Raw genomic sequence first — 57,671 nt, 5'->3', positions numbered from 1 at the left:
TGCCGGTCGAGGTGGACAGCCCGGTGCAGCGGCTCAACCTGGTGCACGCGCGGCTGAGCAGAACCAAGAGCACCGGGCAGCGCCAGGCCGGCAGCACGCTTGTCACGGCGACCAACTATCTGCCGTTCCCGCTGACCGCGTGGACGGTTCGGCTGTTGACGCGTCTACCGCAGCACGGCGTCACCACGGTTGCGACCAATGTGCCGGGACCGTCGCAACCGCTGCACATCCTGGGCCGCCGGGTGCTCGAGCTTCTGCCGGTACCGCCGATCGCGTTGCAGCTGCGCACCGGCGTGGCGATGCTGAGTTACGCCGAGAACCTGTACTTCGGCATCCTGGCCGATTACGACACCATGCCCGATATCGACGAGTTCGCCCGCAGCATCGAAGCCGCCGTGGCCCGCCTGGTAACCAGCGCCAAGCGGCGACAGACCCGGCGGGAGCGCGCCAAACGCCGGCGCCTTTCGCCGGCAACCGGCACGGCGTAGTCCGACTCAGCCGGGCAGCACCGGCAATCGAACGGCATCGCCATCCTTGTGGCTGCGTCCCGCCGAACCCCCGCCGATGTCGTAGGTGCTTGGTTTACTGGGAGCGCAAACTGACCGGTTTACAGAAAGTTGTGGGCATGGCGCCGACTCCAGCGGACGTCGAACGTCTCGTAGCGGGTATCAGATCAGCAATCACGCTCCGCAAGACGCCGGGTGGTTGGCCCGAGAACATAGAACTCGCTTTGATCGACGCAGTTCTATCTATCCGCGCGCGATATGGCGTCACCGCGGATACCGGCGTGCGCGGCGCCATCAAGCGGTACCAAGCCGACTCGGGACGCACTGGGTGGGACGACCTGCGAATCCTCGGGGATATCAATTCGGCAAGGCTGTCAGAGGTACTCGCCAACCGGCAGAAGACAGGTGGCGCCCTGAAAACTGAAGCGATTGTCGACGCCGCTCGGCGGCTCGCCGAAGCCGGAGTAGTGCACGCCGCCGACGTCGACCGGAATTCCGACAAGCAGAAGAGCATCTACTGCGGTACTCGCGGTCTTGGCCCAGTGACCTGGTCCTACTTCCTCATGCTCCTCGGCACAGATGGAGTCAAGCCCGATACCCTGGTTACGCGATTCGTGAGCGAGGCCGTCGGTGGACGCCCAGGTCCTGATGCCGTTACCGCGCTGGTAACGGCGGCCGCCGAATGTCTCGAAATGTCCAGCTCGGACCTGGATCATTCGATCTGGCGCCACATGAGCAACCCCCGACGCAGTTAGAGCGTGAAGACGAAGTTTTCGATGTTCGGGCCACTGTTCCACGCACCACACTCAGGCTCGCTATCTCGACGCGCTCAACCGGCGGTATACGCCTGTCGCGCAACCTGAAAGAAGTGCCCCGTTCGGCTGTCATTGCACGTGACTCCGGTATCGATCTCGCTCACACAAGTGATACTGCCTGCCGATACCGGCTTTCCATAGTCTTGGACGGGAAGGCCAAAACCGTCGACCGAGGCAATACACGCTATGGACGGCGGTTGGCCTTCGGCCATATCAAATCGATGCGAATCGCCGGGGGTGCAACCCGGGCCCAACGCCCCCGGGACTGTGTAAGTGTGCTCTCGGATCACGCAGCTCACCGTTGCCGGTTTCACCAGACCGTCCATCACACAACCGATGTTCCCGGAAGGGGATTGAAAAACCCATCGCAACTGATTTTCGGCCTGCTCCGGAATCCGTTGCGTGGGCAACGGATCCATTGGCAGCGGTCGCGCCGAAGGAATTCTCGGCCGGGCAGGTTGGGCCGACCGTGTAGTGGCCGTCGCGCGTGAGCCTGCTACCGAGGGCTCCGACTGCCGGTCGTCGTGAACGAGGGCAACGACCACTCCAACAACCAAGACCGTCGTTGTCACTGCGATACTCGCGAACATAGCCGGCCGGACATTCGCGGACTCAGCCGTTTGCCTGTATTCAGGTCGTCCGGGCGGCAGCATCACTGGCCCCCGCTAGAAACAGTTGCACTGCCGCCGTCCCCCGCCCCATCCCCGTCCCGCAGTGCCGCGCCCAGCTGGACGAAAGGGTTGATCGCAAGCAGATCACGGTGTGAAGCCAGGCGGATCGTGGCCGCATCCACGCATCGGGGGGCTTCGAGAGCCGGCAGTTCCGCTGGCCCAGGAAACTGCATCGGCGCGTTCCCTATCACTGACTCGATAGACCGACGTATCGCAAGGTGTTCGCAATTCACCGACCAACTCGGGACCGGCGAGGTCAGCGGATCCACCCCGAACAGATGAATTCTTCTGGCGCGCAAATTGTCTGCCATCGCCTCCTCGGCCCGAACAAAGTTGGTGTCGTCAAATAGCAGTGTCCAGGCGAGCGCCCCAGCCGAGCCAGCAAGCAAGATCAACAGCGCCCAATACGAACCATCGAACACGCGACCCACCATCTGCATAACAACGAGCCACAGAAGAATCGCAGTCGCGATGCCCACCAGGACCGGATTCAGAACCTTCTTGACCGCGACCGGGAGGGGCCTGGGCAAATACCGATTTGTACTGACCTGCTGGCGTTCGTGCGGTGATACAGCGGCACTTATCTCCGAGTCCCAGGTGCCCTGCCATGCCTCGTCGAAAGCCCGGATCGCGGCAAGCAAGTCCGCCGCCTTCGCGTGCCAAGCCGAATAACCGACGCCCGCAGGCGACTGGAGCCACATCTTGAAGCGGTACTGTCGTTCTTCAGCAAGCTGCTGGTGCCGCAGATCGAGAAGTTCCTTGTTCTGGGAGATGATCCGCTGGTGCTGAAGTAGCTGTGCTGCATTGAGCGCGTTCGCCAAGTCTGACTTGCGATTCAGCCGTTTCAACTGATCAACGTACGGATCCTGCGCCACCGACAGCTATCCCCTCTACGTAGTTACCCGACCATTAATGCAGACCGAAGTCGATTGAGAAAGCCGGACGAGCAGATCAATAGGGGCGACGATCGTCAACACAGCACGGCGGCATCAGGGAGCAACGGCGAACTCGGCCCAGAACTGCGCCAGCAGTTCGGCGCCCAGGCTGTCCGACAGGTCGGCTGCCGCGCCCGAGGCGAACGCCGTGGCGTCGGCTGCGCCGGCAGCCGGCGCGCCCAGCAGCTCGGCGATCTGTTGCGGCAATTCGTTGAACAGGAACGGCATCAGTCCGCCGAACCACCCACTGTCGAGTGTGAACGCATCCAGGTCGCTCAAGCCCAGGCCCTCCAGCAGGCCGGCCAGGTTCAGGTTGCCGGTCAAGTCACCCAGCAGGTCGCCCAATCCCAGGTCCCAGGCGCCCAGACCGCCGAGCAGACCGCCCAGTGTCATGCCGCCCAGCCCCACGCCGTCCAGCAGGTCGGGCAGCGTCATCTCGCCCAACCCGACATCGCCGAGCAGCGCGGGCAGGTTCAGGGCGCCCAAGCCGAGGCCGTCGAACAGCCCGCCCAGGGTCAGGTCGCCCAGTCCCAGATCACCCAGCAACCCGGGCAGCGTCACATCGGCCAGATCCAGCGCGTCCAACAGCCCCGGCAGGGTGAAGCCGCCGGTGCCCAGATTGGTCAGCAGCTCAACAAGGCTCATGTCACCCACACCCAGACCGCCCAGCAGGCCGGGCAGGGTCAGGTCGCCCAGGCCCAGATCGGTCAGCAAGCCGGGCACGAACATCCCACCGATACCCAGGCCGCCCAACAAGCCCGACAGTGTCACATCACCCAGACCGAGATCGGTCACCAACCCCGGCAACGTCGCGTCACCCAGACCCAGATTGGTCAACAACCCCGACAACGTGAAGTTGCCGGTACCCAGGTCACTCAGCAACTCACTCAGCGTCCGATCGCTGACACCCAGGTTGCCCAGCACACCCGACAGCGTCACGTCGCCCAGGCCCAGATCCTCCAACAGACCGGGCACGAACATGCCACCGATACCCAGGCCTCCCAACAAGCCCGACAGGGACAGGTCACCCAGGCCCAGATCGGTCACCAACCCCGGCAGCGTCGCGTCACCCAGACCCAGATTGGTCAACAACCCCGACAGCGTGAAGTTGCCGGTGCCCAGATCACTCAGCAGCCCGCCCAGGGTCAGGTTGTCCAGGCCCAGCGCGTCTACCAGCCCGGGCAGGGTGAGGCCGCCCATATTCAGCCCGCCCAGCAGGCTGCCCAGTCCGAGGTCGCTGAGGTTCAGGTTGTCCAGCAGCCCGCCCAGCGTCAGGCCGCTCAGGTTCAGGTTGCCCAGCAGGGTGCCCAAGGTGAGGTCGCCGGTGGCCAGGTTGCCCAGCAGCGCGCCCAGCGTCATGTCGTCCAGACCCAGGTTGTTGATCAGGCCCGGCAGGGTCAGGCCGCCGACCAGGTTCTGCAGCAGGTTGGCCAGGTTCAGGTCATCGATGCCCAAGGCGTTCAGCAGGCCGTCGAGGTTCATGGTGCCCAAGGTCAGGCTGCCGACGACGTCGTTGAGGCTCAGGCCGCCGATCCCGACGTTGTCCAGCAGAGTGGGCAGGCTCATGCCCAGGCCCAGGCTGTTCAGCATGGCTACCAGGTTGTCGTCGCCGATGCCCACCGCGTTCAGCAGGCCGTTGACGCTCATGTGCTCCAACCCCAGGACCTGCAGCAGGCCGTTCCATCCGGTCCAGCCCAGAGTGAAATTACCCAGACCCAGGTTCGACAGCATGGCGGGCAATGTCATGTTGTAGAGCCCCAACCCGTGCAACACCCCGCTCAGGCTCACCCCGCCTCCTTGCGCGGCGATGTTGCCCAACAGCGCGTTCAGGGTTTGGTTGAGACCAAAGAAGTCCAGCAGGCCGCCGACGGTGATACCGGTCATGTTGATGAGGTCATTCAGGGTGAGCGCGTCGAGGACATCGGTGATGACCGAGGGTTCGGCACCCAGGAAGGTCAACAATGAGCCGGCGCCCAGGGTCACGTTGAACGTACTCAGCAGCCCGCCCAGCCCCATCTGCCCGACGCCGACCGTGTTCAACACATTCACCAAGGTCAGGCCGCCCATACCGAGGTTGTTGACCAGGCTGTGCAGGCCCATGCTGCCCAGCCCCATGTTGGTGATCATTGTGCCGATGCTGATGTTGCCCAACCCGAGGTCATTCAGCACGTCCATGACTCTCAGGCCGTTCATGTTCAGGTTGTGGAACAGGGTGTGCAGGCTCATTCCGCCCAGATCCAGGCCACCCAGCAGGCCACCCAGGGTTTGGCCGCCCAGGCCGAGGCTGGTGAGCATGTCGGGCAGTGTCGTGGTGCCCAGCAGGGCGCCGACCATCCCGGACAGCGTCATGTCGCCCATGTCCATGTGGGACAACAGCTCGGGCAGCGTGGTGCCGCCCGCCCCGACGCCGCCGACCAGCCCGCCCAACGTCAGGTCGGCCAAGCCCAGGTCGCCGATCAGGTCGGGCAGTGTGGTACCGCCCAGACCGATGCCGGTCAGCAGTCCGCTGAGATCCAGGTTGTCCAGGCCGACGGCGCCGACCAGGCCGCCCACGCTCAGGTCGGTGAGGTTCAAGGTGTCCATCAGGCCGCCCAGCGTCACGTCCGCTGTTCCCAGCCCGCCCAGCAGGCTGCCCAGGGTCAGATCGCTCATTCCCAGGTCCTCGACCAGGTCGGGCAGCGTGGTCCCACCCAGCCCGACAGCCCCCAACAGTGACCCGACGTTCAGGCTGCCCAGGCCCACTCCGTCCAGGAACCCGACCAGCGTGGTGTCACCCAAACCCACCCCATCGAGCAGCCCCGGCAGCGTCATATGACCCAGCCCCGCACCACCGAGCAGAGCCGGCAGCGTCAGGTCACCCAACCCGACACCGTCCAACAACCCGACCAGGCTGGTGTTGCCCAACCCCAGATCCTCGATCAGATCCGGCAACGTGGTCCCACCCAGCCCGACGGCACCCAACAGTGCCCCCAGGTCCAGGCCACCCAACCCAACCCTGTCCAGCAACCCGACCAGCGTGGTGTCGCCCAACCCCACCCCGTCGAGCAGCCCGGGCAGCGTCATCTGGCCCAGACCCGCGCCACCGAGCAAGGCGGGCAACGTCAGGTCACCCAGCCCCACGCCGTCCAACAGCCCGACCAGCGTCAGATCGCCCAGCCCCAGGTTCTCCAGCAGGCCGGGCAGGACGGCGTCGCCCAACCCCACATCGGCCAGCAGCTCAGACAGCGGTGTGTCGCCGACACCGACATTGCTCAACAATTCAGCCAGCGTGGTGTCTCCCATGCCGACACCGCCCAGCAACCCGGACAACGTCATGCCGCCCAAACCCACATCCGCCAGCAGGTCACCCAGCGTCACGCCGTCCAGACCCACGCCGCCCAGCAGGCCGCCCAACGTCAGACCGCCCAATCCCAGGTCACCCAGCAGGCCGGGCAGCGTCACGTCACCCACGCCGAGCGTTCCCAGCAGCTGGTCGAGACCCAGGCCGCCCATTCCCACGCCGTCGAGCAACCCGCCCAGCGTGAGTGTGCCCAACCCCAGGTCCCCCAGCAGCCCCTGCAGCGGGGTGGTCAGCACATTGTCGAGCAGTCCGCCCAGGTCAATGTTGTCTCCGCCCAAGGCATTGAGGAGATTGCCCAGGCCGCCGAGCAGGCCGTCCAGCTGGGTCAGGAGCTCGCCGACGGACACCTCGGTGTCGAGTACCTGCCCGGGGACCAGCAGTCCGTTGAAGGCAGGAATGCTCACCCCCAGCAGATCGAGGCTGTCGGTGCCGTTGAGGTAAGCGTTGAGGAGATGGGCCGGAGCCGTCAACAGCGCGGCTAGCAGGGCATCCGGGTCGGTGGCCGCCTGGATCGTTCCGATGATCCCGTTGAGCTCGTTGAGCGTGGTCACCAACGGACCCAGGCCGGCAATCATCATGGCCAGCGGTGTCGAGAGTTCTACCGAGATCGGCGCCGGAAGGGGAAGGATCTGGGCGCCGATTGTCGGCAGCAGGTTCATGATCAGGCTGGTCACCTGCTGCAGGTGGTTCGCAATGTCCGCCGCCACGACGCCGATCGACTGCGGATCGGCGCTGAGCTGCTCGAGGTAGCCCGTCCAGTTGGCGATGATCTGTTGCAGCACCGGGAACGGCTCGGCATTGCTCATGGCTTGCAGGTTTGCGAGGGTGTCGGCGTAGAGATCCTGGTAGGCCCCCATGATGTCCGAGGCGTCACCCGCCAGCGAGACCGTGCGCGCCTGCACATCGGGGAGCAGCGGTGTGACCGGCGCGACGGCGATGAGGCTGGTACCGAATAGGACGACGCCGGTGGTGATGTACGGCCGAAGTGCCTGTTGCATGATCCGCTCCTGACGTTGGGACCGGTCCCGAATGATCGGCGACTCGAATGTCGGCAGCGTATGACACAGGCGATTCTTAGGTTAATGACGAATTGCACTTTGTGACATTACCGTGATCAATACGTTATTGTTTCGTGATTTTTATGGGGTAGCGATGTCCAATCGCTTTACACCGCGGGCCCAGTCCGTCGCGAAATGGGTCAATTGTCCATTTTGTGGATTCCACACGCTTTTCTTCACACCCACCGCCCGCGACGCCCTGGCGACCAACGATTGGCGGCGTGCTCCGTGTCCAGCACTTACCCCGTCACGACACCGGCGCCACGCAGGAGCAGATAATTTTTACAATGCCCAATTATAAATAGTCTTTATATGGATGTGGCGCAGGGACGTGATCCGGCAAGAATTGGTGGTGTCAAAGTTCCTATTGCGTATATGCGGACCCGCGCGAGGCGACACCTGACTCAGGCCAAACCGAGACAATCCTCCGGGTTTTTCTGCCCGGTTTCGGCAACTCACGCCGCCGTACCCGATCGTTTTCACATCTTTGCACATGTAATTCACATGTAGTGGGCGTTCGGGGCTCCCCAGCGGGGCAACGCTCAGCCCGGCAGCACCGGCACCGCGCCGCCGACCATGAACGGCGCCACCGGCGACCAGCTCTGCTCGTCCTCGGCCACCGATGACGACAGCGCCAGCACTCCGCGCGGATCGGCCACATACACCGTGGACGGATCGGCGACGATCGTCGACATCGGCAGCTGCAGATTGCCGCTCGGCGCATCGGAATTCACCCCGTCGATGTTGACGTAGGACACCGGGTGCTTGGGATCGGACCGGCTCACCACGATGTCGTCGCCGGTGCGCCAGCTCAGCGACACCACCGAGGAGCCCAGCCCGAAACCCAGCCGGCGCGGGTAGTGGAGCACGAACTGGCCACCCGGCATCTGCTCGACACCGGCCAGGATCACCTGGCCGCCGATCACCATCGCCGCGCGGGTGCCGTCTCGGGACAGCTGCAGCTCGCTGATCGGTCCGGGGAACCGCGCGGAGATCGCTCCGGAGTCCACCGGGATCCGGGCCGGGCGCCCGGAGGCCACCTCCTGGATGGCCCGCAGCACGTAGTTGCCGTCGACCACCACCCACACCGCCTCGTCCAGTGACCAGCTCGGCCGCGACAGGGTGTGTCCCTCGGCGGCCTGCACGGCCTCGCCCCCGAGATCACCGATCCACAGCGTGGCCTCGGGGTCGGGGCCGGTGGGGTGCACCACCACCGACGCCACCTGGCGCCCGTTGCGGGACAGCGCAGCCGACTCCTGGTCGGGTTCGCGGCCGAACGCCCCGGGCACCCTGTTCGCCTGTTGCCCGTCCAGGACGAGCAAGGATCCGCCGACCAGCGCGTGTATGCCGGCGCCGGCGCCGTCCGAGGCGCCGGGGTCGGTGGTGGCAACGTCGGAAGTCGTCCAGCCTTCGGGGAACCTGTCGTCGAGCGCCGCGCCGTCGGCGTCGATCACATACGGCCCCTTGATGTCGGCCCTGGATAAGGTCCAAATCAGTTGCGCGGCAAGCAGTTGCCTGGTGTTGGGGTCGGTGGTCGAGAGACTGTCCAGGTCGATCTTCGCGCCGCCGTAGCCGCGGCCCACCCCGCTCTTGCCGCCGTCGGCTCGGGTCACCGGCCCGCGCAGCCGCAACGGCGGACCCAGCAGGTTGCGCACCCCGGCCATCTCCGGGCGCGGTCCGGCGATCAGCTTGGACACCAGCTCGGTGGCCAACTGATCCGGGTCGGACACGGCGACGTAGCGGGGGTCGGGAACCACCGTCTTGCCGGTCGGATCCACGAAGTACAGCGTGTTGCGTTTGTAGGTGGCCTGGAACTGTTGCCAGTCCAGGAAGACCCCGTTGGGCAGCCGATCGATACGCCAGCCCTCGGAGGTCTTGAGCAGTTCGATCGGTTCCGGGGCGGGCAGTGCGCCCTCGGCGGTTTCGAAGACTCCCATGTCCGACAGCGACCCCAATATGTCGGCCCGCATGGTGACCGCGACCCGGCCGGCACTGCGGGTCTCGACGAACACCACGTTGTCGATCAGCAGCGCGCTGCCGGCGTCGTCCCAGGCGTCGGATGCCTCCTGGGTGAGGAACTGCCGCGCCGCCCGGTGCCGGTTGGCGGGATCGGCGGTCGCCTTGAGGAATTCCCGCAGCAGCACGTCGGGATCCATCCCGGGCGTGGGCTTGGGCAGCACCGAGGGCGGCGGGGCCTCCACCGTGCCGATCGCCTGCGGGGCCGACGTGCTGGGCACCCCCGCGCAGCCCGCCAGTAATACCAGTACGAGGGCCATCGCTATCGCGGCGAGCAGCAGCAGCGAGGCTCGACGGAGGAGAGGCGAAGCTGGGACCGCCGCATGAACCCGGCGGTTCAGCGAGGCTCGACGGAGGAGAGGCGAAGCTGGGACCGCCGCATGAATGCCGCGCATCACCCGCTCCTCTCGGCATGTTCGCGAGCCCGCAGACGACGTTCCCGGCGCTCGGCAGGGCTCACCGGCTTCATCGGCAGCGGGCTGGTGGTGACCTTGTGGCCGCGCACCAACGGAAGGGTAAGCCGGAAGCACGCGCCCTTGCCGGGCTCACCCCAGGCCTCCAGCCGACCCTGGTGCAGCCGGGCGTCCTCCACGCTGATCGCCAGGCCCAGCCCGGTGCCGCCGGAGCGTCGTACCCGGGACGGGTCGGCGCGCCAGAACCGGCTGAAGACCAGTTTCTCCTCCCCCGGCCGCAGCCCCACCCCGTGGTCGCGCACGGTGACCGCCACCGTGTCTTCGTCGGCGCCCATCCGGATCACCACCGGCTTGTGCTCGGCGTGATCGATGGCGTTGGCGATCAGGTTGCGCAGGATGCGTTCCACCCGGCGCGGATCGACCTCGGCGATGACCCCTTCGCTGGGCATGTCCACCTTGAGCGCGACGCCCGCGTCGGCGGCCAGGTGACCCACGTTCTCCAGGGCGCTGTTGACCGTCGAGCGCAGGTCCACCGACTCCACGGACAGTTCGGCCACCCCGGCATCGTGGCGGGAGATCTCCAGCAGGTCGTTGAGCAGCGATTCGAACCGGTCCAGTTCACTGACCAGCAGTTCGGTGGACCGCCGCAGCGAGGGTTCCAGGTCTTCGCTGTGGTCGTGGATCAGGTCGGCGGCCATCCGCACCGTGGTCAGCGGGGTGCGCAGCTCGTGGCTGACATCGGAGGTGAACCGGCGCTGCAGGTTGCCGAACTCTTCGAGCTGGGTGATCTCGCGCGACAGGCTCTCGGCCATGTCGTTGAACGACACCGCCAGCCGGGCCATGTCGTCTTCGCCGCGCACCGGCATCCGTTCGGACAGGTGTCCCTCGGCGAACCGTTCGGCGATCCGCGAGGCGGACCGCACCGGCAGCACCACCTGTCGCGACACCAGCAGGGCGATGCCGGCCAGTAGCAGCAGCAGAACCAGGCCCCCGGTGGCGATGGTGCCGCGCACCATGCTGATCGTGTTGCGCTCGGTGCCCAGCGGATAGATCAGGTACAGCTCCAGGTTGGTGATCCGCGACGTCGTCGGCGTGCCGATCACCAGCGCCGGTCCGGCGAAACCCTCGACGTGCACGGGGGCGTACTGGTAGCTGACCTGGCCGGCCTTGACGAATTCGCGCAGCGCGGCCGGAACCTGGTCGACCGGCCCGGCAGTGGTGGCCGCACGCGGCCCCTCCCCGGGCACCACCAGCACCGCGTCGAAGGCTCCCGCGGTTCCGCTGCCGAGGGCCGGGTCGGTCTTGGACATCAGCGTGTTGCGGGCCAGCTGCAGACTCGACGTCAGCGAGCGGGACTCCTCACCGCCGACGATGCCGCCGGCCGTGACACGCGCCCGTTCGATCTGCTCGGTAGCCGCCCGTACCTTGACGTCGAGCACCCGATCGGTGATCTGGCTGGTCAACACGAACCCCAGCGCCAGCAGGACCGCGGCCGACAGACCCAGTGTCAGCACCACAACGCGCAGTTGCAGCGAACGGCGCCAGGCGACCTGCACCGCACGGCGCAGCGTGTTCACGCCGAGCAGCAGCGGACCCGAACGCCGGGGCCGCCGTCTGGAACTGAAGATCACTGGCGCTTCTCCTCAGCACCGCTGGCGCTCTGCCTCGTCGAAGACGCGACGATCACCTGCGCTCCCCCGTGGGGATGGGGATCACGGAGGTCCGGCCTTGTAACCCACTCCTCGAACGGTCAGCACCACAGTCGGGTTCTCCGGGTCTTGCTCCACCTTGGCCCGCAGGCGCTGGACGTGCACGTTCACCAGCCGGGTGTCGGCCGGATGCCGGTATCCCCACACCTGTTCGAGGAGCACCTCACGAGTAAACACCTGGCGGGGTTTACGTGCCAGCGCCACGAGCAGGTCGAACTCCAGCGGGGTCAGCGAGATCTGTTCACCGCCCCGGCTCACCTTGTGCGCCGGGACGTCGATGTCGATGTCGGCGATCGAGAGCATCTCGGCCGGCTCGTCGTCGTTGCGGCGCAGCCGGGCCCGCACCCGGGCCACCAGCTCCTTGGGCTTGAACGGTTTCATGATGTAGTCGTCGGCGCCCGATTCCAGCCCGAGCACCACGTCGACGGTGTCGGTCTTGGCGGTGAGCATCACGATCGGTACGCCGGAATCCTTGCGCAGTACCCGGCACACGTCGATGCCGTTCATGCCGGGCAGCATCAGGTCCAGCAGCACCAGATCGGGCCGCAGCTCATGCACCGCGGTGAGCGCCTGGGTGCCGTCGCCGACGACCGCGGTGTCGAAACCCTCCCCACGCAGCACGATGGTGAGCATCTCGGCCAGCGACGCGTCGTCATCGACGACAAGAATCCTTTGCCTCATGGCGTACATGGTGTCACCAGATCGAGACAAAATCCTGCTACCACACGCGCGTTTCGCGGAGTTACCCGCGCAGGACACCCGCCAACTCGGCCGCGGAGACCGTGGGACCGACCACCTGCCACCGGCCGCCGAAGCCGGCTCGGGCCAACCCGCGGTACACCTCGCCGGTGCGGCGCTGCAGGCCGTCGTCACGTTCGTAGCTGTCCCGGGCTCGGGCGGAGTCGTGGTCCTCGCGGTGCCGGGCGCGCTGCGCGGCCAGTTCGGCGGGGACGTCGAGCAGCACCTGCCAGTCCGGCGCGGGCAGCCCGAGCCGGCCGAATTCCAGCTGCCGGACCCAGTCCACCACTTCCCCGGCGGCGTCCTGATGCAGCCGGGCGGCGCTGTAGGCGGCGTTGGAGGCGACGTAGCGATCCAAGAGCACGATGTCGTGGAAGTGCAGCAGGCGGCCAATTTCGGCGCGGGCCCCGCCGCGATCCAGCGCGAACAACAGCGCCATGGCGTAGACCGAATCCGCCAGATCTCCGTGTCGGCCGTGCAACGCCTCGGCGGCCAGGTCGGCGGTCTCCGAGTCGCCGTAGCGGGGAAACGCCAGCGTCGCCACCGACTTGCCGGCCTGCTCGAACGCCGTGCGCAGCCCCTGGGCCAGGGTGTTCTTCCCGGCGCCGTCGACCCCTTCGATCGCGATCAGCACGCGCCGAGCCTAATCCGGCGAGCAGACGCAGAATCGCCCACAGCGGTATCCCGTGGTGCGATTCTGCGTCTGCTCGCGCCGAAGAAGATCAGTACCGGTAGTGGTCCGGCTTGTACGGGCCCTCGACGTCGACGCCGATGTACTCGGCCTGGTCCTTGGTCAGCTTGGTCAGGGTGCCGCCCAGGGCCTCGACGTGGATGCGGGCCACCTTCTCGTCCAGGTGCTTGGGCAGCCGATAGACCTCGTTGTCGTACTCATCGCCCTTGGTCCACAGCTCGATCTGGGCGATCACCTGGTTGGAGAAGCTGTTGCTCATCACAAACGACGGGTGCCCGGTGGCGTTGCCCAGGTTGAGCAGCCGGCCCTCGGACAGCACGATGATCGACTTGCCGGTGTCCGGGAAGGTCCACACGTCCACCTGCGGCTTGACGTTGTCGCGGACGGCGCCCGAGCTCTCCAGGGCGGCCATGTCGATCTCGTTGTCGAAGTGGCCGATGTTGCCCAGGATGGCCTGGTTCTTCATCGCCTTCATGTGGTCGAGGGTGATGATGTCCTTGTTGCCGGTGGTGGTGATGACGATGTCGGCTTCGCCGATCGCCTGCTCGACGGTCTGAACGTCGTAGCCCTCCATCAGCGCCTGCAGCGCGTTGATCGGGTCGATCTCAGTGACCGTGACCCGCGCGCCCTGACCCTTCAGCGAGTCCGCGCTGCCCTTGCCGACGTCGCCGAAACCACAGACCAGCGCCTTCTTGCCACCGATCAGGGCGTCGGTGCCGCGGTTGATGCCGTCGATCAGCGAGTGTCGGCAGCCGTACTTGTTGTCGAACTTGGACTTGGTGACCGAGTCGTTGACGTTGATCGCCGGGAACACCAGCTCACCGGCAGCAGCCAGCTGGTAAAGCCGCAGCACACCGGTGGTGGTCTCCTCGGTGACACCCTGGACCGACTCGGCGATCTTGGTCCACTTGGTCTTGTCGGTCTCGTAGCGCTCACGCAGCCGGGCCAGGAAGACCTTCCACTCAGCCGAGTCGCCATCCTCGGCGGGCGGCACCACGCCGGCCTTCTCGTACTGGGCGCCGCGCAGCACCATCATGGTGGCGTCGCCGCCGTCGTCGAGGATCATGTTGGCCGGTTCGCCGGCCCAGGTCAGGGCCTCCTCGGCGCACCACCAGTACTCCTCGAGGGTCTCGCCCTTCCAGGCGAAGACCGGGGTGCCCTTGGGCTCCTCGACGGTGCCGTGCGGGCCGACCACGACCGCGGCCGCGGCGTGGTCCTGGGTGGAGAAGATGTTGCACGAGGCCCAACGGACTTCGGCGCCGAGCGCAACCAGGGTCTCGATGAGCACCGCGGTCTGAATCGTCATGTGCAGTGAACCGGTGATGCGGGCGCCCTTGAGCGGGTTGACGCCGTGGTACTCCTGGCGCAGCGCCATCAGGCCGGGCATCTCGTGCTCGGCCAGCCGGATCTCCTTGCGGCCGAAGTCGGCCAGCGACAGGTCGGCGACCTTGTAGTCGATGCCGTTGCGGCTGTCCGCGGTCAAACTCATCAGTGCGTCCCCCGTGGGTTCGGTGAAAATAGCTCCGCTACAAGCTACCGGCGAGCGCCACAGGCGGCTCGAGCGGGTCAATCGGTCTCGATCACACCGTAGGTCTCGACCGCGGGCGTGAACAGTCGAGCCAGGTCAGCGGCCACATCGTGGTCGGCTTCCGGGGGCATCGAGACATAGCTCATGGCCAGCCGCACGACAGCCCGGGCCAGGATTCCGGCGTCTTCCTCGCTGACCTTGACCCAGGTGTGCATGAATGCCGACGTGAGCCGCTGCGAGCAGCGGGTGATGATCGGGCCGCTGTCGGTGGTGATGATCTGCAGCAGATCCGGCTTGGCGACACCGGTCAGCAGCGAGATCACCAGCGGGTCGGCGGCCGACTCGGTGAAGAAGGACCGGAACCCCTCCAGGAGCGCGGTGTGGACATCGCCGACATTGCCGTAGATGGCGCCCTCGACGGCGTCGACGAGCCGGTCGGCCAGCCTGATCGCGTAACCCTGCGCCAAGCCCTGACGGGAGCCGAATTCGTTGTAGATGGTCTGCCGGCTGACCCCGGCCGCCTCCGCCACCGCGGCCAGCGTGATCGACGACCAGTCCCGGCTGGTAAGCAGTTCCCGCATCGCGTCGAGCACCGAGTCGCGCAGCAGCGCCCGGGATGCCTCGGCGTAGGGAATGCGTCTCACCACCGCGAGATTAGCGGGCATCACCCCGACGCTCGGTGTCATCGCCTCATCCTCCTCGCCGCTACGCTGCCCGGCACTCTGGTCTGCGTCGTCGCCGCCGTCACGCCCGGGCAACTTCCACCATCTCGAAGTCGGCTTTCGCCGCTCCGCAGTCCGGGCAGCTCCAGTCCTCGGGGATGTCGGCCCACCGGGTGCCGGGCTCGATGCCGTCCTCCGGCCAGCCCGCAGCCTCGTCGTACTCGAAGCCACACTGCAGGCAGCGGAACAGTTTGTAGTCGCTCATGTGGTCACCTCCACCAGTTCGAAATCCAGCTTTTCGCGCACCGCACAGTCCGGGCAGCACCAGTCATCGGGAACCTGCTGCCACGGTGTGCCGGCCGGAAATCCCTCACGGGGCGCGCCGACCGCCTCGTCGTAGACGTAGTCGCAGCCCGGGCAGCGATAGCTCGCCATCACGCCGCCGCCGGTTCGGCCGAGCCGTAGCGAGCCAGGATCTTCGCTCGCCGGCGCGGATCGATGTTGGCCCGGGTGATGTCGCCGCCGTAGTGCGCCAGCACCCGACGGTCCATCAGCCTGCGCCACAGCGGCGGAAAGTAGGTCAGCCCGATCAGCGACGCGTACCCGCTGGGCAGGTTCGGCGCCCCGGCCATGCTGCGCAATGTCTGGTAGCGCCGGGTGGGGTTGGCGTGGTGGTCGCTGTGCCGCTGCAGGTGATAGAGGAACAGGTTTGTCACCAGGTGGTCGGAGTTCCAGCTGTGTTCGGGCGTGCAGCGCTCGTAGCGGCCGTTCTCCCGGGTCTGGCGCAGCAGGCCGTAGTGCTCGATGTAGTTCACCGACTCCAGCAGGGAGAAGCCGTAGACGGCCTGGATGACGGCGAACGGGATGAGCGCCGGGCCGAACACCGCGATCAGCACGCCCCACAGCACCACCGACATCAGCCATGCGTTGAGCACGTCGTTGGACAGCCGCCAGGGCCCCTTATCCAACCGGCGCAACCGCGCCGCCTCGAGCTGCCAGGCCGAGCGCACACCACCGAAGACGCTGCGCGGCAGGAATTCCCAGAAGGTCTCGCCGAACCGGCCCGACGCCGGGTCTTCAGGGGTGGCCACCCGCACGTGGTGGCCGCGGTTGTGCTCGATGTAGAAGTGCCCGTAACAGACCTGCGCCAGCGTGATCTTGGACAGCCAGCGCTCCAGCTGGTCCTTCTTGTGCCCCAGCTCATGCGCGGTGTTGATGCCGACGCCACCCAGAGTGCCCACCGACAGTGCCAGCCCGAGTTTGCCGAACCAGCCCAGCGACCCCTCGACCCCCAGCCAGCTCAGATCGGTGGCGGTGAACAGGTAGGCGCCCAGCACGAGGCTGGCGTACTGGCACGGAATGTATGCGTAGGTGCAGTAGCGGTAGTACCGGTCGTTCTCCAACTGCGCCATCAACTCGTCGGGCGGGTTCTGTCCGTCGGCACCGAACCGCAGGTCCAGGGCCGGCAGCAGGACGTAGACCAGGATCGGCCCGATCCAGAACGGCACCTGCGCGGCCACCTGCCAGCCGAACCGGTTCATCGCCCAGATGAACGGCAGCATGGTGAACATCACCGTCGGGGCGATCAGGCCCATCAGCCACAGGTATCGCTTCTTGTCCCGCCACACCTCAGGTTCCGCCGTCTGGGTGCTCATCCACCCCTCCTTGTGAGTTCCGCCACTGTTGTAGGTGGACATTACAACTTGGTTCGTCCGTTGTCTAGACATTCTACGGTGATTTGTACACGGAGTTGGCGCACCGCATCTCCCCCGATCCGTATAACTTGGGAGCACAACGCACTCAGGGATGGGCACGACCGCGATGACGACGGCAGATCCGGGAGCGGGCTCGCGCCCACGTACCCCCGTCCGGCTCAGCGACTATGCGGCCGGTCTGGCGTTCGCCCATCTGCTCACCAGCCTCGAAGCGATCGCGGTGGTGGTGTCGCTCAACGGTGAAACCCGGGCCGGCGCCCACAATCTGCTGCGATCACCGAACATGGTCCTGGTCGCAGCGCTGGTGACGCTGGGAACCCTGGCCATCGTCGTCGCGGGAACCGCCAGCATCGCACCATCGGTGCGCTGGTACAGCGCCGGACGCCAGCCCGATCCCGGACAACAACACGCGGCAATCGACATCCTGCGCCGCCAGACGATGATCGTGCTCGGCACCTGGCTGATCGGCGGGGCCATCGGGGTGGCCGCGATCCGCGCGCACGACATCGGACTGATCGTGCTGCTGAGCATCGTCATCGTGTTCGGCGGAACCGCGGCGGCGAGCACCAGCATGCTGTTCACCCAACGCACCTTTCGGCCGATCGTGGCCGCCGCCTGGCAGGGATCCGACGTCCGCGCGACCGCCCCCGGGGTGCTGGCCCGGCTGGTGTCCATGTGGTTCGTCACCAGCGCGCTACCATCGGCGGCCATCGTGGCGCTGATCGTCTGCCGGCGGAAGGGATGGATCATCGACACGACCGCATCGGTGGAGATCCCGGTGCTGGTGCTCTGTCTGGTCGCGGTACTGCTCGGGGTCCGCGCCATGATCCTGGTGGCCCGCTCGATCTCCGATCCGGTCGGCGAGGTGGTCAACGCGATGGCCCGGATCGAGCACGGCGAGATGAACACCTCGGTCGGCGTCTACGAACAGTCCGAGATCGGCCGGCTGCAAACCGGATTCAATCGCATGGTGGCCGGCCTCGCCGAACGCGACCGGCTACAGGATCTGTTCGGGCGGCATGTCGGCTCGGATGTGGCCCGGCTCGCGGTGAAACAGGACCTCGCGCTCGCCGGCGCCGTGCAGGATGCGGCGATCCTGTTCATCGACCTGGTGGGTTCGACGGCGCTGGCGGCCACCCATCCGCCGGACAAGGTCGCCGCGGTCCTCAACGATTTCTTTCGCATAGTGGTGGACGCCGTCGACGCACAGCACGGCTCGATCAACAAATTTCAGGGCGACGCGGCGTTGGCGGTATTCGGCGCGCCGGTCCCGTCGGACGGGGCGGCCGCGGCCGCGCTGGCCACCGCCCGCACCCTGATCACCCGGCTTCGCCGGCTGCCGCTGGTGGACTTCGGGATCGGCGTCTCGGCGGGCCCGGTGTTCGCCGGAAACATCGGCAGTGAGAACCGCTACGAGTACACCGTGGTCGGCGACGCCGTCAACGAGGCCGCACGGCTGGCAGACCGCGCCAAGGCCGTCGATGCCCGCGTGCTGTGTTCGTCGACCGCACTGGAACGGGCCGACGACGACGAGCGGGCGCACTGGGTGCGGCACGGCTCGGCGGTGTTGCGGGGCCGTGCGCAGCCCACCGAGATGTTCACTCCGACCACCAAGCCGACTACCGGGGCGTGACCGTGCTCCGGGGCGCATGCCAGACTCCGAGGATGGCTTACGAGATCGCTCGTCCCCAGATGGAGGGGAATATCGCCGTCGGCGAGAACCGTCAGCTCGGCTTCGCAGAGTTCGGTGCTCCGCAAGGACGGGCGATGTTCTGGCTGCACGGCACCCCCGGCGCCCGCCGGCAGATCCCGGTCGAGGCACGGCTTTATGCCACCGAGGCCGACATCCGCCTGATCGGGGTGGATCGACCCGGCATCGGCTCCTCGACTCCCCATCAGTACGAGACCGTCTCCCAGTTCGCCGACGACCTGCGCACGGTCGCCGACACGCTCGGGATCGACAAGATGGCGGTCATCGGATTGTCCGGCGGTGGCCCGTACACCCTGGCGTGTGCGGCGGCGATGCCCGAACGGGTGGTGGCCGCGGGAATCCTGGGCGGTGTCGCCCCGGCGGTGGGCCCCGAAGCCATCGACAGCGGCCTGATGACGCTGGCCCGGCTCGCCGAACCGGTGCTGGACCGGGCCGGACGGCCGATCAGCCTGCTGGCTGCCGGCCTGATCCGGATGATCCGGCCGGTGGCCTCACCGGCGCTGGAGATCTACGCTCGGCTCTCCCCCGAGGGCGACCGGCGGCTGCTGTCCCGCCCGGAGTTCAAGGCGATGTTCCTCGACGACCTGCTCAACGGTTCGCGCAAGCAGCTCGCCGCCCCCATCGCCGACGCCGTGCTGTTCGCCCGCCCCTGGGGATTCCGCCTCGACGACGTGAAGGTTCCGGTGCACTGGTGGCACGGCGACGCCGACCACATCGTCCCGTTCTCCCACGGTGAACACGCGGTGTCGCTGCTTCCCGATGCCCGGCTCTACCCGATACCCGGGGAGAGCCACCTGGCCGGGCTGGGCCGCGCCGAGGAGATTCTGCACACCTTGGCGCAGGCCTGGGACCAGGCGGACAGTCCGGCGCAGTGACCGCACCCCAATCGATCAGGGAGTTGTTCGCGCAGCTCGGTCTGCAAGAGGTGCCCTCCGCGGAGGGCACCCTGGCCATGGAGATGCCGGTCGACGAGCGGGTGGTCAATACCGCCGGCGGATTGCAGGGCGGGTTGATCGCCACCATGGCCGACGTGGCGGCCGGTCAACTGGCCGCGCGCAGCACCCAGTTCGGCAACGGCATCGCCACCACGGATCTGTTCATCCGCTACCTGCGGCCGATCACGGTCGGCCCCGCCCGGGCGGTCGCCGCCATCCTGCGCACCGGGCGGCGCTCGGTGGTGGCCCAGGTCGACATCTATCGCGGCAACGACGACCAGCTCGCCGCCACCGCCACGGTCAACTTCGCCGCGATCGACCCACCCGGCTGACAGCGACGCGGGCCTTCATCAGATCTTCCTGCCCTGGACCGCGGGGGCGTCACCAAGCTGTTCGCCGGCGGAATTCAGCAGGGCACGACGATCTGCATGGCGATAGGTGTATCCGGTCATCAGTACGCATACGGCGGCGGCGATCGCCAGCATCGCCGTTTCGGTGACCGCCAGGCTGAGGCACCCGCCGACGGCGACTCCGAAGGAGAAGCTGGCCAACAGCATGAAGTGCCCGAACCAGTCCGCGACGGCGCCGCCGCTGATGTGGCGTTCGATACCCTGCGCCATCTTGACCACGGTCCCGGTCACGTAACTCAGCGGGATCGACACCTCCCCGTCTTTGACAAACGATGTGTTGAGCGCACCGAGACCGAACGCGATAAGCAGGATCGGCGCGATCGGGAGTTCCTTGTCCGACCAGCCATCCACGGTGATGTCGACCGCGGACGCAGAAATCAGAGCAAGCGTCGTCAGCACCGTCGGGCCGTGCGGATGGTCCACGCACACGTACCTGCGGCACAGCGATGCGATCACCACTCCGGCGATGAATGTCAGCAGGATCATTCCCGCGGTGATCGATATCCAGCGCTGATCTCGAAAGGATCCCAGCACGGCGAGCTGACCCGTTCCGGTCATCGAGGTCACGAAGTACTCGGTGGAATGGGTGAACGCCGTCGCGCCCAACAACCCGGCTAGCGCGCTGAGCAGCCATGACAACCGCGCCGTACGGCCGAACGTGCTTTCCATCAGCCCACTCCGAGCTTGTTGCAGTCGTGCACGGCAGATTCTGCGCCGGCGCCCCGGCCAATGGTCGTCATCCCAAGCCTCCTGTGGGTGTTGATCTCGCTGGAGCGCCATCGCTCAAGCACGGCGGATTCATCCGGGATCGCACACCCGGGCCTGGCTTCTTCCCGCGGACAGCAGCTGCGACCGGCGAGTCACGGACAGCGCTCACTACCGGGCCCCGCGCCGGCACCGGAATAGGTTCTGGCGGAGTCGATCTCCGGCAGTAGCGCCCCGAAGTCCATTTCTCGACACACCTGACTGGGTGCGGTCACACTGTCGGTTCGGGTGACCGCACGAGGGTGGCGGCAGCCGGCAACCGGGTCACGTCAGCGGCCGCACACGGGCTCCACCCATCTTGAGAGCCACGCGATGACGACCACCGATGGTGGATGGTCGGTTGTGATACGACCATCCACCTGAGTTCAAGTTTTGTGCGCCGACGCGGTCGGCCGCTATCGGGCCCAACCCCCAATATCGGGTGCGCTGGATGCGTAGTGGCGAGGCGAAAAGCCCTCAGTTCCGCGATCCGGGCAGCAGGTCCACACGAATGCCCGCGCCGTACAACCGCGTCAGCGCGCGCCCGCGCGCCGGCTCTCGATGAAGTGCGGCAGCCGGAACCGCCGCGGCGCATGCGCGACCGGCGTGGTCTGAGGCACTCCCCCGTTCTGGGCGGCGGCGTAGGCGGCGGAGTTACCGGTGACGTGCAGCACCTGGCCGCGCCAGGTGATGTCCGCCTCCCGGTAGGCCTCGACCAGCGCCCGCTCCAGCAGGTGGTCGGCCTCGTCGATCGACAGCGCGGCCAGCTCGACGAATTGCCCATCACGGGCATCGAGTTTGAGCGTGGTCGGCCCGGTCTCCACCAGGTCGCAGTTGGCCCGAATGCTCAGTTCGGCGTTGGAGCGCACCAGCCCGGCCAGCGCATAGGCAGCCAACAGCGCGCGTCCCGCCTCGTCCCCAGCCTGGCCGCAGTCGAACCGCAGTTGCCGCAGGGCGGCGAAGCTGAGCACCTGGGTGCGAATGATCCGGCGGCAGCAGACACCGGTGTCTACTCCCACACGGGAATCCGTCGGCCCGCCGTCGACGAGCACACCGATGATCTCGCCGGACAGCACGCCGCGAAAGCGACTCTGCCCGGTGCCGAGAGCGGCGTCGATGGCACCGAAAACCAGACTGCCGGGGCTCAATTCCAGCAATGCGCGGGCATTCTCGGGTGTGCTCTCCCGAGCCGCCCGATAGGCCGGGTGGGCGATCGCCGGCTGCCCGTCGATGGCTCCGGTGAGAAAGTGACCGTCGAAAATCCGTTGCGGCAGTTCAAGATCGGTGTAGATCAGCCGGCCACCCTCGTAGGAGACCTCCATGCGCGGGACCCGGCTCAACACCGGGTGCTGGTCGCGGATGCCCTGCAGGATCGCGGCTTCCACGCGCTGGACCTGGCTCTGGTTGTCGTCGATGAGCACGGTCGCCGTCGGTTCCCCGTCGATCAGCCGGGTCTCGTGGGCCCCAGAAAACCCTGCGCCGCGCCCAGAGCGGGGAGCCGGGCTGATCGCGGCGTGCGGTCCCCCGGCGGGCGCCAGTTCCGTGGACACGCTCAGCGTGCTGGCACCGCCTGCCTGGCAGGCAGCGATGAGCTGGGGAAAGGAAAGTTTGGACAAAGCGATCAACCTTTCTGCTCCACGGAGTGTGGCACAGGTGTCCGGTCCAGGTCCGGTTCGAGATAGATGATCCGTGCGGTGGGTACGGCCGCGCGGATGTTGGCTTCGGCGGCGTCGATGGTGGCCGCGACACCGGCCAGGTCAAGCCGCGGAGCCACGGCGATCTTGGCCCCCACCAGCATTTCTTCGGGACCCAGGTACTGGGTGCGGATGTGGATCAGCCGGGTGACGTTGGCGGTCTGTTCCAGCGCCGCGCGGATGGCCCGATCCTCGGCGACGGTCGCCCCCTCGCCGATCAGCAGGCTGTGCATCTCGACCATCAGGAACACTGCGACCACCCCCAGCAGGACACCGATGCCGAGAGTGCCCACACCGTCCCAGACCGGGTTGTCGGTCAGCACGGTCAGGCCGACCCCGAGCAGCGCGAGCACCAGGCCGATCAGCGCAGCGGTGTCTTCCAGCAGGACGACGGGAAGCTCGGGGGTGCGTGAGTTGCGAACGAACCGCAGCCAGCTGGCGTCGCCTTTCAGGGGGCGCGACTCGACCACCGCGGTGCGAAAGCTGTAGGTCTCCAAACCGATCGCCACCACCAGGATGACGACCGCCACCATCGGGGAATTCAGCTCGACCGGGTGGTGGACCTTCTCATAGCCTTCGTACAGTGCGAACACCGAGCCCATGCTGAACAGCACCAACGCCACCACGAACGACCAGAAGTAGCGACTGCGCCCGTGCCCGAAGGGATGCAGCGCGTCGGGCGCCTTGGTTGCGGCGCGCTGGCCGAACAGCAGCAGGGCCTGGTTGGAGGTGTCGGCCACCGAGTGCACCGCTTCGGCGAGCATGGCGGCACTGCCGGTGATCAGGTATCCGGTGAATTTCGCCGCCGCGATGCCGGCGTTGGCGGTCAGGGCCGCGACGATCGCCTTGGTACTACCCGACGTCGACACTCACAGGCCTATCGTCGCCCGGCACAGCGCGGCCGGCTTTTGGGCGAGCAGCCGGATCGGCCCGTCGTCGCAGGGCACCCAGGCCGACTCACCGCGGTGCAGCGTCAACGTTTTGGACTTGGCGTGCACCGTGACCGAACCCTCCGTGCAGACCAGGATCTGCGGGCCGTCGTGACGTGCCGGAGCGTCCACCTCATGACCGAGGTAGCTGCCGTCCAGGGTCAGGCGCGACACCGCGAACTCCTCGGCGGGGGTCTGATAGACCACCTCCGGTCCATCGGTGTAGGTCGCCGGCCGCAGCGCCTCCTCGGTGGTGGGGGTGAAGTCCAGCACCCGCAGCAACTCGGGTACGTCGACGTGCTTGGGCGTGAGTCCGCCGCGGAGCACGTTGTCGGAGTTGGCCATCACCTCCAGGCCGAACCCGTGCAGGTAGGTGTGCAGATTGCCGGCCGGCAAGAAGATCGCCTCGCCCGGCGCCAGGCTGATTCGGTTGAGCAACAACGCGGCGAGCACCCCGGCGTCGCCCGGATAACGCTCTCCGAGCTCCAGCACCGTTTTGGCCTCCGCGGAGAACTCGCCGGGTCCATGCGGCGGTCCCAGCTTCGCCTCTCCTCCGTCGAGCCTCGCTGAACCGCCGTGCTTATGCGGCTGTCCCAGCTTCGCCTCTCCTCCGTCGAGCCTCGCTGAACCGCCGGCGTCGGAACTGAGGTATTGGATGGCCCCCTCCAGCACCGCGGGCACCAGAACGTCGAGATCAGGCTGGGGCGCGGTGATCCAGGTGGTGAACAGTGCCCGCAGGCCGTCGGCATCGGACATGTCAGGGTCGGACCGGGCGTCGGATCGCTCGCTGTCGGACTGGCCACCGAGCAGATCGATGAACGGGTCCAGGTCGGATACCGCCAGCGCCCGAAGCAGCTCGATGGTGCGCGCCACGGGCCGGAACCCGGCCAGGGCCTCGAAGGGCTGCAACGCCACCAGCAGTTCGGGTTTGTGACTGGTGTCGCGATAGTTGCGGATCGGAGAGGAGACCGGAACCCCGAGCCGTTCCTCGCGTTCGTAGCCCTCGATGGCCTGCATGGCACTCGGGTGGGCCTGCAGGGACAGCGGCTCGTCGGCGGCCAGCACCTTGACCAGAAACGGCAGCCGGTCACCGAAGCGAGCGTGGGCCACCGGGCCCAGCTGGCCCTCCGGATCCTCGGTCAGCACGTCCAGCAGTGACACCTCGCCCGCGGCGGTCTCCAGACAGGCCGGGTCGCCGGGGTGCGCGCCCAGCCACAACTCGGCCTCCGGGTGCGCCGCCGGCACCGGCCGCCCGGTGAACTCGGCGATCGCGGTCCTCGACCCCCAGGCGTAGGTCCGTATCGCGCCGCGTAGTGGTTCCACTGTTTCCGTCAACCCCGCAAAAGTCGCACATAGGCGGCGGCCATCTCCAACCGCACGGCCAACACCGCAAGCTGCTGTTCGACCGGGCCCGGAACGGTCGGAGACGGTCCCTCCGCCCGCCCCGCGATGTCCTCCGGCGTCCCCGACGCCACCGGTACGTCCCCGGCGCCCACCAGGTCGATATCGCCGAGTCCGCTGATGCGGGCCGCCACCACCGTCCGCTCGGCGGCCAGTGTCAGGGCCAGTACCCGCAGGCGGTCACCGGCCGGTCCGTCGATCTGCTCGTCATGAAAGATATCGGCGACGTCGCGACCCGCGGCGGACCGGGCCCGCAGCGCGCTCACCGCGTCGGCGAGCCCGGTCGCGGCCACCGTGTTTCGCCCGATCCGCAGCATCGCCGCCGACCCGTGCCGGGCCAGGGCCAGCGTCGCCGCGCAGTCACCGGCCAGCGCCACGTCGCGGCCGACGATCCGGTCCGCCAGCATCTTCGCCGGGTTGGTGAAAAGCTCACGCCCGGCACTGTTGCGCAGCGCCTCGGCGTCCAGCTCGTCGGCCAACGCACCCAGGTCGGTCGGCGCCCCGCCTTCCAGGGCGTCCAGCACGGCCAGCCCGGCGGCCAGGTAGCGCGGCAGGCCGAACTCCGCCGGGACGGGAATCCGCGGCTCCAGCACCGCGACACGGCCGGCGGTGGCGTCGCGCAGCGGGCCCTCGTAGGGGGCGACCACCACCACCCGGGCACCGCGCCGCACCCCGGCGGCGGCCGCGGCGACCAGCGCCGGATCCCCCGGGTCGTCGCCCGCGACGACCAGCACATCCAGCGACCCGATCCAGCTCGGGACCTCGGCGGCCAGTACCAGCGGCTCACGGACCGAATCGCCGCGGGCGGCCGCCAGCAGGCTCCCGGCCGTCGCCGCCGTGCCGCGGGTCGAAAGCCAGATCAACGTCCGCGGCGGATAGTCCCGGCTGTCGCTGCGCAGGGCGTCCAGGGCGCCCTCGTCGACCGCGGCGGCCGTGGCGCGCACCTGCGCACCGGCCATCGACGCGGCCCGCAGCGCCCCGTCGTGGTCGGCGGCCAGCAGGCCCTCGGCGTCGTCGAGGTCGACCCTCAAGGGGCTGGCGGGAGTCGAGGGGTGAGCCCCGGAAAAAGCCGTCACGGTTTCTCCGCGGCGGCGACGGCTTGGTCCTGTCGGGCGATCTGCTCGCCGACCCGGGCCACCACCGCATCCACCGCGGCGGCGTCGGGCGCCTCCACGTTTAGCCGCAGCAGCGGTTCGGTGTTGGAGCTGCGCAGGTTGAACCAGCTGCCCGCACCCAGGTCGACGGTCACCCCGTCGAGATGGTCGACGGACACCTGCTCGCCGAACGAGGAGACCACCGCGTCCACGCAGGCCTGCGCGTCGGTGACGGTGTAGTTGATCTCCCCGGACGCCGCGTACCGCTGGTAGTCGGCAGTCAGCTCCGACAGCGACCGCTGCTGTTCGCCGAGGGCGGCCAGCACGTGCAGGGCGGCCAGCATGCCCGAGTCGGCGCCCCAGAAGTCCCGGAAGTAGTAGTGCGCGGAGTGTTCCCCACCGAAGATGGCCCCGGTTTCGGCCATCAGCCCCTTGATGAAGGAGTGCCCGACCCGGGACCGCAGCGGGGTACCGCCGAGCTCGGTCACCAGCTCCGGCACCGCCCGCGAGGTGATCAGGTTGTGGATCACCGTCGCGCCGGGCTCGCGGGCCAGCTCGCGAGCGGCCACCAGACCGGTCACCGCCGACGGGGACACCGGCTCGCCGCGCTCGTCGACCACGAAGCACCGGTCGGCGTCGCCGTCGAAGGCCAGCCCGATATCGGCGCCGCTGTCGCGCACGAACGCCTGCAGGTCGGTGAGGTTGGCCGGGTCCAGCGGGTTGGCCTCGTGATTGGGGAAGTTGCCGTCCAGCTCGAAATACAGCGGCAGCAGCGTGATCGCGCCGACAGTGCCGAACACCGCCGGCGCGGTGTGACCGGCCATCCCGTTGCCGGCGTCGACGGCCACCCGCAGCGGGCGCACGGCGGAGATGTCGACCAGGGAGTGCAGGAATGCCGCGTAGTCGGCCAGCACGTCGCGATCGGTGACCCGGCCGCGCGATCCGTTCCCGCCGGCGCCGGGGTCGACGCCGGCGATCAGTTCGTCGCGGATCCGGCCCAGGCCGGTGTCGGCGCCCACCGGCTTGGCGCCGGCCCGGCAGAGTTTGATGCCGTTGTAGGCGGCCGGGTTGTGGCTGGCCGTGAACATCGCACCCGGGCAGTCCAGCGCGCCGGAGGCGAAATAGAGCTGGTCGGTCGACGCCAGCCCGATCCGGACCACATCGAGGCCGCGAGCAACGACACCCTCGGCGAACGCCGCCGACAGCGTGGGCGAACTGTCCCGCATGTCGTGGCCGATCACCACCTGCCGGGCGCCTTCCTCGGTCATCAGCCGAGCAAAGGACGACCCGACCTCAGCGACCAGGGATTCATCGATCTCCGAACCGACCAGGCCACGTACGTCGTACGCCTTGATCACACGGTGGACAGCCGCAGCGGGCCGAGACATGGACAGGGCTCCTGACGAAGTGGACTCTTGCCGCTCAAGCGTAGCCCGGAACCCGCGATCAGTCCGACGGGTCGGGCAACACACGCAGGTGACCACGGCGCCGACCGTTGGTCTTGCCGGGTGGGCCGGGTGGCGCCAGCACGCCACCGCCGGGCGCGGCAGTGGGCGCGCCCCGAGTCGCGGAATCGGCCGCGCCCGCCTGCGGATACCAGCCGTTGGCCGGGGCCGCCCGCTTGGCCTCACCCTCGCGAACCGCCTCGGCAAGCGCGATCAGGTCGTCCTCCTCCGGGGACACCCACGGGCCCGGGTGACGGACCAGTTCCCAGCCGCGCGGGGCGGTGATCCGTCCCGCGTGGCTGAAGCACAGGTCCCAGGAATGCGGCTCGGCAGTGGTGGCCAGCGGGCCGACCACGGCGGTGGAGTCCGAGTAGACGAACGTCAGCGTCGCCACCGCATAGTGCGGACACCCTGGCCTGCAGCAGCGGCGGGGAACGTTCACGCGGTCGAGGCTATCGTGGCCGCGCGCCGCGGTGGCGGCGGACACGCGCAATGGACGAGCACCCTATGCGCAACCGTTACCATCGTCTGCGTGATCGCCTCGCGACGCCGTCGGCGCGGCCGCGAAACCCGCGGACCGCTGCTACCGCCGACCGTGCCGGGCTGGCGTACCCGCGCGGAACGGTTCGACATGGCCGTGCTGGAGGCCTACGAGCCCATCGAACAGCGCTGGAAGCAACGGTTGTCGGCACTTGACGTGGCAGTCGACGAGATCCCGCGGATCGCCGCCAAAGACCCGGACAGCGTGCAGTGGCCGCCGGAAGTGGTCGCGGACGGGCCGATTCCGCTGGCCCGCTTGATTCCCGCCGGGGTGGATGTCCGGGGAAACCCCACTCGGGCACGAATCCTGTTGTTCCGCAAGCCGATCGAGCAACGCGCAAACGACAGCGTCGAACTCGAAGACTTATTGCACGAGATTCTGGTGGCTCAGATTGCCACCTACTTAGACGTCGAACCCACCGTCATCGACCCGACGATCGAGGATTGACCCCGAGCGCGCTCAGATCAGATGATGCCGCGCTTGAGGCGCCGGCGCTCCCGCTCGGACAGCCCACCCCAGATGCCGAAGCGCTCGTCATGCGCCAAGGCGTATTCCAGGCACTCGCTACGCACCGAGCACCGCTGGCAGATCTTCTTGGCCTCCCGAGTGGAACCACCCTTCTCCGGGAAGAAGGCCTCGGGGTCGGTCTGCGAGCACAGCGCACGGTCCTGCCATTGCTCATTGGTGGCCGTCGCAGGGTCGAACGAGTCGAACTCGTCGTAGTCCTCGGGCTGGGGAACCAGACTCAGATGCGGCCGGCTGGGCACCGGCCCGATCCCCGACGTGGTCATTTCGGCACTGGCGTGCGGTGTCCCCCCCATTACGCCCCAAAGGTGCTCATAGGACATGCTCCGCCTCCTCACCTGGTAGCGCGATCCTGATATGTCGCCCGCATATTGTGATGTAGTCCATCCCAATTCGAACATGTGATCGAATCTCGGTCTGCGACACCGGAATCGGCTGGCCAACCGGGAAATGACACTGATGTGATTAGACACGGGTTGACCAGCCCGGTCAAGCCGAATGGCCAAATTCCTTACCATCCCGTGACCGATTTCCGACGTGTCCGAGACCGGCGAGTCCCTGTCGTTTAGGCCACACCGGCTTTTCGGCGTGTCTTGCAGGGGCCCGTAACGCCCCGTCGTGGGCGGTCCGCCGCACCGACTATATCGCCGCCAACGGTACTGTCGTGCGCTGTGAAGGTCACGGTTCTCGTCGGTGGGGTCGGCGGCGCCCGGTTCCTGCTCGGCGTCCAGAAACTGCTGGGCCTGGGCCAGTTCGCCGGTGATGACGACGTGACCGCGCACGAGCTGACCGCGGTCGTCAACGTCGGCGACGACGCCTGGATGCACGGAGTGCGCATCTGCCCGGACCTGGACACCTGCATGTACACCCTGGGCGGCGGCGTGGACCCAGAGCGGGGCTGGGGTCACCGCGACGAAACCTGGCACGCCATGGAGGAGTTGGCCCGCTACGGCATGCAGCCGGACTGGTTCGGCCTCGGCGACCGGGACCTGGCCACCCACCTGGTGCGGACCCAGGCGCTGCGGGCCGGTTATCCGCTGTCGGAGGTGACCGCGGCGCTCTGTGAACGCTGGCAGCCGGGTGCCACGCTGCTGCCGGTCACCAACGACAGCTGCGAAACCCACGTTGTCATCACCGATCCGGCCGACGACACCCAGCGCGCGATCCACTTCCAGGAGTGGTGGGTGCGCTACCGCGCCGAGGTCCCCACCCACGGCTTCGGTTTCGTCGGCACCGACAAGGCCGCCGCGACACCGGAAGCCCTCGATGCCATCGCCGGCGCCGACATCGTGCTGCTGGCCCCGTCCAATCCGGTGGTGAGCATCGGCGCCATCCTCGCCGTCCCCGGCGTCCGGGCGGCACTGCGATCCACCCCCGCACCGATCGTCGGCTACTCCCCGATCGTCGCCGGAAAACCGTTGCGCGGCATGGCCGATACCTGCTTGAGCGTGATCGGCCTGGAATCCACCGCGCAGGCCGTCGGCGAACACTACGGTGCGCGAAGCGGCACGGGGATCTTGGACTACTGGCTGGTGCACGAGGGCGAGCACATCGAGATCAGCGGGGTGCAGGTACATTCCGCACCGCTGCTGATGACCGATCCGGCGGCCACCGCCGAAATGGTGCGTACCGGGCTGGATCTCGCGGGCGTGCGATGACTGAACACGGCAGTGCCGCCAAGGTCGAGATCCTGCCGGTCACCGGCCTGGGCGAGTTTCGGCCCGGTGATGATCTGGCCGCCGAGCTGGCGAAGGCCGCGCCGTGGCTGGCCGACGGCGACATCGTGGTGGTCACCAGCAAAGTGGTGTCCAAGTGCGAAGGCCGAATCGTGCCCGCACCGCACGACCCGGAGGCGCGTGATGCGTTGCGCCGCCAGTTGGTCGAGGCCGAGGCGGTCCGGGTGCTGGCCCGCAAGGGCCGCACCTGGATCACCGAGAATCGGATCGGCCTGGTGCAGGCCGCCGCCGGTGTGGACGGCTCCAACGTGGGCTCCGACGAGCTCGCGCTGCTGCCGGTCGACCCCGACGGCAGCGCCGCGGCGTTACGCGCCGGGCTGGCCGAGCGACTGGGCGTCAGCGTGGCGGTGCTGATCACCGACACCATGGGCCGCGCCTGGCGCAACGGTCAGATCGATGTCGCAATAGGCGCGTCCGGGCTGACCGTCCTCACCGGCTATGCCGGTGCCGTCGACCGGCACGGCAACGAGTTGGTCGTCACCGAGGTGGCCGTCGCCGACGAACTCGCCGCGGCCGCCGACCTGGTCAAGGGCAAGCTGACCGACGTTCCGGTGGCAGTGGTGCGCGGAGTTTCCAGCCCCGACAACGGTTCCACGGCGGCCGCGCTGGTGCGCTCCGGCCCCGACGACCTGTTCTGGCTGGGCACCGCCGAGGCCATGGAGACCGGACGCCGCCAGGCCCAGCTGCTGCGCCGCTCGGTGCGCACCTTCGCGCACGAACCCGTGCCGGCGCAACTGGTCACCGATGCCATGGCCGAGGCCCTGACCGCCCCCGCACCGCACCACACTCGTCCGGTGCGGTTCGTGTGGCTGCAGACCCCGGCCGTACGCACCCGGCTGCTGGATGCGATGGCCGACCAGTGGCGGGCCGACCTGACCGCCGACGGCAAGTCCCCGGAGGCCGTCGAGGCCCGGGTGTCGCGCGGCCGGATCCTCTACGACGCACCCGAAGTCGTCATCCCGTTCATGGTGCCCGACGGCGCCCACCACTACCCCGACGCGGACCGCACCGCCGCCGAGCACACCATGTTCACCGTGGCGGTCGGCGCCGCGGTCCAAGGGCTGCTGGTGGCACTGGCGGTGCGCGGCGTAGGCAGCTGCTGGATCGGCTCCACCATCTTCACGCCGGAGTTGGTACGCACCCAGTTGGATCTCCCGGCCGACTGGGAACCGTTGGGCGCCATCGCGATCGGCTATCCGACCGAACCGCCCGAACCCCGCCCGCTCGCTGCGGTCGATGATCTGCTGGTGCGCCGGTGAGCACCCATGACTCCGCCGTCGCGGCGCTGAAGGCCTGGGCGGCACCGGATTCCGCGCAGGACACCCTGCGACACGCGGTGCTGGCGTTCCTGGATGCCCGCCCCGATGCCTGCCGGCGCGAGTGCGTGCCCGGCCACATCACCGCCTCGGCGCTGGTGCTCGACCACACCGGTGAACACGCGCTGCTCACGCTGCACCCGCGAGTCGGCCGCTGGGTACAGCTCGGTGGGCACTGCGAGGACTCCGACGCCGACATCGTCGCCGCCGCGCTGCGGGAGGCCACCGAGGAATCCGGTATCAGCGATCTGCGGCTCGATCCGCGGTTGGCGGCCGTGCACGTGCATCCGGTGACGTGCTCCCTGGGGGTGCCGACCCGGCACCTGGATCTGCAGTTCGTCGCGCACGCCCCGGCCGGAGCGCAGATCGGGATCAGCGACGAATCGCTTGCCCTGCGCTGGTGGCCGGTGGATGCGCTGCCGCCGGACGCCGACGACGCGCTGGCGCATCTGGTGGCACAGGCAGTCGCGACCCGGTGATCCTCACTGAGGATCGGATACCCGCGTCCAGGGCTGACAGTTCCGCGACTCGAAGGCCTTCACCGTCGCGGGAATGCTCGCATACGTCGGACCGATAGACGTGTTCGCCTGCACCGCCCGGTCCGGGACCGCATCGGGTGTGCTGTAGGTGAACCACGAACACATCGATTCCTGAGTCGGCACACCGTGGATCCACACGCGGAAGGGCGATCCCGGCCCGCCGGTGTGGTACAGACCCGGTTGGATATCGGTCCCGACCTGAAAGACGCCGTCTCCGGGAATCGGGTCCAGCGGATCTGCGCCGGCCGGCGTAGCCATGGCGACTGCTGCGAAGCACGCCACGAAGGCCCTCGAGTACATGGCTATGACTATCCACCGTTGACACTGCGCGTGTGGCGGAAAAGTTCGAGAAGAGTGCGCCCTGAGCGCCGAGTCAGCGGAAAACCGGCTCACACGTCGCTGGAGTACCGGATCCCGCAGTCGGGGATGGACACCCCCGGCCACACCCGGGCCCCCCGCAACAGCTCACAGCGCGCGCCGATGTCGGCGCCGTCGCCGATCACCCCGTCGCGGATCAGCGCCCGCGGACCGATCCGGGCGCCGAACCCGATGATCGAGCGTTCGATCACGCTGCCCGCCTCGACTTTCACGCCGTCGAAGATCACCGCACCGTCCAGCCGGGCACCCGGACCGATCTCGGCTCCCCGGCCCACCACCGTGCCGCCGATCAGCACCGTCCCCGGCGCCACCGAGGCGCCGTCGTGCACCAGCGACTCGCCGCGCCGGCCGCCCAGCGCCGGCGACGGCGCGATGCCGCGCACCAGGTCCGCCGAGCCGCGTACGAAGTCCTCCGGGGTGCCCATGTCACGCCAGTAGCTGGTGTCGACGTAGCCGCAGACCTTGACGCCGTCGGCCAGCAGCGCCGGGAACACCTCGCGCTCCACCGAGACCGGGCGTCCGCGCGGGATGCGGTCGATGACCGCTCGGGACAGCACGTAGCAACCGGCGTTGATCTGGTCGGTCGGAGGGTCCTCGGTCTTCTCCAGGAACGCCGTGACCCTGCCGTCGTCGGTGGGCACGCAGCCGAACGCGCGGGGGTCGCCGACCCGCACCAGATGCAGGGTCGCCTCGGCGGCCTGCTCGCGGTGGTAACGGTGCAACTCGGTCAGGTCCGCCCCGGACAGCACATCACCGTTGAACACCATCGCGGTGTCGTGGCGCAGCTTGGGCACGACGTTGGCGATACCCCCGCCGGTGCCCAGCGGCTCCTCCTCGGTCATGTAGTCGATCTGCAGGCCCAGCTCGGACCCGTCGCCGAACTCCTGGGAGAACACCTCCGGTTTGTAGGACGTGCTGAGGATGACGTGTTCGATGCCGGCCGCGGCGATCCGCGAGAGCAGGTGGGTGAGGAAAGGCAGACCCGCGGTCGGCAGCATCGGCTTGGGCGCCGACAGCGTCAGCGGCCGCAGCCGGGTCCCCTTGCCGCCGACCAGCACCACCGCATCGACTTGGCTGAGTGTCACGGGCGTCCCTTCGTCAGTTTGCGGCGACTGTTGCGCACCACCAGGTGCGAACGCACCGCCAGCGCCCCCCGCATGCTCCAGCGCAGCGGCGCCCGCCACCATCCGGGGTGCCGGTCGGCCAGATAGGTGTAGGTGCTGCGGTGATGCGCGGCCAGGTTACGGGCCGGGTCCTTGCCGGTGGCGTGACCCTTCTGGTGCAACACCTCCGCCGACGGCACGTAGACGTTGAGCCAGCCGGCCTTGGCCAGCCGGTCCCCCAGGTCGACATCCTCCATGTAGAGGAAGTAGCGGTCATCGAAGCCGCCGACCGCGTCGAACGCGGCGCGGCGCACCAGCAGGCAGGCACCCGAGAGCCAGCCCACCGGGCGCTCGCTGGGTTCCAGCCGTTCTTGGCGGTAGGCCCGAGTCCAGGGGTTGTTCGGCCACAGCGGGCCGACGACGGCGTGCATGCCGCCGCGGATCAGGCTGGGCAGGTGGCGCGCCGACGGATAGACCGAGCCGTCGGGCTCCCGGATCAGCGGGCCCAGCGTCGCCGCGCGCGGCCACCGGGCGGCCGCGTCCAACAGGGCCTCGATGCTGCCCGGGCCCCACTGCACGTCGGGGTTGGCCACGATCAGGAATTCACCGCGCTCGCCGCCCTCGGCGTCGAGCAGAGCCACCGCGGCATTGACCGCGCCGCCGTAGCCCAGGTTGGACCCCGTGTGCAGCAACTGCACGTTGGCATAGCGCTGCACGGCCTCCTCCGGCGCGCCATCGGTGGATCCGTTGTCGGCCATCACCACCCGAACCGGGCGGTCGGTCGCCAGCGACAGCGACGCCAGGAAGCGGTCCAGATGCCAACCCGGCGAATAGGTCACCGTCACCACCGGCAAGGCCTCACTCACGGCGTAGAGGTTATCTGGCCAGTGCCGCGGACAGCGCATCGCTCCACCGGCGTAGCGGCGCCAGGCCGGCGCGCGCCGACTCCGCCCCCGACAGTGCCGAGTAGGCCGGCCGGGGCGCCGGCCGCGGATACGCGGCGCTGCTGACCGGGCGCACCCGGTCCGGGTCGGCACCGAGCGCTTCGAACACCGCGCGGGCCTGTTCGTAGCGGCTGGCCGCACCGGCGTTGGCGGCATGCAGCACCCGGGCCCGGGGCCGCGCCTGGGCCAGCGCCAGCAGCGCATCGACCAGGTCACCGACGTAGGTCGGGGACCCGACCTGGTCGTCGACCACCTCCACGCCTCCATCACCGGCGGCCCGCTCGGCCATCACCGCGACGAAGTCCGAACCGCCGGGCGCGCCGGTGTAGACCCAGGCGGTACGCACCACCAGCGCGTCCGGCGAGGCCGCCAGCACCGCGTTCTCGCCGGCCAGTTTGGTCCTGCCATAGACGGACAGCGGCCGGGTCGCATCGCCGGGCTCGTACGGGTGCGGCGCGGCACCGCCGAAGTCGCCGTCGAAGACGTAGTCGGTGGAGATGTGGATCAGCAGCGCACCGGCCCGCGCGCAGGCCGCGGCCAGATGCCCCGGCCCGGCCGCGTTGACGGCATGAGCGCGATCTGCATCGGTCTCGGCGGCATCGACCTGGGTGTAGGCCGCGCAGTTGACCAGCACGTCACCGGGCCGCAGATCGACGGCGTCCACCGCGGCGGGGTCGGTGATATCGCACTGCGCCGAGGTCAGGGCCAGCACCTCAAGGCCTCTCTCGGCGGCGCGGGCCGCCAGGAAGCTGCCTACCTGGCCGCCGGCACCGGTGATCACGATCCGTGTCATAACGGCCGAGCTTATGCGGCGGCTCCAGCTTCGCCTCTCCTCCGTCGAGGCTCGCTAAACCGCCCAGCTCATGCGGCGGCTCCAGCTTCGCCTCTCCTCCGTCGAGGCTCGCTAAACCGCCGAGTCTGGCACGCCGACCTCGGCTACCGCCGATACAGCCGTGACGCAAGTAGCCTGAAGTGATGCCTGCGCAACGTGTGGTTCGTGTGATCGCCACGGTGGCAGCCGTCGCCGTCGTACTGGGCACCGGCGTGGCCTGGAGCCGCGTCCGGTCCTTCGAGGACGGCATCTTCCACGTCACATCGCTGGCGCTGGGCAAAGGCGGGTCCGACGGCGCGGTCGACATCCTGCTGGTCGGTATGGACAGCCGCACCGACGCCCACGGCAACCCGCTGACCCCGGAAGAGTTGGCCGCGCTGCGGGTCGGCGACGACGACGCCACCAACACCGACACCATCATCCTGGTCCGGATCCCCAACAACGGGAAGTCGGCCACCGCGATCTCGATCCCCCGAGACTCCTACGTGACCGGGCCCGACCTGGAACGGACCAAGATCAACGGCGTCTACGGCGCCACCAGGCTCGAGACCGCCGACGCGTTGGTCGAATCCGGGATGGACCCGGTGGAAGCGCAGGCGCACGGCACCGCGGCCGGCCGCGAGGCGCTGATCAAGACGGTGGCCGCCCTGACCGGTGTCACCGTCGACCACTACGCCGAGGTCGGGCTGCTCGGCTTCTCGCTGATCACCGACGCCCTCGGCGGTGTCGACGTCTGCCTCAACGAGCCGGTGTACGAAGAGCTCTCCGGCGCCGACTTCCCGGCCGGCTGGCAGCGACTCGGCGGCGCCCAGGCGCTGAGCTTCGTGCGGCAGCGCCACGAACTCCCGCACGGCGACCTCGACCGGGTCCGCCGCCAGCAGGCGGTGATGGCGGCGCTGGCGCACCAGGTCATCTCCGGCAGAACGCTGTCCAGTCCGGGCACCCTGTCGCGGCTGCAGGCCGCGGTGCAGCGGTCGGTCGTGCTGTCGGAAGGCTGGGACGTGATGGATTTCATCACCAAGCTGCAGGATCTGGCCGCGGGCAAGGTCGCGTTCGCCACCATCCCGGTGCTCGAGGAATCCGGGTGGAGCGACGACGGGATGCAGAGCGTGGTGCGCGTCGATCCCGCCCAGGTGGCCGAGTGGGTGGCCGGACTGCTGCATGACCAGGACGAGGGCAAGATCGAGCAACTGGCCTACAACCCGGAACACACCACGGCCAGCGTGCTCAACGACACCGACATCAACGGGCTGGCTGCCGCAGTCTCAGGTGTGCTGAATGCCAAGGGATTCGGCACCGGATCGGTCGGGAACAACGAAGCCGGCCATGTGCCCACCAGCCAGGTCCAAGCCGCCTCCGCCGACGACCCCGGCGCCCAGGCGGTGGCCAGGGATCTGGGTGGGTTGCCGGTGGTGTCCAACGAGTCGGTGCCGACCGGCGCGGTGCGGGTGGTGCTGGCAGGCGACTACACCGGGCCGGGCTCGGGCCTGGGCTCCGGAGACCGCGCGGAGGTGGCCGGAATCTCCGGCACCGACGACGGCGAGCTGCCCGAAATTCCCGCTCCGTCACCGATTCTGACCGCGGGTTCCAACGACCCGCAGTGCGTGAACTAACGTCGCTGAGGTGACCAACCTCAGCTCGGCGATCCTTGATCCGATCATGCGCGCCGACCCGGTGGGCCCCCGGATCACCCACTACGACGACGCCACCGGCGAACGCATCGAGCTGTCCGCCGCGACCCTGGCGAACTGGGCCGCCAAGACGGGCAACCTGCTGCGCGACGAGCTCGGCGCCGGGCCGGGCAGTCGGATCGCGGTGCTGCTCCCGGCGCACTGGCAGACCGCGGCGGTGCTGTTCGGTGTGTGGTGGATCGGGGCCGAGGTACTGCTCGCGCAACCGGGCGGGGCTGCCGATATCGCGCTGTGCACCGCCGACCGGCTCGACGAGGCCGACGCGACGGTCACCGCGAGCGGCGGCGAGGTGGTCGTGCTGTCCCTGGACGCGTTCGGTCGCCCGGCTCCGGAGCTTCCGGTGGGGGTTACCGACTATGCGACCGCGGTGCGGGTGCACGGCGACCAGATCGACCCCGAGCGCATCCCCGGTCCGGCGCTGGCCGGATCGTCCGCCGACGACGTGTTGGCCTCCTGCGAAAAGGCTGTGGCAACAATGGGTTTGACGTCTTCGGATCGAGTGTGGTCGACGCACGGGTGGGACACCCCGGCGGAGCTGATCGACAACATGCTGGCGGTGTTCGCCACGGGCGCGTCGCTGGTGCAGGTCAGCAACCCGGATCCCGAGGTGCAGGAACGCCGCTGCGATGCCGAGAAGGTGACGCGGACGTTGGACTGAACGGTTCTGCCATGGCCGCGAGCGGGAATGTCACGACGCGACACGTGTCACGTCGTCGGGTTCCGGCTGGGCACCTACTTCCGTGGCTCCGCAGATCCGGGATTCATGCATAAATGCTTATATGCTGATACTCTTACCCGCAAGAACCGGACCTACCTAAGAGGAGATGGCTCATGGCCGTGCAGGGGTTGCTGGTGAAAGCGGCGTCGACGGTGTTCACCGGACTGGTCGGGGTGAGTGCCTACGAGGTGGTGCGCAGGGCGCTGGAGAAGGCTCCGCTGCATGAGGCCGCGGTCACCGCCACCGAGTGGAGTCTTCGTGGGACTCGGCGGGCCGAGGAGGTCGCCGAGTCGGCACGGCTGAAGATGGCCGACGTGGTCGCCGAGGCACGCGAACGCATCGGCGAGGAGGCCACCCCGCCGGCCGCGGCGGTCGAGCACAACCACGACCACTGACCGCCATGAGCACGTCCACCGACGAGCTGACGGTCGTCTCCGACGCCGCCGGCCGGATGCGGGTACGGGTGCCCTGGGTCCGCGGCGACTCGCGGCGCGCGGTGGCCGCGGAGGAGGCCGCCGGCCGGGTCAACGGCGTGCGCACCGTGCACGCCTATCCGCGCACCGGCGCCGTCGTGGTGTGGTACTCCCCGAAACGGTCTGATACCGCGGAGATTCTCGCGGCGATCCGGGACGCCGCCACCGTGGCGGCCGAGCTGATCCCGGCCCGCACCCCGCGCTCGGCGGACATCCGCAACACCGACGTGCTGCGCATGGTGATCGGTGGCGCGGCGCTGGCACTGCTGGGGGTACGCCGCTACGTGTTCGTCCGCCCGCCACTGCTGGGACCCAGCGGCCAGCTCGTCGCGACCGGAGCCACGGTCTTCATGGGCTACCCCTTCCTGCGGGGTGCGCTGCGCTCGATCCGGTCCGGCAAGGCCGGCACCGACGCCCTGGTGACCGCCGCGACCGTCGCCAGCCTGGTGCTGCGGGAGAACGTGGTGGCGCTCACCGTGCTGTGGCTGCTCAACATCGGCGAGTACCTGCAGGACCTCACCCTGCGCCGCACCCGTCGCGCGATCTCGGATCTGCTGCGCGGCAACCAGGACACCGCCTGGGTCCGTGTGGCCGACGGGACTGAAGTGCAGGTGCCGATCGACACGGTGCAGATCGGCGATGACGTGATCATCCACGACCACGTGGCGATCCCGGTCGACGGCGAAGTCGTCGACGGCGATGCCATCGTCGACCAGTCCGCGATCACCGGAGAGACCCTGCCGGTCAGCGTCATCGCCGGGGCGAGCGTGCACGCCGGCTCGGTGGTGGTGCGCGGCCGGATTGTGGTGCGTGCCACCGCGGTCGGCGGCCAGACGGTGATCGGCCGCATCATCAGCCGGGTCGAGGAGGCGCAGCATGACCGCGCGCCGATCCAGACCGTCGGCGAGAATTTCTCCCGCCGCTTCGTGCCGGCCTCGTTCGTCCTGTCGGCGCTCACCCTGGTGCTCACCGGCGATGTCCGCCGCGCGATGACCATGCTGCTGATCGCCTGCCCGTGCGCCGTGGGACTGTCCACACCGACCGCGATCAGCGCGGCGATCGGCAACGGCGCGCGACGCGGCATCCTGATCAAGGGCGGCTCGCATCTGGAGCAGGCCGGCCGCGTGGACGCCATCGTGTTCGACAAGACCGGAACGCTGACGGTGGGCCGGCCGGTGGTGACCAATATCGTTGCCATCCATAAGGACTGGCAACCCGAACAGGTGCTCGCCTACGCCGCCAGCTCGGAGCTGCACTCGCGTCACCCGCTGGCGGAGGCGGTGATCCGGTCCACCGAGGAACGCCATATCAGCATCCCGCCGCACGAGGAATGCGAAGTCCTGGTCGGTTTGGGCATCCGCACCTGGGCCGACGGACGCACCCTGCTGCTGGGCAGCCCGAACCTGCTGCGCTCCGAGAAGGTCCGCATCTCGAAGAAGGCGGCGGGTTGGGTCGCCAAACTGCGCGCGCAGGCCGAGACACCGCTGCTGCTGGCGGTCGACGGCACCTTGGTCGGGTTGATCAGCCTGCGCGACGAGGTACGCCCGGAGGCGTGCGACGTGCTTGATGAGTTGCGCGCCAACGGTGTCCGCCGCATCGTCATGCTCACCGGCGATCACCCGGACACCGCTGCGGCGGTGGCCGCCGAACTCGGTATCGACGAATGGCGTGCCGAGGTGCTGCCGGAGGACAAGCTGCAGGTGGTCCGCGATCTGCAGGACGAGGGCTACGTGGTCGGCATGGTCGGCGACGGCGTCAACGACGCGCCGGCGTTGGCCGCTGCCGACATCGGGATCGCCATGGGGTTGGCCGGAACCGACGTGGCGGTGGAGACCGCCGATGTCGCCCTGGCCAACGACGACCTGCGCCGGCTGCTCGACGTCCGGGACCTGGGCGGCCGGGCCGTCGACGTGATCCGGCAGAACTACGGCATGTCGATCGCGGTCAATGCCGCAGGCCTGCTGATCGGCGCCGGTGGCGCGTTGTCACCGGTGCTGGCGGCGATCCTGCACAACGCCTCGTCGGTGGCCGTCGTCGCCAACAGTTCGCGGCTGATTCGCTACCGGCTGGGCTCCGATGCATCGACGCCGATGGCGTCCGTGCCGGCCATGCCGTAATCTGACTGCGTCCCGACTGTTCCTGTCGAGCAACACCACCAGCTCCAGGGCAGTCGGGACTTTGCGTGAACAGCCTTTCAGCAGGCTTCAGCAGCCCTCAACAGCCACAGCCCTCGCCGCGCCAGGACCGGAAGCCCTGCCACACCGAGACGGCGGCCACCCCCAGACCGATCAGCGGGTCCAGCCACCAACCGCCGGCCCAGTGGGCGGTGAGGGTGAGCCCGACCAGCACGGCGGCGGCCTGGATCGCGCACAGATAGTTCTGCACTCCCTCGCCGACGGTCGCCGCCGAGCCCAGCCGGTTGCCGAGCCGACGCTGCGCGCGGCCCAGGATCGGCATCACCAGCACCGCCGCTGCGGTGATCGCGATGCCGATGACACTGCCCTCGCTGCGATGCTCGCCGAACAGGTGGCGTACCGATTCGGCGGCGATGTAGGGGGCGTTGATCCAGAACGACAGCGCCACTCCGATCTGGGCACGCCGCTCGGCCGTGTCGGACAGCGTGCGGGCTCCGGTGAACCGCCAGATCACCACGGCGCCGGCCAGCCCTTCGGGAATGGCGCCCAGCGCCCACCCGGTCAGGGCGATCGAACCGGCCGCCAGGCCCTGCCACAGGCCCACGACACCTTCCACGCCCACCAGCACCAGGCTGACCCAGGCGAGCCGACGGGCCCATACCGCGGCGCGGTGCCAGCCGACATCAACAACCGGGCGAATGGGCCCAACGGAATGGGTGTGCCCGGCGTGATGATGATGGTGGTCGTGGTGCGGAGCACCGGTCACCGGTTCGGTGAGTCCCGCCTCGGGGCCCGCGACGCGACTGTCCACGGTGAAAATGCTACCTGCCGATCACGTGAGGCAGCCGTCACAGTTTTCGGTGCCGCGCCGGCCTTCAGCGGTTTGCTGCCACCTTGACCACCCGGTCATTGCCGCGGTCGGCGGCATAGACGTTCCCCTGCTTGTCGACGGCGACGTCCAGCGGCGCGTTGAGACCGGTGAACGGCAACACCTCCGGGATCGCCGCCCCGGCCGCCAGTTTCACGACCTTGTTGCGGTTGTGCTCGGTGACGTAGACGCTGCCGCCGTCGTCCACCGCGATACCCCAGGGCGCGACTATGCCGGTGAAGGGCAACACCACCTGTTCGTTCGACGCAGCCGGCAGCTTGAGCACCCGGTTGTTACCGGTGTCGGTGACGTAGACGTTGCCCTCGGAGTCCACTGCGACCCCGTCGGGCTTGTTGAGCCCGACGAACGGCAGCGTGCTCTGGGTGTTGGTGGCGGCTTCCAGCCGCAGCACCACGTCGCTGCCGCGGTCGGCGACGTAGACGTTGCCATCGGAATCCACCGCCACCCCGTCCGGGTCGTCCAGGCCGGCGAACGGCAGCACCGTGTGCGTGTCGGACTCGGACCCGAGCTTGACCACCCGGTTGTTGACGTCGGAGAAGTAGACGTTGCCGCTGTTGTCGACCACCAGGCCGCGCGGCTGGTACTGGTCGCTGAACGGCAACACCGTCGAGGCGTCCGAATCGGCGGCCAGTTTCACCACCCGACCGTGCATGCCCTCGCTGGCGACATAGACGTTGCCGTCGCCGTCCAGCGCCACGCCGCCCGGCGAGAGCCGGTAGTCGAGGTCGGTGAACGGCAACACCACCTGCGGGGGCGCTGCCACCGGCGTCGCAGTCGAAGGCCGGGTCACCAGGTTCCCGATCCCGGCGACGAGCGCAACCGCGGCGAACACGGCTGCGGCCACCAGCACCGGCTTGCGGGGCAGCCGCCAGCGCCGGGCCGGCGGGGGCATGGCCGGTGTCCCGGTCTCCAGGTCGCTGCGCAGCAGGGGGGACATCGGGAACGGCGGTGGCAGCGGTCCGCCCAGACCGGCTCCCAAAGCGGAGCCGAAACCAGCTTCTGGACCTACCCACCCCGGTCGGCCCACCCCGGCCGGCACCGGTTGCCGTGCCACGCCACTCCAGCCACCCCGGCCCTGGCCTCGGGGCTCGGTTCGGGGCTCAGGCTCCAGGCCACCGGGCAGGTGCAGTGCGGGCTCGCCGCGCCGCAGAATCCGGGACACCTGGTGGCGTTCGGGCTCGGTCAGTGCCTGGTAGGCGGCGGCGGCCAGCTCGCCGGCGCTGCTGTAGCGGTCCTCGGGCCTGCGGGCCAGCGCGTGGGCCAGCACCTCGTCGATGGCCGCCGGAACACGCCCCGGGCGGAGCTTGCTGGGTTGCGGGGGTGCGGCACTTCGGCGTTCTTCGATCGCCTCGTCGACGGTGTCGGCGGTGAACGGGCGCTCCCCGCTCAGCGCCTCGGCCAGCACGCAGGCCAGCGAGTAGATGTCGGCGAGGTGGGTGGCCTGCTCTCCGGTCAGGCGCTCGGGCGCCATGTAGTTGACGGTGCCGGCCGCCGGATCTGCCCGCGCACCCGGCTCGGCGATGGCCGCGGCGACGCCGAAGTCCATCAGGTGGGCCAGATCGTCCTCGGTGACCAGGATGTTGTCGGGTTTGACGTCACGGTGGATGACGTAGGCGTTGTGCGCCGCGTCCAGCGCCGCGGCGACCTGCCGCACGATGGCCACCGCCCGCGGCGGACTCAGCGGCCCGCCGTCGGCCAACAGGGTGGCCAGGTCCGTGCCGTCGATCAGGCTCGTCTCCAGGTAGAGCACGTCATCGATCTCGCCGTAGGCGCGGATCGGTACCACGTGCGGCTCGGTCAACTGACCGGCGGCTTCAGCCTCGTCCTCCAGCCGGCTGCGGAAGGCCTCGTCGGAGGAGAGCGATTCGGAGATCAGTTTCAGCGCCACCACCTCGTCGTTGCGAGTGTCCTCGGCGCGGTAGACCTCACCCGCGACGCCGTGACCCAACAACCGGTCCAGCTGATAGGGGCCGAAACGCGACCCGGCCCGCGAACCCGGCTCGGTGTTGTTCACCGACGACGCTCCTTTCGACCACACGGTGCCGCACTACCGCGGCGAAAGACTGGCCACCAGCCTAACCGGCGCCAACGCCGCAAATGGTCACGAGATGGCGTTCACCGAAGCCAGGAGCTTGGTTTGGAAGGACGCCGGGAGCGGAATGGAGCCGTACTGGTCCAGTCCGTCCTGGCCGGGACCGATCGCAGCCTGCAGGAACGCCTTGACCGCCGTGCCGACGGCGGCGTCAGGGTATTTCGAGCACACGATCTGGTAGGTCGCGGACACGATCGGATAGGCGCCCGGGGCGGCCGGCCGGTTCAACGACGTCATGTCCAGCACCAGGTCATGGTCGTGGCCGGAGCCCGGCCCAGAGCCCGCGATGAACTTCGCCCCGTCGATGGTCTTGCCGACCGACTCGGCTGAGATGGACACCGGCGCGGAACCCGCCGAGCTGATGATCTGCGCCATGGGCAACTGCTTGCCGACCGCGAACGACCACTCACCGTAGGTGATCGAGCCGTCGGTGGCCTGCAGCGCCGTCGACGTGCCGTTGCTCCCGGTGGCTGCCTCGCCGATGCCGCCGTTGAACATCTCGCCGGCGCCGCCGAACCACGCACCGTCGGAGGCGTTCTCGAGGTACTTCTGGAAGCTGGCGGTGGTCCCCGACCGGTCGCCGCGGTACACCACATGGATGGGCACCGCGGGCAGCGGGACGCTCGCGTTGAGCGCCTTGATCGCGGGATTGTCCCAGGTGCCGATCGTGCCGTTGAAGATCCTGGCCAGGGTGGGGCCGTCCAGGTTCAGGCTGTTCACACCGTTGATGTGATAGCTGATCGCGATCGGCCCGAACACGACCGGCAGATCCCAGGCCGGCGAACCGCACCGCTCCGCGGCGCGATCCGGTTGTCCCTTGGCGGGGTCCAGCGCCGCGTCGGAGCCGGCCAGATCGGTCTCGCTGCCGATGAAGTCGTCCAACCCGGAGACGGAGCCGTTGGCGTTGTAGGCCAGCGCCTGCCCGGGGCAGGCCCGGCTGTAGGCGTAGATGAACTGCTCGATCGCGTTCGCCTGGGCAGTCGAGCCGCTGGCGTGCAGTTCCTGTTTGCCCCCGCAGTCCACCCCCGCGGCCGGGTCCTCACCGGACGCCCACTCACCGGAGCTTCCGCCGCAGGCCGAAACCGTCAGTGCGCCAACAACGAGCAGCGCCGGCAACACCGTGGATCGGCCGAATTTCACAGGACGAAACTGTACCGCGACTCCCTGCTGGAGACCCGCCGGACCGAGCGGCCAGCACCCGCGCACCGATGAGCGCGGCCAGCATGACCGCCACGCAGATCAGCCCGTGGTCTTTGAGGCCCCACTTGACCGCCACCAGCGTGGCCACCCCGGCCGTCATCAGCAGCAACCCCACGGCGGTGCCACGACCCGGTGCCGCCGAGACCGGGCTGTCCCAGCCCGGCAGCGGGTTGTTCTCCAGCGGCCGCAGCACCACGAACAGCAGCGCCACCGCGACGGCCACGATCACCAGCTGCGCGACGCTGACGGCGGCGAAATGCGGCAGGCTCGGGTAGCGGGCCCAGCCCAGCTGGTCGAACGCCAGATGCACACCCAGCAGCACCGGGATATGCCACAGATACAGCGTCATTGCCCCGGAGTTGCCGACGGCGGTCAGCCACCACACCCGCGGCCGCTGCGCCCATCGGGTGATCGCCGGCGCGGCGCAGATCGCCAGCGCGCTCATGGCGATCGCGTGCCCGGCCAGCAGCAGCGACGGCGGGCTGGTGTTGGACAGCTGGTGGTCACCGGTGCCGACCATGCTCAGCTGATAGGGCCCGAACCGCACCAACGCGACGTCGATCGCCAGCAGGACCGCCACAGTTGCCAGCGCGGCGCGCCGGGGCAGCAGTTCTCGACGGTAGGCGACACCGAACATGGCCGGGATGAGCCAGACCGCGAGGTTCAGATAGCCGGCCGGCGCCAGCGCCGGGTGGTTCAGCCGCAGCGCGTCGATGACCGCGATCCCGCCGTAGACACCTGCCACTCCGGCGAAAAGCCTTCCGGTGGTGTTGATCCGGTACAGCATCGGTATGGCGGCCAGCACCAGCACGTAAGCGCCGAGGAACCACAGCAGCTGGATGCTGATCCCGGCGACCGGTTCGTAGACGTGCCGCGGCAGCCACGGGCGCAACAGCGTCAGCGCGACCGCCCAGAATCCCAGGTAGTAGAAGACCGGCCGGAACAGCCGGGTGCAGCGTCTCATCAACCAGCCGCCCCAATCCCCACCCGGCTGCCATGAGGTCAGGCAGGCGGCGGCGCCGGCGAAGAAGAACAGCGGCATGATCTGGGAGATCCAGGTCAGCCCGGCCAGCGCCGGCGATGTGGTGAGCAGGTTGTCCCAGATCAGCACACCGTCGCGGATGACGCTGGTGGCCATCACGGTGTGGCCGGCGACGACGCCGAGCAGCGCGGTGATCCGCATGACGTCCAGGGCGCGGTCGCGCCCGACCGGGGTGGCCGCAGCGAGCTCGGTGGGGTCGGGGAAGCTCATCAACGCTGCCCGCCGGAGTCCTGTTGCGCCAGGCTGCGGGCGTAGCCGGTGCCCATGCCCAGCAGCAGCAGGCCCGCGACGATGAATGCCGCCACCCGGAACATGCCGTCGAGGGTGCCCAGGTCGAACAGGAACAACTTCGCGGTGGCGGCGCCGGTGAGCGCCAGCCCGGTGGTGACCGCCCACGTTCGGGCTTCGCGGTCGGCCAGTCGCAACGCGTAGCGCAGCAGCGCGGCCGCCAACGCGATCCAGCAGAGGGTGGCGACCATGTGGCCGGCCAGGAACCCGCCGGTGCCGCCGATCGCGACGCCGGCGGTGACGGTGAACGCGGTGACGGCGTAGCCGATCAGCGCCCCGCCGGCTGTGGCCAGGACCGGTGCGTCGCCCGAGTTCGTACCTTCGCCAACCCCGCCCGCGACGTATGCGCGTGCGACGGCGATCACGAGCGCGATCAGCAGCACGCTGGCGACCAGCGTGGACACCGTGTCGGCGGTGGGCATCACCGTCGCGGTGATCAGACTGCCCGGTGACGCGTAGCCGAGGTACACGATGACCCCGACGAACCCGAATCCGGCTGCCGCCCAACGCGCCACAGCGCTCTGGCGGCCGGCGACGGCGACCATCACCGCCATAGCCAGCAGGATCGGGGCCAGCACCGAGCCGCTGAACGCCGTGGTGACCGCGATCAGCGCGGCGATCGCGGACAGCGCCGCAAAGACCTGCACGGCGACCGGCGGCAGCGCCCGCCCGACCAGGACGACCGCGAGCATCGCCACCGACAGCGCCGCGGCCAGCACGGTGGCCGGCGCCCGATCCACTGCGGCCCCGGCCGCCAGCACCGGCAGGGTTCCGGCGGCCGTCAGCAGCGCCAGTACGCCCGGCCTGGTGGTGGCCGGCAGCAACAGCAGTCCTCCGACGACGGCCAGGATCGCGGCGACGCAGGCACCGACGATCAGCCAGCGTTGGTCGTGGCCGGACACGACCAGCGCGGCCAACAACGGCAGCGTCGCCGCCGCGATCCGGGCCGCGAACATCCCGATCCAGTCCCTGCCCAACTGCACCGGCAGCGCCGCCGCCGACAGTGCCAACAGGAAACCGATCAGCAGCAGGTCGACGTCACCGGTGAGGATCGGGGCCAGACCGATCAGCGGAACCAGCACCAGCAGTCCGAGGTGTTCGGAGTCCCAGCGCCGCGCCAGGGCCAGGCCGGCGCCGCCCACCGCGGCTGCCAGCGCCAGACCGACGGGCGCGGCCACCCACTGGTAGAACGCGGTGATCGCGATGACGTCCAGGTAGGCCGCGGCGATCCCGGTGGCGGCCAGCGCGATGGCCCCGGTTCGTCCACCCGGCCGGCTGCGCAGCCGGCACGCCGCACCGACCAGCGCAGCCGACAGCGCGAAGCCGCCGGCGACCCGGATCTGGGGCCGCAGGATGCCGGCCTGGGCGGCCAGCACCAGCAGCAGCACCACGCCGACCAGCGTCACCGCCACGCCCGCGACGGCCAGCAGCTTGCCGACCCAGCCCGAGTCGCCCACGGCCGGAGCCGGTTTCGGCTCCGTGACGGCCGGGCGCGACGGGGCCATCGGGGCTATCGAGGCCATTTCGGCGACCGGGGCCATTTGTGGCACTGGAGCCGCCGTGATGCTCAGCATCCGGTCCAGTTCGGCGAGTTCGCCGGAAACACGGTTGAGCTGCCAGGACAGTGCGTGGCATTCGGCGGAGAGCCGGTTGATGACGGCGCGTGGTTCGGTCATGTCGGCCACGATGCCGGGCCGACGGCCGCAGCGGATGAGTAGGACTACTCGACTTGGCCGGTCAGCTGTCCAAGCCGTGCTCGATGGCGTAGCGGGTCGCCTCCACCCGGTTGGCGACCTGCAGTTTGCGAAACGTCGCCTGCACGTGGTTCTCCACGGTGCGGTGGCTCAGTGAGAGCCGCTGGGCGATCTGCTTGGCGGACAGGCCTTTGGCCACGTGACGCAGCACCTCGGTCTCCCGTTCGGTCAGGGCGGGGGTGGCGGGCCCGGCGTCCGAGCTGCGCTCGAGGCGGCGGTACTCACCCAGCACCAGCCCGGCCAGTCCCGGGGTGAACACGGCGCGACCGGCCGCGGTGGCGTGCACGGCATCGGTCAACTCCTCCCGCGAGGCGCTTTTGACCAGGTATCCGATCGCCCCGGCTTTGACGGCCTGCAATACGTCGTCGCGTTCGTCGGAGGCCGACAACACCAACACCCGAGACGACGGTGAGACCTCGAGCACCGCGGTGGTCGCGGCTACCCCGTCGCCGTCACCGAGGCGCATATCCATCAGCACCACGTCGGGTTTGACGACCGCGGCCCGGCGGCGCGCCGTATCCACGGCGTCGGCGGTGGCCACCACGGTGAACCCGGAATCGGCCAGGTCGCGGGCGACCGCGTCTCGCCAGATCGGATGGTCGTCGACCACCATCACCGTCGGATGCTGAGTTCCCACTCGGTTCCCTCCCCGACCTCGGTGTGCAGCACGGCACTGCCGCCCAGCGCCGCCAGCCGGCCCACGATCGACTTCGACACCCCGACGTGGCCCTGGCGGGCGGCTTCTTGCAGTCGGCCGGCGGCGATGCCCACGCCGTCATCGCGCACGCTGACGGTCACCACCTCGCCGAGGTCTTCGCAGAGCACGAACGCCCGGGCGGCGGGACCGGCGTGGGCCCGCACGTTGTCCAGCGCATTGCCCACCGCGGCGTCGAGTTCAGCGGCCGTGTGCCGCTCCAGCACCACCGGGGTGCCCGGCAGGCTCACCGACACCCGGTCGTCCTCGCGACGGCTCAGCAACGCCCGAAGATCGGTGGCATCGGTGTCTGCGCTGAGATCGGCGGAGCTCACCAGGCGGCGCAGCGCACGTTCCTGTTCGCCGGCCAGCTCTGCCAACTCGGCTGTGGCGCCGCCGATCTCGCGTCCCCGGCGGGCGACCAGCGCCAGTACCTGAATGACACCGTCGTGGACGTGCCGGGACAACCGCTCGCGTTCCTCGGTGGCAGCGGACAGCCGGGTCGCCCGCTGCAGCTCGTCGTGCGCCCGCCGTGCCGTCTGCGCTGCCATGCCGACCGCCAGGCCCAGGGCCACCTCGACGATCACGGTGGCGTTGCGGCCGAAGTTGAGGCTCAGGTAGCCCTTGACGACGGCGTTGGCCGCGGCCACCACGGCCCCGGCCGCCATGCCGCCGACCGGGCCGAACTGCAGGGCGCCCGAGACGGTGGCGTTGCTGGCCCACAGCGTCGTCGGCCAGGACTGGTTGTCGAGTTCCCACTGCGGGGAGGCGACCAGGTCGGTGGAGATCATCAGGGCAGCGACGACGACGATGTCGGCGATCACCCACGCCGGGCGGCGGGCGAAGCCGCGCAGGTAGCCGGCCGCGCAGAGTCCGCTCCAGCCGATCAGCCCGGCGAACAACAGCCAGGCCAGTCCGGGCCGGCGCAGGTCGTCGTTGATCGCGAACTGAAATCCCAGCGCGTACAGGCAACTCAGCAGCCGGAACACCTGCGCGGCCCGCCACAGCGGGGTCACCGGATCCAGATCGCGAACGGTGGTCACACGAACTGCCAGGCGGCCCGCGCGATCGCCAGTTCCTCGTTGGTGGGAACCACCAGGACGGTGGTGCGCGACCCGTCGGCAGAGATGATCCGCGCTCCCCTGCCCGCGCGGTTGCGTTCGCGGTCCACGGTGATGCCCAGCCCGTCCAAACCCGCCAGCGCGTCTTCGCGCACCTCGGGCGCGTTCTCCCCCACGCCGGCCGTGAACGCAATCGCGTCGACATGGCCCAGCACCGCCAGGTAGGCGCCGACGTACTTGCGGAGCCGGTGAATGTAGACGTCGTAGGCCAGCGCGGCCGCCTCGCCCGACGCACCGCCGGCCGCTCGCTGCTCGAGCAGCTCCCGGAAGTCGTTGACCCCGCAGAGTCCCTTCAGCCCGGAGCGACGGTTGAGCAACTCGTCGAGCTTGTCGACGCCCAGACCGGCGGTGCGGTTGAGATGGAACAGCACGCCGGGATCGATGTCGCCGCTGCGAGTGCCCATCACCAGGCCTTCCAGCGGGGTAAGCCCCATGGACGTCTCGACGGCCACCCCGCCGCGCACCGCCGAGGCCGAGGCGCCATTGCCCAGGTGCAGCACGATGGTGTTCAGCTCGCCGAGGTCGCGGACCAGCACCGCGGCGACCTCACCGGCGACATACTCGTGCGAGGTGCCGTGAAACCCGTAGCGGCGGATACCGTATCGGCTCGCGACGTCGTGGTCGATCGCGTAGCTGGCGGCGGCGGCCGGCAGCGAGTGGAAGAAGCCGGTGTCGAACACCGCCACATGCGGGACGTCGGGAAAGTCGGTGCGGGCCACCTCGATCCCGATCACGTTGGCCGGGTTGTGCAACGGCGCCAACTCGGCCAGCCGTGCCACCTCGGCCACCACCTCGTCGGTGATCAGCGTGGGTGCGTAGAACAGGTCGCCGCCGTGCACCACCCGGTGCCCTACGGCGCGGACCGCGGCCAGGTCGATGCCGGAGTCGCTGAGTTGCCGGTGGATCAGCCGCAAGCCCGCGGCATGGTCGGCGATCGCGCTGTCCGGCTCTCCGATCTGCTCCACCAGTCCGGAGAGCAGCGCCGGGCCGGCCACCGGATCGACCAGCTGGAACTTGATCGACGAGGAGCCGGAGTTGAGCACCAGCACCAGGCCGGCCGTGGCACCGATCACGGGGTTACCCCCTGCGCCTGAATGGCGGTGATAGCCACCGTGTAGACGATGTCGTCAACCAGCGCGCCCCGGGACAGGTCGTTGACCGGTTTGGCCAGTCCCTGCAACACCGGCCCGATCGCCACCGCACCGGCGCTGCGCTGCACCGCCTTGTAGGTGTTGTTGCCGGTGTTCAGGTCTGGGAACACCAGCACCGTGGCCCGCCCGGCCACCGCCGAGTCCGGCCGCTTCGCCGCGGCCACCCCCGCGTCGACCGCGGCGTCGTACTGGATCGGCCCGTCGGCGAGCAGGTCGGGACGGCGCTCGTGCACCAATTGCGTTGCGGCACGTACCTTGTCGACACCGGCGCCGGACCCGGATTCACCGGTCGAGTAAGACAGCAGCGCCACCCTGGGCTCGATGCCGAACGCGGCCGCGGTGGCTGCCGAGGAGATCGCGATATCGGCGAGTTGCTCGACGGTCGGGTCGGGTACCACCGCGCAGTCGCCGAAAGCCAGCACCCGGTCCGACAGGCACATCAGGAAGACACTGGACACCGTGGACACTCCGGGCGCGGTCCGGATGATCTCGAACGCCGGCCGGATGGTGTGGGCTGTGGTGTGCGCGGCGCCCGAGACCATCCCGTCGGCGATCCCCAGCTGCACCATCATGGTGCCGAAATAGGAGATGTCGCGCATGATCTCGCGGCCACGCTCCTCGGTCATCCCCTTGTGGGCGCGCAGCCGGGCGTATTCGGCGCCGAACGAATCCCGCAGGTCACTGCTCGCGGGGTCGACCACCCGCGCCGCGTCCAGATCCACTCCGAGTTCGGCGCCGCGTTTGCGCACCGCGGCGTCCACCCCGAGCAGGGTCAGATCGACTATGCCGCGGGACAGCAACCGACCGGCTGCCAATAGGATTCGGTCATCGGTTGCTTCCGGCAGCACGATGTGGCGGCGGTCGCTGCGGGCTCGTTCCAGCAGCCGGTACTCGAACATCTGCGGGGTGATGACGGTCGATGCCGGCACCCGGATCCGCTCGGCCAGTTCGGCGCCGTCGACGTGGGTGGCCATCACCTGAAGCGCGGTGTCGATCTTGCGCAGCGCATCGACGGTGATCCGGGAGCCGGTGTTCGACACCTGCTCGGCGGTGTCGTAGGTGCGGTGCGAGGTGGCGATCAGCGGCAGGGTGGGACGCAGCCCCTTGACCAGCTTGTCGATAGCCGGGTGCGGCAGCAGACCGCCGTTGAGGATGATTCCCGCCAGGGACGGGAATCCCTGTGCTTCATGGGCATTCACCAGCGCCAGCAGCACGTCGGAGCGGTCGGCCGGCACGATCACCACCTGGCCCTCGGACAGCCGCTCGAGGATGTTCTCGGCGGTCATCCCGCCGACCATGACACTGAGCGCCTCGCGGCGCAGCAACTCGGGGTCGCCGCTGTAGACGGTGCCGTCCAGTGCGGTGCACAGTTCGGCCATCGTGGGGGCCGACAGCAGCGGCACCTCGGGAACCGCGAACCCCGGCACGCCGGTTCCGGCCAAGGCAGCCCTGATCTCAGCCAGCCGGTCCGGGTCACAGCGGTTGGCGATCACCGCAGCCGGATGCGCGTGTACCGCAGCCACTTCGGCCAGGCAACGTGCGGTGATCTCGCGGATGTCCGACGCGTCGCGGTTGTAGCCGTTGACTGCCAGCACCAGTGGCGCACCCAGGTTCAGCGCGACACGGGCGTTGAAACTCAGTTCACTCGGGTTGACGACGTCGGTGTAGTCGCTGCCGACCACCAGCACGGTGTCGCAATGGCGGGCGACTTCGTGGAACCGCGCGACGATCTCACCCAGCGCGGCTTCCCGGTCGGAGTAGACCTGCTGATAGGTCACCCCCCGGCAGGCGCCGTGGTCGTCGATTGTGGCGGTGGCATGCGCGAGCAGCAGATCGAGTTGCTCGTCGGGCTCCTCCAGCGATCGGACGATAGGCCGGAACACGCCGACCCGGGCCGACGAGGCGGCCAACAGGTGCAGCAGACCCAGCGCGACCACGGACTTGCCGGTGCCGCCCTCGGCGGCGGCCAGATAGATGCTGGATGTACCGGCGTCACCTTCTGCCATCGGATCAGGCCAGCCGACGCAGCACGTCAGACAGTTGAGCGCCGAGTCCGTCGAACCGGCGGTCCATCTGGGCTACAAGCCCGTCAAACCGAACCTCCAGCCCGTCGAACCGAGCCTCCAGCCCGTCGAACCGAGCCTCCAGCCCGTCGAACCGGCTCTCGAGCGTGTCGATCCGCCCGCTCAACTTGGTATCGAGCGCATCGACCTTGCCGCCAACCTGCTCCACCAGCATGTAGAGCGAGTCGATGTCGGCGCGCTGTTGGCGTACCCGACGTTGGATCTCCTGCTCGGACATGTGGTGAAGCCTAACCAGGTACCCGCGCATTCCGCAGTTCACCGGTGTGCACAGACAGCTCAGCCGATACGGTCGATCGCAGAACGCAGTCGCGCCACCGTGCCCTCGATATCGGCCAGCTTGTCCAGACCAAACAGCCCCACCCGGAAGGTGCTGAACGTCGCCGGCTCGTCACACTGCAGCGGCACTCCCGCCGCGGTCTGCAGCCCCTGGGCCAGAAACTTCCGCCCGGTGCGGATCTCCGGATCGGTGGTGTAGCTGACCACCACGCCGGGTGCTTCGAACCCCGGCGCGGCCACGCTGGGGAAGCCCCGTTCGGCAAGCAGCGCCCGCACCTTGCGGCCCAGGTTGAACTGCTGCTCGGCCACCTCGCCGTAACCGCGGTCGCGGGTCTCGGCCATGGCGTCGCGCAGGCGCCTGATGACTCCGGTCGGCATGGTCGCGTGATAGGCGTGGCCACCGTTCTCGTAGGCCACCATGATCTCGCGCCACTTCTTCAGATCCAGCGCGAAGCTGGTGCTCTGGGTCCGCTCCATGACCTCCATTGCCCGGCCGGACAGGCAGACCATGGCACAGCCCGGCTCGGCACTCCAGTCCTTCTGGGGTGCGGTGACCAACACGTCGACCCCCAGTGCTGCCATGTCAGCCCAGACCACACCGGAGGCGATGCAGTCCAGTACGAACAGGCCTCCCACCGCTGCAGTTGCCGCACCGACGCGCGCCAGGTAGTCGTCGGGCAGCAGGATCCCACTGGCGGTCTCCACGTGGGGGACGAAGACCACCGCGGGCCGGGTCCGCGCGATCGCCTCCTCGACCTCGTCGATGGGCGCGGGCACCCAGGGCGCCTGGTCGCCGTCGCCCGCCGGGCGTGCTTTCAAAACGGTGATCCGGTCGGTGATGCGGCCGGTCTCCAGGATCTGACTCCACCGGTAGCTGAAGAACCCGTTGCGGACGACGAGCACCTGCGCGCCGTTGGCGAATTGGCGCGCGACCGCCTCCATCCCGCAGGTTCCGTTGCCGGGCAGCACGATTGCGGCCTCGGCACGGTACACCTCACGCAGCATCGCCGAGACATCGTTCATGACGTGCTGGAAGCGTACGGACATGTGGTTGAGGGCCCGGTCGGTGTAGACGACGGAATACTCCAACAAGCCGTCGGGGTCGACCTCGGGCAGAAGTCCTGGCATAAGGCCTCTCCTAGACAGGGCGGACTGCCAATCTTAGGGCAGGTCAGCCGATCTCGACATCGGATATGTCCCGGCCGCCCAACCACAACCCCAATGCCTCGGCGGTGCCGCGGACCACGACACCGCGGCCACGCGGCCGGCCGATCCCGTTGGTGGGCTCCACCCGATACCGGAACAGGGTCGGCTGCAGCTTCTGCGCGGTCAGGCTCACTCCCTCGGCGAGGATCGCGGCCTCTTCAGCCGGGGGGATCTGCCGGGTACGCCCCAGCCCGCGCAGCACGTCCTGGTGGTGCATGGCCACGTCGCCCAGCAGCAGCCCCGCCAGCGCCCGATCGGGCACCTGCGCCCAGTGCCGGCCGGCGGCGATGAGCTCGGCCCGGTCGCGACGACGCCCGGCCGCCACAATCTCGGCGTTGATCTTGTGCAACCGCCACGGAGCCCGCAGGTACCGGCCGATCTCGGCGGTGCCGATCAGATGTGCCAGCACGTCACGCGGCGACCATTCCGTACACAACGTGGTGCCGTGGTCGAATTCCGCGTCGGTGAGCCCATCGACGGTGTCGACGAAGGCATGCCGCGCCGCGCGGACAGTGTCGATCCGGGACGTCATCGAACCACGTTAGCGCAGCAGGTGGCGGCTCATCACGACCCGCTGGATCTGGTTGGTGCCCTCATAGATCTGGGTGATCTTGGCGTCGCGCATCATCCGCTCGACCGGGAAGTCGGTGGTGTAACCCGCCCCGCCGAACAGCTGCACGGCATCGGTGGTGACCTCCATGGCCACATCGGAAGCGAAACACTTCGACGCCGCGGAGATGAAGCCCAGACCGGTCTCGCCGCGTTCGGCGCGCGCGGCCGCGGAGTAGACCATCAGCCGGGCGGCCTCCAGCTTCATCGCCATGTCGGCGAGCATGAACTGCACGCCCTGGAAAGTGCTGATGTTCTTGCCGAACTGTTTGCGGTCCTTGGTGTATTCGATCGCCGCGTCCAACGCGCCCTGCGCAATGCCGACCGCCTGGGCGCCGATGGTCGGGCGGGTGTGGTCCAGGGTGCGCAACGCGGTCTTGAACCCGGTACCCGGCTCGCCGATGATCCGGTCGCCGGGGATACGACAGTTCTCGAAGTACAGCTCGGTGGTGGGCGAACCCTTGATGCCGAGCTTGTGCTCCTTGGGCCCAATCGAAAAGCCCTCGTCGTCGATGTGGACCATGAACGCCGAGATGCCGTTGGCGTCCAGGTCGGGGTCGGTCACCGCCATCACGGTGTACCAGCTGGACTTGCCGCCGTTGGTGATCCAGCACTTGGAGCCATTCAGGATCCAGTCGTCACCGTCGGCCTTGGCGCGGGTGCGCATCGCCGCGGCGTCGCTGCCCGCCTCCCGCTCGGAAAGCGCGTAGGAGGCCATCACCTCACCCGAGGCCAGGCCCGGCAGCACCTGCTGCTTCAGCTCATCAGACCCCGACAGGATCAGCCCCATGGTGCCCAGCTTGTTCACCGCGGGAATCAGCGACGACGAGGCACAGACCCGGGCCACCTCTTCGATCACGATGCAGGCCGCGACCGAATCCGCGCCCTGCCCGCCGTACTCCTCGGGGACATGCACGGCGTTGAACCCCGACGCGTTCAACGCCGCCAGGGCCTCTTCGGGGAACCGGGCCTTCTCATCGACGTCCTTGGCGTACGGAGCGATCTCCTTCTCCGCCAACGCACGGATCGCCGCCCGCAGCTCGTCATGCTCTTCGGGAAGTTTGAACAGGTCAAACGACGGATTCCCGGCCCACCCAGCCATCACAGCCTCCTAAGCTACTCGCCGGTAACTTTACCTTGAAGCATTGCGTCCTTCGCAAGCACGCTGTCCGCCAGCTGGTCCTGAAATGCCACCATCCGAGCCCGCAGCGCCGCATCGGCGGAGCCCAGGATACGCACCGCCAGCAAACCCGCATTGCGTGCGCCGCCGATGGAAACCGTGGCCACAGGCACTCCCGCGGGCATCTGCACGATCGACAGCAACGAGTCCAGCCCGTCCAGCCGGGCCAACGGGACCGGAACCCCGATCACCGGCAGCGGTGTGGCCGAAGCCACCATTCCGGGCAGGTGCGCGGCACCGCCCGCACCGGCGATGATCACCTCGATACCGCGGCCGGCGGCGTCGCGGGCGTAGTCGAACATCCGCTGCGGGGTGCGGTGCGCAGAGACCACGCCGACCTCGAACGGGATGTCGAACTCGGCCAGCGCCATGGCCGCGTCCTGCATCACCGACCAGTCGCTGTCGCTGCCCATGATGACGCCGACCCGGGGGCTGTTAGCCATGCGCTTCCCATCCATCTGCCATCTAGTGCCGCTCCTCTCCCCCGCAAGCGGGAGGTGCCCCCACGTCGCTCTTCTGCTCCGCATCGTCGCCGGCACGCCACTCACCGTGCGACAACCAGTGTGCCGCGCTTTCAGCCCGTTCACGCAGCTTCGCCAAGTCCGCCGCGTCCGCACCGAGAAGGTTGACGTGGCCGATCTTGCGGCCCGGCCGCTCGTCCTTGCCGTACAGGTGGACCCGTGCATCGGGATAGCGGGCGAACAGGTGGTGCAGTCGTTCGTCCATCGTCATCGCCGGCGGTTCCGGGGCGCCCAGCACATTGGCCATCACGGTCAGCGCGGCAACCGGCGTCGTGGCGCCCAGCGGATAGTCCAGCACCGCGCGCAGATGCTGCTCGAACTGGCTGGTGGCCGCGCCGTCCATGGTCCAGTGGCCGGAGTTGTGCGGTCGCATCGCCAGCTCGTTGACCAGCAGCCGCCCGTCGGTCGTCTCGAACAGCTCGACGGCCAGCACCCCGACCACACCCAGCTCTTCGGCCAGCCGCAACGCCAATTGTTGTGCAGCAGAACCTGATTCGTCGGACAGGTCGGGGGCTGGCGCGATCACCGTCACGCAGATTCCATCTTCCTGCACCGTCTCGACCACCGGCCACGCCGCCCCCTGGCCGAAGGGCGACCGGGCGACCAGCGCCGCCAGCTCCCTGCGCATCGCAACCCGCTCTTCGGCCAGCACCGGCACTCCGGAGGCCAGATAGTCCGCGACGGCGGCACGAGCCCCGGATGCGTCGTCGACGATCGACACCCCGCGCCCGTCGTAACCGCCGCGGGCCGCCTTCACCACCATCGGGCCACCGGTCAGCGCCGCGAAGTCGTCGACATCCTCGACGGTCTCGATTGCGGCGAACCGGGGCACCGGAGCCCCCAACTCCGCCAGCCTGCGGCGCATCACCAGCTTGTCCTGGGCATGCAGCAACGCGGCGGGCGGAGGTGCGACGTTGACGCCTTCGGCGATCAGCTTGTCCAGCAGTTCACCCGGGACGTGCTCGTGGTCGAAGGTGAGCACGGTGGCTCCGGCCGCGACCCGGCGTAGGTCGTCAAGGTCGGTGTGTGAGCCGATCACCACATCCGGGCTGACCTGGGCCGCCGGTTCGTCGGCCGCGGTGGCCAGCACCCGCAGGGACTGACCCAGCGCGATCGCGGCCTGGTGAGTCATTCGGGCCAGCTGACCACCGCCCACCATGGCGACCGTGGGCGCCGGCGTGGCGGTTGGGGGCTTCGGCACGGGCAATATCGTGTCACGCCCGCCCGCCGGCGTCGTTATCCAGTCGTTAGGCGCGGATGCGGCGAAGTCCGTACACTGGCAACTTGTGTCTTTTACCGACGCCACGATCGCCCGCCTGCCGCGGGTGATCCGGCCACTGGCCGAGCGCCACCATGAGTTGATCAAGTTCGCCATTGTCGGCGCGACGACCTTCGTCATCGACTCGGCGCTGTTCTACACCCTCAAGCTGACGATCCTGTCGCCCAAGCCGGTCACCGCCAAGGTCATCTCCG

51 protein-coding genes and 1 pseudogene (2 of these 52 cut by a window edge) are annotated in these 57,671 nt (G+C 68.7%); 14 read left to right on the top strand and 38 right to left on the bottom strand.

Going from position 1 to position 57,671, the window contains the following annotated elements; all coding sequences use genetic code 11:
• Both AWC16_RS21950 and AWC16_RS24150 read left to right on the top strand, forming a co-directional pair.
• Positions 1 to 488, top strand: partial view of a WS/DGAT/MGAT family O-acyltransferase gene (locus tag AWC16_RS21950; protein WP_085266823.1) — the 3' end only. Its footprint begins 958 nt before the window's first position; the window shows 488 of its 1,446 coding nt (coding positions 959-1,446); its start codon lies beyond the left edge, outside the window; its stop codon occupies positions 486 to 488.
• A gap of 137 nt (positions 489 to 625) precedes the next feature.
• Complete coding sequence (locus AWC16_RS24150; RefSeq protein ID WP_133056022.1) at positions 626 to 1,261, top strand: hypothetical protein; 636 nt, start codon at positions 626 to 628, stop codon at positions 1,259 to 1,261.
• Between the two features lie 712 nt (positions 1,262 to 1,973).
• On the opposite strand, the gene AWC16_RS21940 is transcribed toward AWC16_RS24150, so the two are convergent.
• The 11 genes from AWC16_RS21940 to AWC16_RS21890 all read right to left on the bottom strand — a co-directional run bounded on the left by AWC16_RS21940 (position 1,974) and on the right by AWC16_RS21890 (position 16,737).
• Entirely contained in the window at positions 1,974 to 2,867 is an 894-nt protein-coding gene (locus AWC16_RS21940; RefSeq protein ID WP_085266821.1) for a hypothetical protein, read from the bottom strand.
• A 114-nt stretch (positions 2,868 to 2,981) separates the two neighbouring features.
• Positions 2,982 to 7,265, bottom strand: coding sequence for a hypothetical protein (locus tag AWC16_RS21935; RefSeq protein WP_085266820.1), 4,284 nt, complete (start codon positions 7,263 to 7,265; stop codon positions 2,982 to 2,984).
• A 602-nt stretch (positions 7,266 to 7,867) separates the two neighbouring features.
• On the bottom strand, positions 7,868 to 9,601 hold the full coding sequence (gene lpqB / locus AWC16_RS21930; RefSeq protein ID WP_109561537.1) for an MtrAB system accessory lipoprotein LpqB: 1,734 nt from the start codon (positions 9,599 to 9,601) through the stop codon (positions 7,868 to 7,870).
• 134 nt (positions 9,602 to 9,735) lie between these two features.
• Complete coding sequence (gene mtrB, locus AWC16_RS21925; protein ID WP_085266819.1) at positions 9,736 to 11,385, bottom strand: MtrAB system histidine kinase MtrB; 1,650 nt, start codon at positions 11,383 to 11,385, stop codon at positions 9,736 to 9,738.
• Positions 11,386 to 11,466: 81 nt separating this feature from the next.
• Entirely contained in the window at positions 11,467 to 12,153 is a 687-nt protein-coding gene (gene mtrA, locus AWC16_RS21920; protein ID WP_013829915.1) for a two-component system response regulator MtrA, read from the bottom strand.
• A 52-nt stretch (positions 12,154 to 12,205) separates the two neighbouring features.
• Positions 12,206 to 12,835 (bottom strand): dTMP kinase, encoded by a 630-nt coding sequence (locus tag AWC16_RS21915; RefSeq protein ID WP_085266818.1) that lies wholly within the window; start codon positions 12,833 to 12,835, stop codon positions 12,206 to 12,208.
• A gap of 88 nt (positions 12,836 to 12,923) precedes the next feature.
• Positions 12,924 to 14,384 carry an adenosylhomocysteinase gene (gene ahcY / locus AWC16_RS21910; RefSeq protein ID WP_109561543.1) on the bottom strand — a complete coding sequence of 487 codons (1,461 nt, stop codon included), beginning with the start codon at positions 14,382 to 14,384 and terminating at the stop codon, positions 12,924 to 12,926.
• 74 nt (positions 14,385 to 14,458) lie between these two features.
• Positions 14,459 to 15,106 (bottom strand): TetR family transcriptional regulator AlkX, encoded by a 648-nt coding sequence (gene alkX, locus AWC16_RS21905; RefSeq protein ID WP_085266873.1) that lies wholly within the window; start codon positions 15,104 to 15,106, stop codon positions 14,459 to 14,461.
• A 58-nt stretch (positions 15,107 to 15,164) separates the two neighbouring features.
• On the bottom strand, positions 15,165 to 15,347 hold the full coding sequence (locus AWC16_RS21900) for a rubredoxin (RefSeq protein WP_085266816.1): 183 nt from the start codon (positions 15,345 to 15,347) through the stop codon (positions 15,165 to 15,167).
• Complete coding sequence (locus tag AWC16_RS21895; protein WP_085266815.1) at positions 15,344 to 15,517, bottom strand: rubredoxin; 174 nt, start codon at positions 15,515 to 15,517, stop codon at positions 15,344 to 15,346. The genes AWC16_RS21900 and AWC16_RS21895 overlap by 4 nt, the downstream gene beginning before the upstream one ends.
• A complete protein-coding gene (locus tag AWC16_RS21890) occupies positions 15,517 to 16,737 on the bottom strand; it encodes an alkane 1-monooxygenase (protein WP_085266872.1) in 1,221 nt (406 codons plus the stop codon). Before AWC16_RS21890 ends, AWC16_RS21895 begins: the two co-directional genes overlap by 1 nt.
• Before the next feature lie 166 nt (positions 16,738 to 16,903).
• Between AWC16_RS21890 and AWC16_RS21885 the strand changes: the two genes are divergently transcribed.
• Genes AWC16_RS21885 through AWC16_RS21875 form a run of 3 tightly spaced genes read left to right on the top strand, consistent with a single transcriptional unit; the run spans position 16,904 to position 19,775 of the window.
• On the top strand, positions 16,904 to 18,430 hold the full coding sequence (locus AWC16_RS21885; protein ID WP_085266871.1) for an adenylate/guanylate cyclase domain-containing protein: 1,527 nt from the start codon (positions 16,904 to 16,906) through the stop codon (positions 18,428 to 18,430).
• Positions 18,431 to 18,462: 32 nt separating this feature from the next.
• Positions 18,463 to 19,383 (top strand): alpha/beta fold hydrolase, encoded by a 921-nt coding sequence (locus AWC16_RS21880; protein WP_085266814.1) that lies wholly within the window; start codon positions 18,463 to 18,465, stop codon positions 19,381 to 19,383.
• Positions 19,380 to 19,775, top strand: coding sequence for a PaaI family thioesterase (locus tag AWC16_RS21875; RefSeq protein ID WP_085266813.1), 396 nt, complete (start codon positions 19,380 to 19,382; stop codon positions 19,773 to 19,775). Before AWC16_RS21880 ends, AWC16_RS21875 begins: the two co-directional genes overlap by 4 nt.
• 18 nt (positions 19,776 to 19,793) lie before the next feature.
• Here the strand turns inward: AWC16_RS21875 and AWC16_RS21870 are convergent, their stop codons facing one another.
• The 7 genes from AWC16_RS21870 to AWC16_RS21840 all read right to left on the bottom strand — a co-directional run bounded on the left by AWC16_RS21870 (position 19,794) and on the right by AWC16_RS21840 (position 27,602).
• Positions 19,794 to 20,522, bottom strand: a complete 729-nt coding sequence (locus tag AWC16_RS21870; protein ID WP_085266812.1) for a YoaK family protein — start codon at positions 20,520 to 20,522, stop codon at positions 19,794 to 19,796.
• Positions 20,523 to 21,130: 608 nt separating this feature from the next.
• Entirely contained in the window at positions 21,131 to 22,213 is a 1,083-nt protein-coding gene (locus AWC16_RS21865; protein ID WP_085266811.1) for a type I-U CRISPR-associated protein Cas7, read from the bottom strand.
• Between the two features lie 5 nt (positions 22,214 to 22,218).
• Positions 22,219 to 23,160, bottom strand: a complete 942-nt coding sequence (locus AWC16_RS21860; RefSeq protein WP_085266810.1) for a cation diffusion facilitator family transporter — start codon at positions 23,158 to 23,160, stop codon at positions 22,219 to 22,221.
• Positions 23,161 to 24,543 (bottom strand): mannose-6-phosphate isomerase, class I, encoded by a 1,383-nt coding sequence (manA, locus tag AWC16_RS21855; RefSeq protein ID WP_085266809.1) that lies wholly within the window; start codon positions 24,541 to 24,543, stop codon positions 23,161 to 23,163.
• An 8-nt stretch (positions 24,544 to 24,551) separates the two neighbouring features.
• Positions 24,552 to 25,697 (bottom strand): TobH protein, encoded by a 1,146-nt coding sequence (locus tag AWC16_RS21850; RefSeq protein ID WP_234812383.1) that lies wholly within the window; start codon positions 25,695 to 25,697, stop codon positions 24,552 to 24,554.
• Positions 25,694 to 27,103: a phosphomannomutase/phosphoglucomutase gene (locus AWC16_RS21845; RefSeq protein WP_085266807.1), complete on the bottom strand. Its 1,410-nt coding sequence runs from the start codon at positions 27,101 to 27,103 to the stop codon at positions 25,694 to 25,696. Before AWC16_RS21845 ends, AWC16_RS21850 begins: the two co-directional genes overlap by 4 nt.
• Positions 27,104 to 27,161: 58 nt before the next feature.
• Positions 27,162 to 27,602, bottom strand: a complete 441-nt coding sequence (locus tag AWC16_RS21840; protein WP_085266870.1) for a DUF3499 domain-containing protein — start codon at positions 27,600 to 27,602, stop codon at positions 27,162 to 27,164.
• A 90-nt stretch (positions 27,603 to 27,692) separates the two neighbouring features.
• On the opposite strand from AWC16_RS21840, the gene AWC16_RS21835 reads away from it, so the two are divergent.
• Complete coding sequence (locus AWC16_RS21835; protein WP_085266806.1) at positions 27,693 to 28,148, top strand: metallopeptidase family protein; 456 nt, start codon at positions 27,693 to 27,695, stop codon at positions 28,146 to 28,148.
• 17 nt (positions 28,149 to 28,165) lie between these two features.
• Here the strand turns inward: AWC16_RS21835 and AWC16_RS21830 are convergent, their stop codons facing one another.
• Positions 28,166 to 28,492: a WhiB family transcriptional regulator gene (locus tag AWC16_RS21830; RefSeq protein ID WP_234812386.1), complete on the bottom strand. Its 327-nt coding sequence runs from the start codon at positions 28,490 to 28,492 to the stop codon at positions 28,166 to 28,168.
• Between the two features lie 405 nt (positions 28,493 to 28,897).
• Here AWC16_RS21830 and cofD point away from each other — a divergent pair, with 405 nt between their 5' ends.
• Genes cofD through AWC16_RS21815 form a run of 3 tightly spaced genes read left to right on the top strand, consistent with a single transcriptional unit; the run spans position 28,898 to position 31,757 of the window.
• Positions 28,898 to 29,884, top strand: coding sequence for a 2-phospho-L-lactate transferase (gene cofD / locus AWC16_RS21825; RefSeq protein WP_085266805.1), 987 nt, complete (start codon positions 28,898 to 28,900; stop codon positions 29,882 to 29,884).
• Positions 29,881 to 31,221 carry a coenzyme F420-0:L-glutamate ligase gene (locus AWC16_RS21820; protein WP_085266804.1) on the top strand — a complete coding sequence of 447 codons (1,341 nt, stop codon included), beginning with the start codon at positions 29,881 to 29,883 and terminating at the stop codon, positions 31,219 to 31,221. The genes cofD and AWC16_RS21820 overlap by 4 nt, the downstream gene beginning before the upstream one ends.
• Complete coding sequence (locus AWC16_RS21815) at positions 31,218 to 31,757, top strand: NUDIX hydrolase (RefSeq protein WP_085266803.1); 540 nt, start codon at positions 31,218 to 31,220, stop codon at positions 31,755 to 31,757. The genes AWC16_RS21820 and AWC16_RS21815 overlap by 4 nt, the downstream gene beginning before the upstream one ends.
• Positions 31,758 to 31,760: 3 nt before the next feature.
• On the opposite strand, the gene AWC16_RS21810 is transcribed toward AWC16_RS21815, so the two are convergent.
• The 4 genes from AWC16_RS21810 to rfbD form a co-directional block, all read right to left on the bottom strand.
• Positions 31,761 to 32,117 (bottom strand): hypothetical protein, encoded by a 357-nt coding sequence (locus tag AWC16_RS21810; RefSeq protein WP_085266802.1) that lies wholly within the window; start codon positions 32,115 to 32,117, stop codon positions 31,761 to 31,763.
• Positions 32,118 to 32,206: 89 nt separating this feature from the next.
• Positions 32,207 to 33,280 carry a mannose-1-phosphate guanylyltransferase gene (manB, locus tag AWC16_RS21805; RefSeq protein ID WP_085266801.1) on the bottom strand — a complete coding sequence of 358 codons (1,074 nt, stop codon included), beginning with the start codon at positions 33,278 to 33,280 and terminating at the stop codon, positions 32,207 to 32,209.
• The gene (locus tag AWC16_RS21800) at positions 33,277 to 34,164 is read right to left on the bottom strand and encodes a glycosyltransferase family 2 protein (protein WP_085266800.1); all 888 of its coding nucleotides are present in this window, start codon (positions 34,162 to 34,164) and stop codon (positions 33,277 to 33,279) included. Before AWC16_RS21800 ends, manB begins: the two co-directional genes overlap by 4 nt.
• A gap of 10 nt (positions 34,165 to 34,174) precedes the next feature.
• The gene (rfbD, locus tag AWC16_RS21795) at positions 34,175 to 35,035 is read right to left on the bottom strand and encodes a dTDP-4-dehydrorhamnose reductase (RefSeq protein ID WP_085266799.1); all 861 of its coding nucleotides are present in this window, start codon (positions 35,033 to 35,035) and stop codon (positions 34,175 to 34,177) included.
• A gap of 182 nt (positions 35,036 to 35,217) precedes the next feature.
• On the opposite strand from rfbD, the gene AWC16_RS21790 reads away from it, so the two are divergent.
• The 4 genes from AWC16_RS21790 (at position 35,218) to ctpC (ending at position 40,073) form a co-directional block, all read left to right on the top strand.
• Positions 35,218 to 36,687, top strand: coding sequence for an LCP family protein (locus tag AWC16_RS21790; RefSeq protein ID WP_207572380.1), 1,470 nt, complete (start codon positions 35,218 to 35,220; stop codon positions 36,685 to 36,687).
• Positions 36,688 to 36,697: 10 nt separating this feature from the next.
• Positions 36,698 to 37,423, top strand: coding sequence for a TIGR03089 family protein (locus AWC16_RS21785; protein WP_474628967.1), 726 nt, complete (start codon positions 36,698 to 36,700; stop codon positions 37,421 to 37,423).
• Positions 37,424 to 37,596: 173 nt separating this feature from the next.
• Complete coding sequence (locus AWC16_RS21780) at positions 37,597 to 37,878, top strand: DUF1490 family protein (RefSeq protein WP_085266798.1); 282 nt, start codon at positions 37,597 to 37,599, stop codon at positions 37,876 to 37,878.
• A gap of 5 nt (positions 37,879 to 37,883) precedes the next feature.
• On the top strand, positions 37,884 to 40,073 hold the full coding sequence (ctpC, locus tag AWC16_RS21775; RefSeq protein ID WP_085266797.1) for a manganese-exporting P-type ATPase CtpC: 2,190 nt from the start codon (positions 37,884 to 37,886) through the stop codon (positions 40,071 to 40,073).
• A 97-nt stretch (positions 40,074 to 40,170) separates the two neighbouring features.
• Here the strand turns inward: ctpC and AWC16_RS21770 are convergent, their stop codons facing one another.
• From AWC16_RS21770 to AWC16_RS21700, 15 genes and pseudogenes are all read right to left on the bottom strand, one after another.
• A complete protein-coding gene (locus tag AWC16_RS21770) occupies positions 40,171 to 40,791 on the bottom strand; it encodes a cation efflux transmembrane domain-containing protein (protein WP_085266866.1) in 621 nt (206 codons plus the stop codon).
• A gap of 175 nt (positions 40,792 to 40,966) precedes the next feature.
• Entirely contained in the window at positions 40,967 to 42,994 is a 2,028-nt protein-coding gene (locus tag AWC16_RS21765; protein WP_085266796.1) for a serine/threonine-protein kinase PknD, read from the bottom strand.
• 87 nt (positions 42,995 to 43,081) lie between these two features.
• Positions 43,082 to 44,212 (bottom strand): phosphate ABC transporter substrate-binding protein PstS, encoded by a 1,131-nt coding sequence (pstS, locus tag AWC16_RS21760; RefSeq protein ID WP_085266795.1) that lies wholly within the window; start codon positions 44,210 to 44,212, stop codon positions 43,082 to 43,084.
• Positions 44,211 to 45,524 (bottom strand): annotated as a pseudogene (locus AWC16_RS21755) (acyltransferase family protein); the annotation flags it as partial. The pseudogene AWC16_RS21755 and the gene pstS, both read right to left, overlap by 2 nt.
• Complete coding sequence (locus AWC16_RS21750; RefSeq protein ID WP_085266793.1) at positions 45,524 to 47,278, bottom strand: DUF2339 domain-containing protein; 1,755 nt, start codon at positions 47,276 to 47,278, stop codon at positions 45,524 to 45,526. The pseudogene AWC16_RS21755 and the gene AWC16_RS21750, both read right to left, overlap by 1 nt.
• 61 nt (positions 47,279 to 47,339) lie before the next feature.
• On the bottom strand, positions 47,340 to 47,969 hold the full coding sequence (locus AWC16_RS21745) for a response regulator (protein WP_085266792.1): 630 nt from the start codon (positions 47,967 to 47,969) through the stop codon (positions 47,340 to 47,342).
• A complete protein-coding gene (gene macS, locus AWC16_RS21740; RefSeq protein ID WP_085266791.1) occupies positions 47,969 to 49,093 on the bottom strand; it encodes a MacS family sensor histidine kinase in 1,125 nt (374 codons plus the stop codon). Before macS ends, AWC16_RS21745 begins: the two co-directional genes overlap by 1 nt.
• A complete protein-coding gene (locus tag AWC16_RS21735) occupies positions 49,090 to 50,244 on the bottom strand; it encodes an acetate kinase (RefSeq protein WP_109561535.1) in 1,155 nt (384 codons plus the stop codon). Before AWC16_RS21735 ends, macS begins: the two co-directional genes overlap by 4 nt.
• The gene (gene pta / locus AWC16_RS21730; protein ID WP_085266790.1) at positions 50,241 to 52,328 is read right to left on the bottom strand and encodes a phosphate acetyltransferase; all 2,088 of its coding nucleotides are present in this window, start codon (positions 52,326 to 52,328) and stop codon (positions 50,241 to 50,243) included. Before pta ends, AWC16_RS21735 begins: the two co-directional genes overlap by 4 nt.
• A gap of 4 nt (positions 52,329 to 52,332) precedes the next feature.
• Entirely contained in the window at positions 52,333 to 52,623 is a 291-nt protein-coding gene (locus tag AWC16_RS21725; protein WP_133056021.1) for a hypothetical protein, read from the bottom strand.
• A 59-nt stretch (positions 52,624 to 52,682) separates the two neighbouring features.
• Positions 52,683 to 53,810, bottom strand: a complete 1,128-nt coding sequence (locus AWC16_RS21720; RefSeq protein WP_085266788.1) for an aminotransferase class V-fold PLP-dependent enzyme — start codon at positions 53,808 to 53,810, stop codon at positions 52,683 to 52,685.
• A 43-nt stretch (positions 53,811 to 53,853) separates the two neighbouring features.
• A complete protein-coding gene (locus AWC16_RS21715; RefSeq protein ID WP_085266787.1) occupies positions 53,854 to 54,420 on the bottom strand; it encodes a maleylpyruvate isomerase family mycothiol-dependent enzyme in 567 nt (188 codons plus the stop codon).
• 9 nt (positions 54,421 to 54,429) lie between these two features.
• Entirely contained in the window at positions 54,430 to 55,599 is a 1,170-nt protein-coding gene (locus tag AWC16_RS21710; RefSeq protein WP_085266786.1) for an acyl-CoA dehydrogenase, read from the bottom strand.
• A 14-nt stretch (positions 55,600 to 55,613) separates the two neighbouring features.
• On the bottom strand, positions 55,614 to 56,120 hold the full coding sequence (purE, locus tag AWC16_RS21705; RefSeq protein WP_085266785.1) for a 5-(carboxyamino)imidazole ribonucleotide mutase: 507 nt from the start codon (positions 56,118 to 56,120) through the stop codon (positions 55,614 to 55,616).
• A 22-nt stretch (positions 56,121 to 56,142) separates the two neighbouring features.
• A complete protein-coding gene (locus tag AWC16_RS21700) occupies positions 56,143 to 57,399 on the bottom strand; it encodes a 5-(carboxyamino)imidazole ribonucleotide synthase (protein WP_409370650.1) in 1,257 nt (418 codons plus the stop codon).
• Positions 57,400 to 57,484: 85 nt separating this feature from the next.
• Here AWC16_RS21700 and AWC16_RS21695 point away from each other — a divergent pair, with 85 nt between their 5' ends.
• A protein-coding gene (locus tag AWC16_RS21695) for a GtrA family protein (RefSeq protein ID WP_085266783.1) crosses the window boundary here: on the top strand, positions 57,485 to 57,671 show its 5' portion. It continues 461 nt past the right edge of the window; the window shows 187 of its 648 coding nt (coding positions 1-187); its start codon is at positions 57,485 to 57,487; the stop codon falls past the right edge of the window.

It is taken from the genome of Mycolicibacter longobardus (assembly GCF_002102265.1).
Classification (GTDB): Bacteria; Actinomycetota; Actinomycetes; order Mycobacteriales; family Mycobacteriaceae; genus Mycobacterium; species Mycobacterium longobardum.
Note: the sequence above shows the minus strand (reverse complement) of the source record. Positions and strands in the feature narration are given on the sequence as shown.

Bases quoted from the DNA above. Each gene is read 5' to 3' on its own strand.
- AWC16_RS24150 (WP_133056022.1), top strand. From the start codon at position 626: ATGGCGCCGACTCCAGCGGACGTCGAACGTCTCGTAGCGGGTATCAGA.
- AWC16_RS21935 (WP_085266820.1), bottom strand. From the start codon at position 7,265: ATGCAACAGGCACTTCGGCCGTACATCACCACCGGCGTCGTCCTATTC.
- lpqB (WP_109561537.1), bottom strand. From the start codon at position 9,601: ATGGCCCTCGTACTGGTATTACTGGCGGGCTGCGCGGGGGTGCCCAGC.
- mtrA (WP_013829915.1), bottom strand. From the start codon at position 12,153: ATGTACGCCATGAGGCAAAGGATTCTTGTCGTCGATGACGACGCGTCG.
- alkX (WP_085266873.1), bottom strand. From the start codon at position 15,106: ATGACACCGAGCGTCGGGGTGATGCCCGCTAATCTCGCGGTGGTGAGA.
- AWC16_RS21900 (WP_085266816.1), bottom strand. From the start codon at position 15,347: ATGAGCGACTACAAACTGTTCCGCTGCCTGCAGTGTGGCTTCGAGTAC.
- AWC16_RS21895 (WP_085266815.1), bottom strand. From the start codon at position 15,517: ATGGCGAGCTATCGCTGCCCGGGCTGCGACTACGTCTACGACGAGGCG.
- AWC16_RS21890 (WP_085266872.1), bottom strand. From the start codon at position 16,737: ATGAGCACCCAGACGGCGGAACCTGAGGTGTGGCGGGACAAGAAGCGA.
- AWC16_RS21885 (WP_085266871.1), top strand. From the start codon at position 16,904: ATGACGACGGCAGATCCGGGAGCGGGCTCGCGCCCACGTACCCCCGTC.
- AWC16_RS21880 (WP_085266814.1), top strand. From the start codon at position 18,463: ATGGCTTACGAGATCGCTCGTCCCCAGATGGAGGGGAATATCGCCGTC.
- AWC16_RS21870 (WP_085266812.1), bottom strand. From the start codon at position 20,522: ATGGAAAGCACGTTCGGCCGTACGGCGCGGTTGTCATGGCTGCTCAGC.
- AWC16_RS21845 (WP_085266807.1), bottom strand. From the start codon at position 27,103: ATGTCTCGGCCCGCTGCGGCTGTCCACCGTGTGATCAAGGCGTACGAC.
- AWC16_RS21830 (WP_234812386.1), bottom strand. From the start codon at position 28,492: ATGACCACGTCGGGGATCGGGCCGGTGCCCAGCCGGCCGCATCTGAGT.
- AWC16_RS21820 (WP_085266804.1), top strand. From the start codon at position 29,881: ATGACTGAACACGGCAGTGCCGCCAAGGTCGAGATCCTGCCGGTCACC.
- AWC16_RS21810 (WP_085266802.1), bottom strand. From the start codon at position 32,117: ATGTACTCGAGGGCCTTCGTGGCGTGCTTCGCAGCAGTCGCCATGGCT.
- rfbD (WP_085266799.1), bottom strand. From the start codon at position 35,035: ATGACACGGATCGTGATCACCGGTGCCGGCGGCCAGGTAGGCAGCTTC.
- AWC16_RS21790 (WP_207572380.1), top strand. From the start codon at position 35,218: ATGCCTGCGCAACGTGTGGTTCGTGTGATCGCCACGGTGGCAGCCGTC.
- AWC16_RS21780 (WP_085266798.1), top strand. From the start codon at position 37,597: ATGGCCGTGCAGGGGTTGCTGGTGAAAGCGGCGTCGACGGTGTTCACC.
- ctpC (WP_085266797.1), top strand. From the start codon at position 37,884: ATGAGCACGTCCACCGACGAGCTGACGGTCGTCTCCGACGCCGCCGGC.
- AWC16_RS21750 (WP_085266793.1), bottom strand. From the start codon at position 47,278: ATGACCGAACCACGCGCCGTCATCAACCGGCTCTCCGCCGAATGCCAC.
- AWC16_RS21745 (WP_085266792.1), bottom strand. From the start codon at position 47,969: ATGGTGGTCGACGACCATCCGATCTGGCGAGACGCGGTCGCCCGCGAC.
- pta (WP_085266790.1), bottom strand. From the start codon at position 52,328: ATGGCAGAAGGTGACGCCGGTACATCCAGCATCTATCTGGCCGCCGCC.
- AWC16_RS21725 (WP_133056021.1), bottom strand. From the start codon at position 52,623: ATGTCCGAGCAGGAGATCCAACGTCGGGTACGCCAACAGCGCGCCGAC.
- AWC16_RS21720 (WP_085266788.1), bottom strand. From the start codon at position 53,810: ATGCCAGGACTTCTGCCCGAGGTCGACCCCGACGGCTTGTTGGAGTAT.
- AWC16_RS21715 (WP_085266787.1), bottom strand. From the start codon at position 54,420: ATGACGTCCCGGATCGACACTGTCCGCGCGGCGCGGCATGCCTTCGTC.
- AWC16_RS21710 (WP_085266786.1), bottom strand. From the start codon at position 55,599: ATGGCTGGGTGGGCCGGGAATCCGTCGTTTGACCTGTTCAAACTTCCC.
- purE (WP_085266785.1), bottom strand. From the start codon at position 56,120: ATGGCTAACAGCCCCCGGGTCGGCGTCATCATGGGCAGCGACAGCGAC.